We start from the raw sequence: 55,755 nt of genomic DNA, 5'->3' as shown, positions 1-55,755 counted from the left end.
ACAGGGTCCCCGCGACCCGCGCTTGCCAAGGGGTATTGCCTTCGCCGGCCGCGATTTTGGGGGCCATGAGCCGGTTGAAGACCGCGGCATTGGCGAGGCCGGCCGCAAGCAGCACGAGCTTGGGGGCGAAATAGGCATGGCTTCCGACGTGAACAGGATCAAAGAGAAAGAGCGGAATGCCCGTGACGACGGTGAGGGCGAAGAAAATATAGATCCAGAGCATGAATTGCTCTGACAGATCGTGAATCCCAACGCGCGTTTTGAGCCCGATCAGGCGCAGATCGAGGAATATGATCCCGCCGAAAAAGGCTCCCATCGACAGGATATGCGCGATCCGGATGATGTAATGATAAGGCTGGATCGCGAAGTGGAACGTTCGATTGTCGAGAGCGATCAGGACCTCGGGCGGGATACGCAGAACATCGAATACGCTTGGGTCGGCCATGTGTCTTTGCGCTCAATCCTGGATTTCGATTTTAGGCATCGGACATGTCCGATGCCTAACGGCATGATGTTCGGCTGTGATGGTTCGGCAGCGGAATGATGCAGATCAAGTCCGGGTCATCCGCATATTAGTTCTGAGGATATTTGAACTTGAACTCCTGGGTGAAGGGCTTCCACCAATCCGGTACGCCGGTTTCTTCGTCGGTATGATGGAGAAAGCCGTTGCTTTCAGGCGGTTCAAATCGATAGGTGAGCTTGTATTCGCCCGGCCCGTCCATTTTGACGTTGTTTGCGTAATGCGGTCCGTCCTTGGCGGTCATCGGCAACAGGACGCCTTCGGAGGTCCAGGAAGATCCAGTCTTCTCGAGCTTGTAGTGGATGGTGAGATAGGCCATCCAGGCGCCGTCGGGAAATCCGTAGACATTGTCGGCCGTCGCATGAACATCGGCTTCGAGATGGATGACGTCCGGGCCATGCACCATATTCGCCGTCATCGGCGCCATTTCGATGCCCACGAGATAGTTGGCGACGATCTCCATATCGTGCTGATGGACCGGGCCGCCGACATAATATTCGCGCGCCTGGGCCCCGCAGGCAAAGAGAAGGCTGAAAGCCGCGGCGAATTGAAAAGATCGCTTCATCATTGTTTCTCCGGCCCTCATTCGACGATCAAAGCGCCTTTGGCAGTCTCGTTATATTCGCCGAAAAATTCATAGCGCGCAGGCGCCAGGCCTTTCACGCGCAGTTTGATCGAGCTTTTCGGTGCGACGATCTTTTCGATCTTCAACGGTGTGCTTTCAAATTCTTCGGGCGTGTCGTCGTCGTTGACCACCGTGATCAGGAGCGGCTGGTTGGCCGGCACTTTCGGTTCCTGAGGCTCGAACACATGGTTTTTTAAAGTAATGACGATCTCAAGCGGATCGGCTGCCTGCGCCGGCTGCACCAGCAAGGCGGTCATGAAAAAGGCTGGCAATGACAGGCGGAACATTCAATCCTTTTTTATCTTTGACTACTCAGCTACGCACTGAAAACGACGTGGCAGTCAGAAAGATTTATGTCAAGTCTATGAAGTTACTTTAGTTTTATTCTAATAAAGACCGCGTCATTTGCTTTTGACGAGCTTGAGCCTAGATGTGTGGCCAGCACCTAAAACTTCGCGCTCATCCTAAGTCGCACGAGGAATTCCAAAATGCCTTTTCGTCCTTTATTTCCCGCAGTTTGCTTTTTGGTGTGTCTCAGTGCCGCCGCCTCTGCGCAGACGCAAGATAAGACACTGACCGCGAAAGTTGTCGGGCCGAATGCGAAAGATCTCGGGACGATCACGCTCACGGATGCGCCGAAAGGCGTTTTGCTTCACCTCGAATTGAAGGGTCTTCCGCCGGGCTGGCACGGCATGCATTTTCATGAGAAGGGCGATTGCGGCGACGATAAATTCATGAATGCCGGCGCGCATGTTCATGCGGTGACGCCGGTCGTGCATGGTTTCCTGAAGGAGGATGCGACGGATTCCGGCGATCTTCCCAATCTCTATGTCGCGGCTGATGGCACGGCGACAGCCGAGCTCTATTCGACTTACGTCTCGTTCAAGGGCGAAGGCGGTCGCCCGTCTCTGCTCGACGGCGATGGATCCGCGCTGATCATTCATGTCAACCCGGATGATTACACGACGCAGCCGATCGGCGGCGCCGGCGCGCGCATCGCTTGCGCGGTGATCAAGTAAAGCATGACCCGGAAAAGTTGCAGACTTTTCCGGTAAGCTTATGCGTTCGAAATGTTCAGCCTTGCCGCTTGTCGACAGCGGCGGCGAATTGATCGGCGGCTTTGGCGATCTCATCGGCGCGCCGCCGCATCAGCTCCCGCATTTCGGCAAGCAAGGTTGCAGCATCTTCAAGATCTGTGTCGCCGGCGAGCCAGCGCGCCAGCGTGGCTTCGTCACGCTCCAGCGCGCGCGCCGTATCGCGCTGCCAGTCTGTACCATAGAGCAGGCGCGCGGCGGCCTTGAAGAGGTCGGGCGCCGGCAGCTCTGCAACCGTCTCCGGCAGACCGAGAAGCGGATTGCCCGTATTCGTGCCCGACGCATTATCCGCCGCGGTCGATTTTGCCTTGCGATCCTGGGTTGCTTCAGAGAGCCGCAGCACCTCCGGGAGAATGCTCCGCACGGCTTCGGCGCCGCGCAGTGGCACCGTCCAGTGGCGTTTTTCGGGTCGCCATTGAACATTGGGCACCCAGCGCAAAAGCTGGAGCAATTGCTCGCTGAACCCGCATTTGATGATGATTGCATTGTCGGTCACCTCGAGCCATGGGCTCGGCGGAAACGGATTAGCCGCGAGCGCGGCGCGGGCTTTTTCGTCGGATTTCATGCGGTTTGACGATCGGTTTTGAAGCTTGAACTCGGGGTGTGCCCGACCCTTGTAAGCTTAAATACGAATAGATGCGATGCGATTTCGCCGATCTCCTTAATCGCAGCGAAAGGATCAGACACCTTTCGCGTAGAATAATGTGTCTTTCGCAGAGATAGGCCCATCTTGCAGGGTCGAGATTCTGACTTCATCAATTAAATTGCAGTTTGTATTGGTCTCAGAATCATTGGGATCCATAAATGCTGTTCAGCTTGCTCCGCACTTTTTGCTGCCGCCGTGATGGCAGCGTATCCGTCATTAGTGCGATTACTCTTCCTGTCATCGTCGGATTTCTGGCCTTGGGTGCCGATTATGGCCATGGGCTTGTGGTCAAGACGGAGAACCAGCGGGTCGCTGATCTTTCGGCCTATGCGGGCGCTTTAGCTTATTCGAGCACAGGCACAACCGCGGCGATGACGGCCGCGGCGCAGAGGCTTGCCGCCCTCAATGGAATCACGGCTACGCAGGTGACCGCCACCCTTGTCACTTCGCCGAGGAATGCCGCCAATCAGGCCGTCTCGGTGAACATTGCGACCAACGATGTTCTTCTGCTGGCGCCCGTGCTGCGCTCCGGAACCAGCATGCCGGTCAATGCCAAATCCTACGCCTCGCTCAATGCGACGGCGTCGGCTTGCATGCTTGCGCTGAGCGCCAGCGGGAGCGGTGTTGCGCTCACCGGCGGCACGTCGATTTCGGCACCAGCCTGCTCGGTTGCCTCAAACACCACGGTTTCCGTGCCGTGCGGGGACACGATCACGGCAAAGTCCGTAACATATAACACGACTGTGCCGAGCCAGCCTTGCAGCGGCATCAGCGGCTCGATCACTAAGACCCCAACCGCGGATCCTCTTGCGGCTAACGCCGGGATCGTTCAAGCGGCCGCTCATGCGAGTTCGCTGTCGTCGCTGACATCGCCGAGCGCGCCAAGCGTGCCGAGCGGAAAGTCCATCACGTTCGATTGGAGCAATAGCGCCACCGGCGGGGCTGCGAGCGTGGGTTGCTCGGCATCCTTCAGCTCGCCGACCTGGACTCTGACCTGCCCGCCCGGCGGAACCTATTATTTCGCGACGATCTCGGTCGGCGGCGGCATTACGCTCAATTTCAACCTATCCGGTTCGGCTTCGACGACTTTCGACTTTAGCGGGCCTCTCAACAATACCGGCACGGCGATGAATTTCGGGCCGGGCACCTATAATTTTGCCCAAGGCATCGTGAATACGTCGACGATGACTTTTGGCGCCGGCACGTTCAACATCGGCGGCGCCTCCGGATCCTGCGGCTTCTACAGCATCTGTAACAGCGGCGGCGCGACGCTGACCTTCGGTGGTCCCAGCAGCTTCGTTCTCTCGTCCGGCCTTTACAATGGCGGCGGCGCCACGATTACGTTCGGCAGTGGTACAACCAATAGTTTCAAGATCGGCTCGACCGGCAGCGGCAGCAATGCCATCAATGTGCAAGGCGGCTCGAAGACGACCTTCGCCGATGCGACCGGGACCGGCAACTTGTTTCAGGTCGTCGGCAATATCACCAGCGGCGGCGGCAGCTGCCTCACGTTAAGCGCCGCCACGGCGCATGACTTCAATGGCTCGTTCTCGGCGGCCGGGGGCACCATTTTGGGAACCGGCGTCTATTCCTTCTATGGCTATGTAGCGCTCGGCGCGGGTGGCGGTGGCGATGTCAGTTGCAATGGTCAGATGGTCGGGTTTACGGGCACCAACGTCACCGTCGTGACCGCGGGTGCGAGCACATCCTCGACGTCTCCGTGTTCCGGTTCGGCCTTTTGCATCGGTGCCGGATATAATCATGTCAGCCTGACCGCTCCGACCACGGGAACGAATGCCAATCTCGGCGTCATTGGTCCCGTCTCCACCTCAAATACGGCGACCGCGCTGCTGACTGAAGGCGCGAGCAATACGAGCATTTCAGGTGCGTTTTATTTTCCGAACGGACCGCTGACCCTGACCGGCGGCGCAAGCATCGGAAATCAGGCGGGCCAATGTTTGCAGATCGTCGCGTCGCAAATCACTTTGTCCGGCGGCACGAGCGCATCCGCTTCCAATTGTTTCAGCGGATCGGGATCTGCCAGCACGGTGCAGCTTGTTCAATGAAGCATGAGCCTATCGTAATGAAAAGGCGCGGCATGATCGCAGCGTTTGCTTCGTTCCGTCGCCACCGCGGCGGAGCGTCGGCTGTAGAGTTCGCCTTGGTCCTGCCCCTCTTCGGCTTGATCCTCGCCGGTGTGGCCGATTTCGGTGGCGCGCTTTATGCGAAATTCGGCCTCGACAGTGCGGTGGCGGCAGCGGCCAATTACGCGTTGGTCAATGCGACCAACGTCAATTCGACGTCCGGAGCAAGCCTTGCGACAAATCTGGCAACGATCCTGGCGAGCGCCCGCGCGACGAATTGGGCAACGGGCACGGTCGTTGTGAACAATGGGCCGTCCGCGACGGTCAATAGCTCAGGCACGGTGACATCCGGCGGCACGGCATCCAAGGCCGATCTCTATTATTGCCCGACCGGGTCTGGAGCGAGCGTGGCCTGGGGATCGTCGGTGGCCCAAGGCGTTTCATGCACAGGTGGCGGCACCGCGGGCAAATTCATCACCATCGTCGCACGTAGAAGCTATAATCCGATCTTCTCCTCCTATGGTCTCGTCAAGAACGGGACCATTACCGCCGCCGCCGTCGTACAGGCACAATGATGCGGTGCCGGCTGAAAACCTTCACCGGAAGCACGTCGGCTGCGACCGCCGTCGAATTCGGCATGGTTTTCTTGCCGCTGGTCCTCGTGATGTTCGGCATCATGGAATTCGGGCGCGCTTTATGGACGCGCGAGGCGCTTCAGCAAACGGCCATCGCAGGGGCTCGCTGCATGGGCGTGGTTCAGACCGGCTGCGGCACCGCTGGCGTCTATAATGCGAGCATGGCCACAAGCTTTATCCAAGCCCAGGCGGCGTCATGGGCGATCCCGCTATCAAGCTCCAACATAACTCTCAGCAATACGGCATCATGCGCCGGGCTTGCCGGCACGGGTTTCTCGCAGGTCTCGATCACCTACAGATTCAAAACGGTGGTGCCTGTGTTGATCCCGTCGCTCGCCGCCGGCATTCCCTTCGTGGCGACCGCGTGCTTTCCGAACAATGGGCCGTAAGACAAATTCTGAACGCATCGGCGGAACATAAGCAAGAACCGCCGTCGCGATTCATGCTTATGTTATCTAGTACTCCATCTTGATGGAAAGGAACGCCCATGCCCTATGAACTATATTATTGGGACGGCTTGCAGGGCCGCGGCGAGTTTGTGCGGCTGGCGCTTGAAGAGGCTGGCGCCGATTACATCGATGTCGTGCGGGGACGGAAAAAGGGCCAAGGTACCGCCGCGATGATGAAGATCATGGAAGGCAAGAGCGAAGCCCATATTCCTTTTGCGCCGCCCTTCTTGAAGGACGGCGATCTGATCGTGCCGCATGTGGCCAATATTCTGATGTATCTTGGACCGCAGCTCGGTCTTGCGCCTAAAGACGACAAGCTGCGCTACGTCGCGAACGGCTTGCAACTGACGATCACCGATATGGTCGCGGAAGTTCACGACACGCACCATCCGATCTCGGGCGGGCTTTATTACGAAGATCAGAAAGACGCCGCCAAGGCACGTTCGGACGATTTCATTCAGAACCGAATCCCGAAGTTCCTTGACTATTTCGACCGCGTCCTGAAGCAGAATCCCTCCGGCAAGGAACACGCCGTCGGCGATAAACTCACCTATGTCGATCTGTCGCTGTTTCAATTGATCGAAGGTCTGCGCTACGCTTTTCCACGTGCCATGAAAAGCCTGGGCCGGCGCTATGCGGCGCTTCGTGCCCTGCATGATGCCGTCTCGCAGCGTCCGAACATCGCGCGCTATCTGGCCTCGGACCGTCGCATTCCATTCAATGAGGGCGGGATCTTCCGTCATTATCCCGAGCTCGATCAGGAGGTCGCTTAGAGCATGATCCCAAAAGTTGCAGACTTTTTGGACAAGATCATGCGGCCGAGCAGATGTTTTAAGCGCCGCGATGATTCAACTTAAAGCGATAATGCTCCCGCACATGGCCGTTTGGCTTAGGCCGTGTGCTGGCTCGGCGTGGCCGTAGCGAAGCCGCGCAGCGCCGCGAGCATCTGCTTTGAATCGTAGGGCTTGGCAAGAAACAGACTCCGCGGCGGCAACTCACTCGGGGCCGGTCTCGGCTGACCCGATACGACGATAAGCTCGATCGGCGGCCAGCGGTCTCGAATGGTCGCGCATAGGCTCAAACCATCCATACGCCCCGGCATCCCGATATCGGTGATGACGACGCGAATATCCAGGCGTTCTTCAAGAATGCAAATGGCCTCGGCGGCATTGGCCGCGGGTATGGCTTCGAAACCTGCCTCTTCGAACAGGCACATATCGTCGAGAAGAAGAAGCGGCTCGTCTTCGACGACCAGCACGGCAGGCTTTGGAGGGTGAGACAATTGGAATCCACCAATGGCAAGAGGCACGGCGATGCCGCCGAAAAATTATAACGTATCTATGCCGCTCCGGTTCCGCCAAGCCTATGGATAAAATGGCTTTTCGCCGTGACGGCGGTTTTTGTGGCCGCAATCAGATCGTTGAACCGGCATGCCGCGTCGAACGGTCCCGGAACGATGCGCGCTTTTGGCACGTTCAAGATGGCCTCGGCATCAACCCAAAGGATGGCTTATATGCGTAGCTTCATCATCGCAGTGCTTTGCATCGGATCGCTGATCGGCGGATTGTCAACCGCCGACGCCAAAGGCTGTATCAAGGGTGCCATTGTCGGCGGTGTCGCCGGCCATTACGCTGGCCATCACGGATTCCTTGGCGCGGCGGCCGGATGTTTGGCAGGCCGGCATTTGGCGAAGCAAAGAGAAACCGCCCCGCCGCATGGGTCCGGCAGATGAGCGTTCAGACGTGAGCCTCCGGTAGGGGGCGCCGCTCTTCGATCGTCGCGAGCACTTCCAGCCTATGTGTTGTTGCGTCCTGTGCCGCCTCGTAGAACCAATGTGGCGGCCATCATCAGCATGGCGACGAAGAGGACGAGCAGGCTCGCCAGCGCGTTGATCTGCGGCGAGACGCCGAGACGCACGCTCGATAGAACGACGATCGGAAGCGTCGAAGCTCCGGGTCCGGTCACGAAACTCGAAATCACGACGTCATCGAGCGACAATGTGAAGGCGAGCAGCCAGGCCGCGACGAGCGCCGGCGCGAGCAGGGGCAGGCTCACCCGCGAAAATATCCGCCAAGGCGTCGCGCCGAGATCGGCGGCGGCTTCTTCCAGGACCGGGTCTTGCTGCGACAGCCGCGCACGGATTACCACTGTCGCATAGGCCATGCCGAAGGTGATGTGAGCGATCACGATCGTCGAAATGCCGCGCGTGCGCGGCCAGCCGATCGCCTCGCCGAAAAACACGAATAAGAGAAGCATGGCGAGGCCGGTCAGCACTTCCGGCAGGATCAGAGGCGTTATCAGCAGAGCTTCGAAGAGGCTGCGGCCGGGCGACGCCCGCATGGGCCTTAGTGCGAAGGCCGCGGCCGTGCCGAGCAGGATCGAGGCCGTCGCGCTCATGATGGCGATGCTGAACGAGAGCCAGGCCGCGTCGCGCATTTGAGCATTCTTGAACAGCTCGCCATACCAGCGCGTGGAAAAATGGCTCCAAACGCTGACGAGCTGACTGTCGTTGAAGGAATAAAGGATGAGGATAGCAATCGGCACATAGAGAAAGGCGTAGCCGAACGCGACAAGGCTCAAAAGCGCCGTGGAGCGACGGCCGTTCACGGCGTAGCCTCCACGCGGCGGCGCAAATGATAGACGATCATTGCCGGGATCAGCACCAGCACCAGAAGCGCGATCGCCAGCGCCGAGGCCATCGGCCAATCGTGATTGTTGAAAAACTCGGTCCAGAGCAGATGCCCGATCATCAAAGTGTCGGGGCCGCCGAGAAGATCGGGAATGATGAATTCGCCCACGGCGGGAATGAAGACCAGCAGCAGGCCGGCCACGATGCCGGGCAGCGAGAGTGGCAAGGTCACCCGCCAAAAGGCCTTGAAGGGCGATGCGCCAAGATCTTCGGCAGCTTCGAGCAGCGTCCAATCGAGCTGCTCCAGCACGGCATAGATCGGCAGCACCATGAAGGGCAGATAGGAATAGACGATGCCGAGATGGACCGCGAATTCGGTATGAAGCAATGGCAGCGGCTCCGCGATGATGCCGAGCTTGACGAGCGCGGTGTTGATCAGCCCATTCGAATTGAGGAGGCCGGTCCAGGCATAGACCCGGATCAAAAACGAGGTCCAGAACGGCAGGATCACCAGCATGAGCAGTACCGAGCGAGTGCTCTCTTTTGCGCGTGCGATCGCATAGGCCATGGGATAGGCGAGGAGCAGCGTCAGAAGCGACGATAGGGCGGCAATGCGGATCGAGCTCAGCAAGGCTTCGAGATAGAGAGGGTCTAAGACGAGCCGCTGGTAATTCTCTGCCGTCGCGTTGATCTGCGGCAGCAGGCCAGGGCCTTTCGAGAAGAGCGGCATATAGGGCGGCGTGCCGATGCGCGCTTCGACCAGACTGATCGCGAGCACGATGAGGCAGGGCAGAAAGGCGAAGAGGAGAAGCCAGCCGAGCGGCAGGCCGACAATGAGTGCGCGGATGCTGCGTGAACCTGAAAGAGATTGTGCGTTCATTCGGTAAGCACCCGGGCCGCCGCCGCCGGCCATGAGAGATGCACGCCATCGCCTTCGGCGGGCGATCCGGCGGCGATATATTCCATCGGCGACAGTCTCGCGATGATGGTCTTGCCGCTGTCGATCCCCACGTGACAGAGCACCGTGCTTCCCAGGAACACAAGGCTGCGGATTTGGCCGCGCAGCACATTGTCCGCTTGCGGCGTCTCCCTTGACACGCGGAGCTGCTCCGGCCGCACCATGACGGCGGCAGCAGCGCCGATCGTGATGTCGGCGTCGCAACGCGCGCGTAAAGCCGAACTGGCTTCGGCGCTTTCGAGCGTGGCCTCGCCTGCCGCGATGCCGGTGACATGTCCTTCGAACAGGTTGGCGGCGCCGAAGAAATCGGCAGCAAAGCGCGACTTTGGCGTATCGTAGAGATCGCCGGGGCGCCCGATCTGCACAATTTTGCCGTCGCGCATGAGCGCGATGCGGCTTGCCATGCTCATGGCTTCTTCTTGATCGTGCGTTACCATGACGAAAGTGATGCCGATGCGCGCGCGTAAGGCCACAAGCTCGGATTGCGCCCGCTCGCGCAGTTTTTTGTCGAGCGCAGCCAAGGGCTCGTCCAGCAGGAGGATTTTCGGCCGTTTGACGAGGGCGCGGGCGAGCGCCACGCGTTGCCGCTGGCCGCCCGACAATTGATGCGGCCTGCGCTTTGCCAGCCCGTCCATCTCGAAGAGATCGAGCGCTGCGCGCACACGCTCGCGGATTTCCGCCTTCGAACGATGCTCCTCCTCGAGGCCGAAGGCGATATTGCGCTCGACGCTGAGATGCGGGAACAAAGCATAAGACTGAAACATCATATTGACCGGCCGGCGATAGGCAGGCTCACCTGCCATATCCTCGCCATCGATCAGGATGCGTCCCACGTCCGGCTGTTCGAAGCCCGCGATCAGCCGCAGCAGCGTGGTCTTGCCGGAGCCGGACCCGCCGACGAGACAGAAGAATTCGCCGCGCGTTATATCGAGGCTGACATCATCGACGGCATGCGTTTCGGCAAAGCGCTTGCTCACGCGATCGAGGCTGATGATCGGCAAGGAGCGCTCGTCGGGCGATGGCACCGTCAATGGCCTGTCTTGATGCGCGTCCACAATCGATTCCGCTCGCGTTCATATTTTGGCGTGACCAGCGCGGGCGTATAAAGCCGTGCATCGGCTGGCGGGTAGACGACAGGGTCGTCTGCGATCGCCTTGGGAATGAAGCCGCGCGACGCCGGAACCGCATTGGCATAGCCGATCGCCGAGGTAATCGCACCGATGACGTCGGGTTCGAGAATATAATCGATGAAGGCTTCGGCATTCGACGGATGCGGCGCGTCCTTCGGGATTGCCATCACGTCGATGTTGAAGGCAGCACCCTCCGATGGGAGAAAAATGCCGATATCGATCCCATTATTGGCGTCCTTCGCACGTTTGCGCGCTTGAAAAAGATCGCCGGCATAGCCCTGCGCGACGCAAATGGCGCCATTTGCAAGGTCGTTGATATAGCTCGACGAATGAATGTAGCGATAGGCCGGCCGGGCGGCCGAGACAACCGCGCCGGCCGCCTCGAGATCGGCCTCGGACGTGCTCATCGGGTCCTTGTGCAGATAGGCCAGTGCCGCCGGAAAAACCTCTTCCGGTGCATCGAGCAGCGTGACGCCGCAAGGCTTCAGCGCATTGACCGCTTTCGGTTCGAACAGGAGCGCGAGACTGCCGATGGGAGGATCTTGAAGAAGCGGCGCGATCTTGGCTCTGACATAACCGACGCCTGTGCCGGACATCATATAGGGCAGGCCATAGGCATTCTGCGGATCTGCCGCCGCGAGCTGTTGCAGCACCTTCGGATCGATGCCCTTGGCGTTTGGAATATGCGCGAGATCGAGTTTTCTGTAGAGGCCTGCTTGGATTTGCTTGGCGAAATAGGGCATCGCCGATGGAAAGACGACATCATAGTTGGAATTGCCGACGATCAGCTTGGCTTCGAGAACTTCGTTCGAGTCATAGACGTCGTAATTGACCTTGATGCCGGTCCGCGCTGTGAAACCGGACAAGGTGTCGGGGCCGATATAGTCGCTCCAGCCGTAGACGTTGAGGACTCTTTCTTCTTCGGCCGCTGCCGCGGGCAGGAGCCCGGCCAAAACGGCTGCTACGGCGCCAGCAAGCAAAGCCGCAATCCGCAGCCAGCATGGCCTTTTTTGTGCCGAGGCAATGTGTGGCCGTGTCAAAGCATTCCCCCGCAGATCTCGCGGGCGGGAATTTACGGACAAAGCGCTTGGAATCAAGCGGCAAGCTGGAAGCGGCTGGCTTTGCACGCGCCATGTGCGCGCTCGCACCTCCGCCGGCTGACGCGATGCTAGTGTCTGTTCAGCCGATCGCTCGGCTTTCCTTCCAAATGCCTGGCCCCGCCGGATTGAACCCGACGGGGCTTTTTCTTTAATACGTCGCGGTGTTTTGATTACCCAGCGTATGGCTGAGATAATTATAAATCGCGGTCAGCTCGTCATCGTCCATTTTTCCGATGGAGCGCCACGGCATGCGTCCGCTCAATTCATGTCCTCCGGGATCGATGCCGGTGCGCAAGGTCTGTATGAACTCCTCGCGCTTCCAGTTTTTTACGATACTGAGGTCTGGCCCTATGGGTCCGAGCTGACCGGGAACGCCGCCGGTCAATTGCTGGCCGTGGCATTCGCGGCAATCCTGATAGGATAAAATATATTCGCCATAGGCGGCTGTCGGGCCTTTCGCAGGCGCAGTGTTGACTCCCATTACGATCGGTTTGCCCGGCGGAAGCAGGCCCGCGCCCAGCATGGCGAGACCCAACAGATTGAGCTGATCCGGCGGATTCGCGATTGTCCCGCCGGCTGGGGGCTGGCTGCGGATATAGGCGATGAGGGCTTGCGTATCCTCATCGCTCAACCTGCTGGCGCTCGTATAGGACATCATCATCAGCCAATGCCCGTCCGCGTCGACGCCATTGCGAATGGCGCGGAAAATGTCGCCATCCGACCATTGGCTCACGCGGCCGGCCGGGGTGAGGTTGGCGGATACAAAGGCTCCCATGTACATCGGCAGTTCCGTGCCGACGTCCCAGCCGCCGGTGAGCGTGCCGGTTTTCGAATGGCACGCACCGCAGAAACTATCGGAGATGGCCCGGCCACGCTCGATCTGTTCGGGGGTGCCCGCGACTTTCACGTTTGGCGCCGGAGCGTTGCGCACATGCAGCTTGATGAGGCCGGAGACAACCAGCACGCTCACCGAAAAAGCCGCCACGGCGAAAAGCGCTGTCGCGCCCACGCCGCCCCATTTCAAAAAACTATTTTTGAGCCTCCAAGAGCGGACACTCGACCAGACCAGCACTGCGGTCATGGCGAGCAGGGCCACGAGCCCGATAATGTTCAACATACTGTCTCCTCGATCCTGCGCGCCGCACATTCGCCGGCATATGCCGGTTCTCTGGTGATCCAGATCGCGCAACAAAATTGAAGGCAGACTTGTCGAGGGCAGAGATTACGAGGCGGTCTCAACCAGCGCTTTTCGCGTTACAGGCGTAATGCTGCGAACTGCTCGCTCCACCCCATTTGAGGGGCTTGGAAAGCCGCAATAGCGCCTATCTTTAAGGGCAATGTGCAATGCGCGAACCACAGGGGTCATGCTTCAAAGGATAATCACTCAAAATTGAATCGCGATCACGCTCCAAACATCGCGCTAAGGCGCAGTCCGAAGCAAAGCCCGGCTGGTTTGCTCACAGAGCCACTGCTCGGCGCGCTCATAGGACCAGCCATTGTCGTCGCGGAGCGTGAATAGCCCGGAGTAACCCAGATAGAACCAGAACACATCGACTGCATGGTTGACATCCATACCGTCCTGCAGCGCACCCAGGTTGAAGAGGCGCTCCGCGACTGGCACGAAACTTTGCCGGCAGTCTTTTGTGGCCATGGCCAAGGTCGAAGCCGCACCCTGGTCGTGCGGCGCAGTGGTGATCATCACGCGGATGATGTCCTCATAATTCTCGCGCATGATCCGGCAGACCTTGGTCGTGAAGGTCACGATCGCCTCCGGATCATCCATGGTCATGACCGTGCGAATCGCGTTCTCGACCATCGGATCTTCCATTTTGGTCTCGATCAGGGTTCGCAGCAGGCCCTGTTTGCCGCCGGATACGGCGTAGACCGTCGCCGGCGCAACGCGCGCGAGCGTCGCAATATCGTCCACCTTGGTCGAGAAATATCCCTGTTCGCTGAACAGCTTACGCGCCGCGCAAATGATCGCCTGCCGGGTCGCCTCGGCATATTCCACGCGCCGGCTGACCCCCTGCGGCTGTCCGTCCAAGTTACCGCGTCTAGCCAATGCCGATCCTTGTGTGATAGAGTTTCACTCTGATCTTTGAAGTATGACTATGGGTACCATAGTAAGCAACTACATTCTAGAGCAAATCTAATTTTATGCGAGCTTGCCTAACGAACCGAGGCCGATCGCAACCGAGGAGGAGCTATTGATGGTGACAAGACCCATGATTGTTCGGAGCGCACCCGCGGTCAGCCGATCTTTCGTCATGCAAGGCAGTCCGGAAGCTTTCGGTAACGAATCCAACCAAGCCGGCGACGGACTTCAGGACCTGTCTTCGCTCCAGGACGAGAACCTTGGCAACGAGATGCAAAAGCCGGCGCATATTCTGTTTGTTGATGACGATATGACGATGCAACACATGGTTGCGAATTATCTCGAAGAGCAAAATATGCAGGTCGTGTCGGCATACCGGCGCCAGGACGTGCAGCGCCAATTGGCGACGGCCACGCCGGACCTCGTCATCCTCGATCTGCGGCTCGGCCAGGATGACGGGCTCGATCTTTTGCGCGAGATCCGATTGCATTCCGATGTGCCCGTGATCATCACGACGGGCCATCGCCGCGAGGAAATCGATCGGGTGGTCGGTTTGGAACTCGGCGCCGACGATTATCTGGTCAAGCCGTTCGGCCTTCGCGAACTTCTCGCTCGCATCAGGGCCGTATTGCGCCGGCAGCAATTGGGATCGATCGCGGCGCAACGCAATGCCGAGGCCGGGCGCTGCCGCTTCGGCGGCTGGCAGCTCGATCGCCGCTCCCGCCGCCTGACCGATCCGAGCGGCGCGCCCGTCGCCCTGACCAAGGGCGAATATGCTTTGCTGATCGCTTTCCTCGATGCGCCGCAGCGGCCTCTGACGCGCGAATCGCTTTTGCAGGCGACGCGCGTGCATGAAGATGTCTTCGACCGGAGCATCGATGTGCAAGTGCTGCGCCTGCGGCGCAAACTCGAAACCGACCCGAGCATGCCGCGTGTGATTCAGACCGAACGCGGCGTCGGTTATGTCTTCGCCCTGCCTGTGGAGAGGCTCTGACGAAAGCGCATCGAATAGAGCCGGAGCCGCAAACGAGACCCGCGCAAGCGCGGCGGCGCTCGGACCGAGGCTCTTCGTTTCGGTTTGTTACAATTGTAACCTGGTTTTCGGCCTCGGGAATGGGACGGCAATACAGGCGCTGCAGGATCTCTCCGCTCAGCAAACTCGGGGAGGCGTCCATGACCTTTAGAAGCCAATTGCCGCGCGATGCGGCCTCCATCGAAATATCGGCATCGAAGCAAAATCAATGGCTGCGGTTCATCGCAGCGATGCTGGCGCGTGTGGAAGAGGGTCTCGTGGCATTCGGCGAATTCATGTTCCCGGATCTTTTCGAGCCACCGGCCATGCGCGCCTGGCGCCCGGATGCCGCACGATTTCAAACGCGCGGACCGGATGTGGCCATGCCATCGGATCGCGAAACGATGAATATAAACGCCGGAAAACCGTCGCACGTTTTTCAGCATTCTGGTTTGGACCTTTCAAAAGGCGCTTCGCGCAGCCAAGCCGCTTGGAACCGCGCGAGGGCGCGAAGAAGGCGGTCGCGATGATTGCTGCCGTTCTGCGGCGCTGGGTGCCAACCTGCGCCGTGCTGCTCCTTCTCAACGGTGCGCAAGCCGAAGGGCAAGACGTTCAAATCGCGGACGTCTCGCGGCCGGGCGAGCAGGAACCCATTACGCCGGTTCCGCCGGTGCCAGCCGAAGATCCGCGCAAGGTTTCGCTTGGCGAGCGCCTTTTCAAGGATCCGCGTCTGTCGCATGATGGAACGAGAGCCTGCATGAGTTGCCATGACGTTTCGAGCAACGGCGCCGATGCCGCCGACCGCGACAGGGGCGTCGATGGTTCCCTCTATCAGTTCAACACGTCCACGGTCTTCAACGCGGCGCTGAGTTTCAGGATCGGCTGGGAAGGTCGTCTTCGCAGCCTTGAAGAGCACATCGAAACCTCGCTCAACAATCCGATCCTGATGGGAACCAGTGTCGATGAGGTGCTCGTCAAGCTCAAAACGGACGAGGAATATGACGGCCTCTTTCGCAAGGCTTACGGACACGCGCCCGATCGTGACAGTCTCTTCAACGCGATTGCAACCTATGAACGGACGCTGCTCACCCCTGGAAGCCGATTCGACCGCTGGCTCCAAGGCGACGCCAAAGCGCTCTCGCCCGACGAACTCGACGGCTACAGACTGTTCAAATCGCTTGGCTGCGTCTCCTGCCATCAAGGCGTGAATGTCGGCGGCAATCTCTTCGAGCGGCATGGTATCTTTCGTCCGCTCGCTTCGCCGAAGCCGGAGATCGTCCGGGTTCCGAGCTTGCGCAATGTTGCGACGACACCGCCCTATTTTCACGACGGCAGCGCGCCCACCCTGGGCGACGCCGTGCGACAGATGGGAGCGGCCCAACTCGACCGGAAATTATCGGATCAGCAAGTCGACACCATCATTGCGTTTCTCGAGACTCTAACAGGGACCTACCGCGGGACGCCCGTGGTGGCGGCACGTCCATGAGAATAGCTCCGGTCTTTGTCGTCGTCCCCCTCCTGATCCTCTTGCTCACCTGGCTGTCGCTGCGGTCTGCCAACCTCGACGCGGAACTCTTCGACCACGCGCTTGGAGAACTTGATCGTTTCGGCATGGTCGAAGCGGGACTCGACCGGGACGTTCTCAACGCGCGCGCCGGCCTTTTGCGGAACTATGATCCGCTGGTGAACGATGTTCAGTCCCTTTACGCGTCGCTCGCCCGATTGCGCGAAACCGTCGCCGGCGACGCGCAGATGCTGAAAGTCATCGATCAACTGACGTTATCGGTTCACCGGCAGGAGGATTTGGTCGAGCAATTTAAAAGCGGCAATGCTTTGCTGCGGAACTCGCTCGCCTATTTTTCCTTGTTCAGCGACCGCCTTGTTCCGGCGGATCAGGTTGAGTCTCTGACGCCGGGAGTCGGCGCACTGGTCGCTGCCATGCTGCGTCTTACGCTCGACACGTCATCGGGCACAGCGCTTGCGGTCCAGGACCGGCTCGACGAACTGGCGAGGCAACCCGTCTCGCCGGGCGATACGGATGCGGTTCAAGCTTTGTTGGCGCACGGACGGTTGTTGCACACTCTTCTGCCCGCGACGGATAAAGTATTGAAGTCGCTTTGCGGCGCGCAGGACAAGGCGAACCGGGAACTGGTACGCACGATGATCCTTGCCCGTCAGGTTGCCTCGCGCAGCACGGCGAGCCGATTCCGTATCGTGCTTTACGTCACCTCGCTCACCCTGGTCGCGGCACTTGTCTATCTCGTCCTGCAGGTCCGAGCGCGTGCGCGCGTGCTGCAACGCCGCGCGGCGTTCGAGCATGCCCTTGCCGGCATTTCGCTGCGCTTTCTCAGAGCGCCGCAAAACCTCGATGCCAATATCGACCAGGCGCTTGCCGAAATGGCGGAAGCCGTTCGCGCCGACCGTGCCTATTTCGTGCTCTCCGGAGCATCGCCGCGGCTTCATAAATGGTGCAAGCCGGGCGAAAGTTTCCCGCCGGACTGGCCGCAATCCGCGCTGTACCTGGCCACGAAATCGAACCGGAACCGCGATGGCGTCATTTATCTTCCCAACGTGAAGCGCCTCGCGCCCAAGCCGGAAAGCGACGCCTATGCCGCTTTCGGTGTGAAGGGCCTGGCATGGGCTTTGGGCTCGACAAGCAACGGCTCCGATGCGCTCCTCGGTTTCGAGGTCGTACTGCACCCCTACAACATCAAGCCATCCGACGAACATGGTCTGTGGCGCATGGCCCTCACTATCATCGTCAATGCAATTGAGCAGAATTTCGCCGAGGCCGAGAAAGCGCGATTGGAAATGCGGCTGCAGCAAGCCCGCCGCATGGAAACGCTCGGCGCCTTCGCAAGCGGTATAGCACATAATTTCAACAATATCGTCGGCGCGATCCTCGGCTTCGCCGAAATGGCCCAAGCGCAGGTGGAAGCCGACAGCCGTCCCGGCCGCAATGTCGTCGCGATTCACAAATCCGCCGAACGGGCGCGCGATCTCGTCGATCAGATTCTTGCGTTCGGCCGGCGCCGCGACACGCGTCGCGGGCGTGTCAACGTGCAGTCCGTCATAGGCGAAGCCGAGATTTTGCTGAACGCGTCTTTGCCGCAAGGGATCGAACTCGTGATCCACGAAGTGCCGGAAGCCGCCGTGTCCGGCGAGGCGGCGCAGTTGCAGCAAGTGATCTTGAACCTCTGCGGCAATGCCGCGCAAGCGATGGATGGCAGCGGTCGCGTCGAAGTGGAGACGCACATCGACGAGATCGTCCGGACAAGATCGCTCAGTCACGGAGACCTCCGGCCCGGCAGCTATGTCTGCATCGCGATAAGCGATGCCGGGTGCGGCATGGATGAAGCGACGCTCGATCGGATTTTCGAACCCTTCTTCACCATGCGCCTGGATGGAAATGGGCTGGGTCTCGCGACGGTGCGCGAGATCGTGCGCGAATATGGCGGCGCCATGAATGTCGAAAGTACGCCCGGCAAGGGCAGCCGTTTCGAAGCATGGCTTCCGTGCCTGACGGGGGCAGAGCCGCGCGCGGTAGAGGAAATGCCAGTTCTTCCGCTGGGACGCGGCGAGACGGTTTTGATGGTGGAGGCCAATGTCGAGCAGCTGCTGCGAAACGAGGAGGTCCTCGCGGCGCTTGGCTATGAACCCATAGGCTTCTCCTCCGCCGAAGATGCTTTGGCCTCCTGCCGCATGGCGCCCGGACGGTTCGACGCCTTTGTGATCAGCCATCTCGCACCGGCGAAGGCGGCGCTCGAGCTTGCGGACGCTTTGCATAAGCTCGCGCCCGATCAGCCGATCGTTCTCGCGACGGCCGCCGCCGAAGAAATCGACGCACGCACTATGCTGAGCATAGGCATTTCCGAAGTTGTCAGGCGTCCGCTCGTTGCGGCCGAGCTCGCAACGGCGCTCGCGCGCACCTTGGCGCCCGACTTCCCGGACCGCCGCCGCGCCGCGAATTCCTGACGCTTAGATCACTCGCACATATTACGTGCCGTAACGCCTTTCTCTCGCGTTGAAATCGCGGCGTAGCACCATCCATCCATTCTCTCTTGGCTTCAAACAGAGAGGTGGAAGCGATGATGAAAAATGGTTCGTCCGGATTATCCGCCCCATATCCTCTGCAGCACGCGAACCAAGGCAGGACTTTGCTGCTTCCCGAAGGTGCGCATCCTCTGATGCGCGAGAAGACGGTGCTGCCCGCCGACAAAGCCTATGCCGGCGCGCGGCAGATTTGGAATGGCGCGGTCAATCGTTTTCCGGCCGTGTTCGCGCTATGCGAAACGGCCGATGACGTACGCGCCGCCATCTGGGCCGCGCGCACCAATGGGCTTCCTCTATCGGTTCGCGGCGGCGGACATGATTGGGCCGGGCGGTCCCTGCGTCAGGATGGCCTGGTGATCGATCTTTCGGGCATGCGCGACGTCAAGGTCGACGCCGAGGCGCGGGTTGCGACGCTTGCCGCGGGCGCCAGGGCCACGGATGTGATCGAGGCCGCCGCTCCATACGGTCTCGCCGCGGCCACGGGCAATTGCGGCGCGGTCGGCATGGCCGGTCTCACGCTTGGGGGCGGCTATGGTCCGTTGACCCCGCGCCATGGCCTCGCACTCGATAATCTGCTCGGCGTCGACGTTGTGCTCGCCGACGGCCGGTGCATTGTCGCCGACGCGGTCGAAAATCCGGACCTGTTCTGGGCGCTGCGCGGCGGCGGCGGCAATTTCGGCGTGGTGACATCCATGCGCGTTCGCTTGCATCCGATCGAGAAACTGCTTGTCGGCATGATTCTCTTTCCATGGTCCGAAGCCGACGGGGTGCTGCGCCGCTATGGCGAAATGATCGAGTCCGCGCCCGACGAGCTTGCGGTACTGGTTGGCGTGCTGCCTGGGCCGAACAGCAACCCAGTCTTGTTTTTGTCGCCGGTTTGGAGCGGCGAGGCATTGCAAGGCGAGCGGATCATGGAGGACTTGCAGCGCCTTGGCACGCCGTTCTTAGCGCAGATCGACGAGATGACTTATGGCGAATTGCTTGGAATGTACGATGCCCATGTGGTGAGCGGCCGGCACTACGCCATAGAAACCCGCTGGCTGCCGAAGCTGACGCAAGATGCCGTCGCATCGATCATGGCGGCCGGCAGTCACAGAAGCTCGCCGTTTTCGATGATCGCCCTGCATCATTTCCATGGCGCGGCGACGCGGGTCGGCGAGAACGCGACCGCATTCGGTCTGCGCCAGAAGCATTTCCTTGTCGAGATCATCGCAGCCTGGGAACCGGGATTTGGGAAAGAAGCCGCGGCGCACAGGCAATGGGCGAAAAATCTTTGCCAGGATCTCGCGTCCGCGTCGCTGCCCGGCGGCTATGCGAACCTGCTCAGCCCCGACGCGTGGGATCAGATCAAATTCGCTTACGGAAGCAATATTTCAAGGTTGAGGCATGTGAAGCAGCGCTTCGACCCCGGCGGTGTTTTCACATCTGCCATTCCGCTGCCGGTCTGAGCGACGAGATGATTTTCCGGCAAATTTTCGACAGGCAGTCCGATACATATACTTATCTCCTCGCGAGCCGGTGCGGCGGCGAGGCCTTGATCATCGATCCGGTGCTGGAGAAGGTCGACCACTATTTGCAACTGCTCGCCGATCTCGGGCTCCGCCTGGTCAAGGTCGCGGATACGCATTTGCATGCCGATCATGTGACCGGCCTCGGTATGCTTCGCGACCGGACGCGCTGCATTACGATGATGGGCGAGCAAAGCCGGGCCGACGTCGTTTCCATGCGGCTTTGCGACGGAGACCGGATCACCATCGAAGGTTTGAGACTCGATGTGCTCTACACGCCTGGCCACACGGACGATTCCTACAGTTTCGTCATGGGCGACCGGGTCTTTACCGGCGATACATTGCTGATCCGCGGGACCGGCCGGACCGACTTCCAGAACGGCGATGCGCGGCTTCAATACGAAAGCCTGTTCAACCGGCTTTTGAAACTGCCCGACGACACGCTGGTCTATCCGGCGCATGACTATAAGGGCGATACGGTCAGCACGATCGGCGAAGAGAAACGCTGCAACCCGCGTCTGCAAGTTCGCTCCGCCGACGAATATGCGGCGCTGATGGAAGGGCTCGACCTTCCCAATCCCGTGATGATGGACGTCGCCCTGCCGGCGAATATGCGCCAAGGGCTCGATCAACCCGGGATGAGACAGCGTGGCTAGTCGTTAAACATAGCGCAGGCGCGGCGGCTGCTCGACAATAGCGAAGTGATCCTGATCGACCTGCGCGAACGAAGCGAGTGCGAGAGGCACGGCATCATTCGCGGTGCCCTCCACATTCCTTATGGCGATATAGCCGAGGCTCTTGGCGAGGACGGGGTTCTTCGTGAACTTGCACGCGCGACAGGGCATTTGCTGCTTTTCTTTTGCGCTTTCGGTGAGCGCAGTGCGATGGCGGTTCAAGCCGCGCAGGATGCGGGGATCAGCACGGCATGTCACGTCGAAGGGGGACTGGCCGCCTGCGGATCTTCGCTATCGCGGGTCGAACGGGCGCCACCCTGCGTTGAGACAGTGTACCTTCTGGTTGATACAGGCGCACTAGCCGTCTTGCCACTGTCAGATATGGTTGGGCGGCAAAGCAGACGGCACAGGCCCCTGTTTTGCAGCCCAAAATTCTGTTTCAAAGCGGGCTTCAGCCAATCGCCAAAGGCAGAGTTCGCGGACCGCGCACCGTTCCTGCCGCCCATATGACCTTGGCATCGGGCGAGAGGCTGAATTCCGGAATTTTCGCAAGCCATTCCTCGAGCGCAACGCGGACCTCCAAGCGCGCCAGATGCGAACCGATGCAGCGATGGATACCGAGGCCGAAGGCTGCGTGCCGGTTCTCGGCGCGATCGATGACGACGCGATCGGCATCGGGAAATACGGCCGGATCGCGATTAGCCGAAGCCATCGCCATCATCACCATCTCGCCTTCCTTGAAGCGGCAGCCGTTGATCTCGGTCTCCTTGACCACTTCGCGCGCGACCACGGTCGGTGCATAGGCGCGCAGGAATTCCTCAACCGCGGTGGGGATCAATCCGGGTTCCGCGGCGAGACGACGGCGGTCGTCAGCATGGATGGCGAGATGCCATAAGCAAGATCCAATGGCACTCCAGGTCGTGTTGATTCCGGCAAATAGCAGCAATCGCAATGTTCCGGTCATATTCTCGTCTTTTAACGGTTGCCCGTCGATCCGGGCGTTGACGAGATAGCTGACGAAGTCTTGTCCGGGCGCCTTCCTGCGTTTGGCAATCTCATCGGTAAAAAAAGCGTTCATTTCCGCACGGGCCTTATCGGCGGCAACCGATTCCGTGGTCGCTGCTTCGAAAGTGTCGTAAATCCACCGGCGAAATAAGTCGCCGGCATCCTCCGAAATGCCGAGCATATGCGCCGTAATCCGTGCCGGAAGTTCCTGAGCGTAATCGATTGCACCGTCGCATTCGCTTTTGCCGGAGAGGCGTTCGAGCCTGTCGCGGCAGATCGCCCTCATGCGTGACTCGAGACCATTGATCGCTTCGGGCGTGAAGGCCGGCAGCAATACTTTCCTTTGATCGTGATGTTCAGGCGGGTCAGAGGTGATCGGGGGCGCCGGTATCAAGGGCGGCGGTTCTTCCCGCACGACGGGACGGCGCGACGAAAAATGCTCGGTGTCATAAACAATGGTACGAACATCCTCATAGCGCGCCGGAAAATATACGCCGACGAACCGATTGGTGTGGGCGATAGGACATTTGCTCCGCATCTCGTCCCAAATTGGAAAAGGATCTGCGATCCAGCTCGGATCGAGGAAATCGAAGTCGGTGGTCCAATCTTTGACGGGCGGACGGCTGCTCATATCTGCTCACTCCTCCATGATCTCGATGGCGAATTCGGGACAATTGGCTTTGGCGAGCCTCGCTTTATGTTCGAGACCCGCAGGGACGATGCCGTCGCCTTTCTCGCGCGAGCTACCGAATTCATCCAATTCGAAGAGTTCGGGCGCGACAGCCGTGCAGCGGGCATGCCCTTGGCAGCGCGCCGGATTGACTTTCACTTTCGATGTTGCGGCCCGGTCGGCGCGTTTGGTCGATTTACCGGCCATGGCTCATGTGTGAGATCGTCATTTCACCCTCTCGCGTTGGAAGACGAGAGCCTGGCGCCTTCGCGGCTACGGCGGGATTTCAGAGCCGAAGGGACGCGTTACAGAGGTAATGCGTCCCGACGCGAAGCTTCCACTACGTTCGTAACCTCATTCTCCCGTGCAGAGACAATCGCGTAATCGCACCCCCGCAGATTTCTCCCGAATGTTGCTCATGGGAGAAACCGATGCAGCGCAAGATATTATCGATCGGTGAGGCCGATGCTCCTCACGTGCTGAGTGTTTACAATTGGGAAGTCGGCGCTTTCCAAATCGTCGATGCCCGACATGAACCGGCGGGAGAAGCCGGTCAGAGCCAAAAGCCAGATGAACGCACTGGCCCAGAATCCGAGACGTGGCGGAGCCGTATGAAGGAGGTGGCTGCCTGGATCGTCGCGGACATTCTCACGGGCTTCGTCGCATGCGCAGTCACCATGAACCCGCATCTGTTTCAAATGATGGATGAGTTCGACGCGCATATGGAGCGGTCGAAGAAGCGCATCGCGCCGGAAGAGAATGAGTGATCATCTGGCAGCGTTCCACAGCGCAATGACACGCACCTCGGGACGGCTGGGCGCATTGCCCAAAAGGCTGAGCGAGGCGGGGTCGAGCTGGAAATGCTGCGCTTCGATGATTGGCAGGCCGATCCATCGCGTGGCAAGGGCGCAGCCGAAATGCCCATGCGAGAAAAGCGCGACATTTCCGTCCAACGCGATGAGCCGCGCGATGAGCCGATCGGCGCGGTCGGACACTTGCTGAGGCGTTTCGCCATTGGGGGCGCCGTCGCGAAAGATCGTCCAGCCCGGCCGCTCCTTGCGGATGTCCATGGAGCGCTTTCCTTCATAATCGCCATAGTCCCATTCGGCGAGATCCGGCTCGCCGTCCGGCTGTCCAAGCCCGGCCAATTCGCAGGTCTTGCGCGCGCGCAGCCGCGGGCTGCTCAACACATGCGTGAACGCGATCCCTTGCAGGCGTTGTCCGAGGCCGCGCGCCATTTCCTCGCCATGCGCGGTCAAAGGAATCTCGGTGCGGCCGGTGTGCTGGCCCGACAGCGACCATAGGGTTTCGCCATGCCGGATGAGATAAAGCCGTAAAGGCAGGCTCATGGCTTTTCCATCGCTGCATTATAGTCGCCGCAACGCGCCGCCCGATTGAGCGCGGCTCGATGATAAAGCGCTTGCTGCGCCGCCGCGACATTTGCCTCTTCGCCGCGCCAGATGTCCAGAGCCGGCTGCTGGATCGCGCGCGAATAGGAAAAGGTCAGCACCCAAGGCAGCCGCGATTTGAATCTGACATTCATGGCGTTCAAACGCGCCGAGGCCAATTCACCGGATTGGCCACCTGACAGAAACGCGATCCCGGGAACGGCGGCAGGGACAGTGCGGAGAAAAGTTTCCACCGTCGCGTCGGCGACTTCGTCGACGCTCTCCTGCTTGGGAGAGGCGAGACCCGGAAGCACCATATTGGGCTTCAGGATCATTCCCTCGAGCATCACCCGTTGCGCGTGAAGCGCTTCGAAAACATGGTGCAGAACCTCCTCCGTCGCCGCGCGGCAGGCTTCAAGCGAATGCGTGCCGTCCATCAGCACTTCCGGTTCGATGATTGGAACCACATCGGCTTCCTGGCACAAGGCGGCGTAGCGGGCCAAGGCATGCGCATTAGCCTCGATACATCCAAGGGTAGGGATGCCGTCGCCTATGGTGATAACCGCGCGCCATTTGGCGAAACGGGCGCCCATTTCGACATAGGCCTTGAGGCGGGTGCGCAATCCATCAAGGCCTTCCGTGACTTTCTCGCCCGGAAAAAGCGCGAGATCCTTTGCGCCCATATCGACCTTGATGCCGGGAATGATGCCTGCGTCAGTGAGGACCTTCACAAAGGGCGTGCCGTCCTTGGTCTTCTGATGGATCGTCTCGTCATAGAGGATCGCGCCATTGATACTGTCGGCGAGACCGGGCGTCGTGACAATCAACTCACGATAGGCGCGGCGGGCCTCTTCGGTTTGCGGAATCCCCGCTTTGGCGAAGCGCTTGTTGCAGGTCTCGGTGCTCTCATCCATCGCGAGCAGACCTTTGTAATTGGCGAGAAGTGCCCGCGCCGTGTCGATCAGCTTTTGCCTGGTCATCCGACCTGCCCTTATTTCAATGCGCCATGTGGTCTACCTAGGCGCCTCTTGGCGACTTTCAAATCGTAGGCTTGACCAGAGCACAGGTTCCATCACAAAGTTGCATGTTGCTTTATGGAAACATCGAAATGTCTCAATCCATATTATCCCTTATGACAACAAGTGCCGTGATCGCCGGCATGCTCGCGATCGGTTCGCCGGCTCAGGCCCAACCCACGCCTCTCGACGTTCTTGGCGCAGCCGCGGCGGTCGGGGTCGCCGGAGCGGTTGCCGGCGCCAATGTCTTCGGCGGCCGGCAATATTGCTGGTATCCGGACGGCTGGCAGGGTCCTGGCTGGTACTGGTGCGGCTATGCCTATCGGACCGGTTACGGCTGGGGCGGCGGCTATGGCTGGCATGGTTGGGGCGGCGGTCCCGGTCATGGCGGTGGCTATCATGGCGGCGGCTACCATGGCGGTTATCATGGACATCCGGGCGGCGGCGGTCATCCGGGTGGCGGTGGTCATCCGGGTGGCGGTGGTCATCCGGGCGGTGGTCACCCCGGCGGTCATCCGCACCCATAAGCCGGACGCTCTATTTCAATGAAGATGCCGGTCATCGTCAGATGGCCGGCATCGTCTTGCGTGTCACGCCTGTTTCGCAGATTCGAAGAGGGCTGCTATCGCATTTCGCGCGTCGTGCTGGATCTCGCGTAAATGCTCTTCGCTGCGAAAACTTTCCGCATAAATCTTATAAACATCCTCAGTGCCGGACGGCCGCGCGGCAAACCATCCATTTTCCGCGATCACTTTAATGCCACCGAACGGCTGGCCATTGCCAGGTGCGCTGGCAAGCTTCGCGCGGATCGGTTCTCCCGCAAGTGTCGTCATGCCCATCTGTTCGGGCGAAAGCGTCTTGAAGACCTTCTTCTGTTCGGAGGTCGCGGGCGCGTCGATCCGCTCGTAGAAAGGCGCGCCCAGTTCCTGTGTGAGCGTGTCGTAGATCTGGCTCGGATCGCGCCCGGTCTTCGCCGTGATTTCGGCCGACAGCAGGCCAAGGATCAATCCATCCTTATCGGTCGTCCAGACCGATCCGTCGCGCCGCAGAAATGTTGCGCCGGCGCTCTCTTCGCCGGCAAAACCGAGCGAACTCCCGATGAGGCCATCGACAAACCATTTGAACCCGACGGGCACTTCGACAAGCTTGCGACCGAGCTTCGCGGCGACGCGGTCGATGATGGCGCTGCTCACGATGGTCTTGCCGACGGCGCAATTGGCGTTCCAATCGGGCCGGTTGGCGAAGAGATAGGAGATCGCGGCGGCAAGGTAGTGATTGGGATTCATCAACCCGTTCGACCTCGTCACGATGCCGTGCCGGTCGGCGTCGGTGTCGTTGGCGAAGGCGACATCGAATGTGTCGCGCATGGCGATCAGCCGTGCCATCGCATAGGGCGACGAACAATCCATCCGGATTTTTCCGTCCCAATCGGCCGTCATGAAACGGAAGGTCGGATCGATCGCGTCGCTGACGAGCGTCGCGTTGAGACGATAGCGCTCGATGATCGGCAGCCAGAAATGCGTGCTCGCACCGCCGAGCGGATCGATGCCGATCTTCACGCCCGATGCGCGGATCGCCTCCATATCGACAGCGTTCGCAAGGTCGGCGACATAAGTATCGACATAGTCATGGGCGTGAACATGAGGCGATTTGCGCGCGCGCTCATAGGGAATGCGCAACACGCCGTCGAGATTTTTTTCCAAAAATGCGTTGGCCGTGCGCTCGATCCAAGTCGTGACGTCCGTATCGGCCGGTCCGCCGTTCGGCGGATTATATTTGAAGCCTCCGTCCTCGGGCGGATTATGCGAAGGCGTGATGACGACGCCATCGGCGAAACCGTTCTTACGATTTTTATTATAGGTCAGGATCGCGTGTGAAATGACCGGCGTCGACGTATAGCCGCCATGCGCATCGATCATCACATCGACCTCATTGGCGGCGAAAACCTCAAGCGCGCTTGCAAAGGCGGGTTCGGAGAGCGCATGCGTATCGATGCCGAGAAACAAAGGGCCGGTGATGCCGCTTCGTTTGCGATGAAGGCAGATGGCCTGGCTGATCGCCAGAATATGCGCTTCGTTGAAAGCGTTGTTGAAGGCTGATCCGCGATGGCCAGACGTGCCGAAGGCGACGCGTTGCGACGGCACCGTAACATCCGGCCTGCCGGTGAAATAGGCCGTGATCAATCGCGGCACATTGACCAGCATCGAGGGGTCGAGCACCTTGCCTGCAAGCGGGCTTATATCACCAGCCAATATCTTATCCTTTCCGGGAAGCGGCGATTGCGCGGCGCGCCTGCGCCAGCGACGTTGCGAGACGCCAGCCGCGATCTGAAATAGCGGAGCTTATTTTCGGAACAAGAGCATAATGTTCAAGAAGGCCGCAGCGCTGGTCCAGGAGCCCAATATCCGTACACCGATTTGCAGCCATTGTGCGGTAACGAATGCCGCGAGGCCGGCCAGATTGAGAAAAAGCAAAAGCACGGCGATCGTGGTTCCGCTGATACCTGCCAATTGAGCAAGAAGAGTGGCGGTCTCGGGTTTGGACTCCAAACCGATCATGAGGCCGATCATACCGCCGAGCCCCATCGCGGCCCAAGCGGGCAGGCGATAATTCGCGGCGACCGCGAGACCGGCGGCGAGACCCAGCACCGTCAGGATCGTCGGCGCGGCCGGAAGCGTTTCGCCGAGATAAGCCCCCGCAAATCCAAGCCCGAGCCCCAGCGTCAGCGCGGGCAGGCCATAGCGTAGCAAGGACGCGCCATGCTGCCCGCACATGAGACCGAAGGCGATCAAAGCAAGCGCATGCTGCAGGGTCAGCAGCGGGTGAATGACGCCCGCGTTGAAATCGCTGAGGCCCAAGCCCTGGAAATGCGCGCTCGCGCTCGAGGCCGCGAAAAGGCTGCCCGCCGCGGCAAGGCCGATCGTCTCGATCCGTCTCATCCCGTCACGGCCTACAGGATGCCGGCGAGATAAGCGAGCCCGGTTATGGCGATGAGCCCGCCGCCGGTGCGAACCGCGATGCGGCCGGCTTTCCATTTGGTCAGGGAGCCGAAGCCGATGCCGATGAGATGCAGCAGGCCGGTCGCGACTACGAAGCCGAGCGAATAGGCCAAGGGCTCCGCGGCCTCCGGCAATTCGACCCCATGCGCATAACCGTGGAAGATCGCGAACGAGCCGACGAGCAGCGCTGCGATCCATAAAGGCGCTTCGACGCCAAGGAGCACCATCAGCCCCAAAACAAGTCCCGACACAGCGACGCCTGTCTCGACGAAAGGCAGCGGCAGGCCGAGCATGCCCCAGGCGCCGCCGAAAGCCATGACCATGGGAAACAGGACCGGCAAAGCCCAGATCGCGGGTGCGCCGAGAAAGGCGCCCCAAAGTCCGACGGCGACCATCGCGACGATGTGATCTGGACCTGTCAAAGGATGGAGAAAGCCCGCCGCAAGGCCGCCGGCGGCGCCGGTTCCGGCATGGGCCAAGGCTGGGCTTGCCCAGACGGCGATGAGGCTAAAACCAATGGCTCCCGAGAGAAGCCACGTCGAAGACAGGCGCCGCGTCACGCGTTTTTCTCTCGCATTTTCTCTGCCTTCGATCCGGCAAGATCCATAGTGGAGCCTCAAAAACCTGCCACAAACCAATCTAATTGTTAAGCACGCGTATTTAGTGCAAACTAACTTAGCGAAGCCGGGACAAACCCGGACGAAATCGATCGGGAGGTGACGGCGGACATGAGTCTCGAGTCGAGCATTCTGTTTGTCGGTGATCCATGTCCGGAGGTCAAAGCCGCAGCCAACGCTTTGACTCAGGACTGCGATTATCGCGTCATCATGGCGTCGCATGATGCCGAGGCGACCGATGTGCTCAATGATGCGCATGTCGATCTCGTTCTTGCCGATGTCGAAAACCGCGATTGCGACGTCGTCGCCTTTCTGGCGCGGCTGCGTTTCACCCACCCGGACCTCGTGCGTGTCCTCCTCATCGGCGATGAAGCCGATGCCAGGCTGAACGAAGCGCTGGCGCGCACGGCAGCCTATCAATATCTCACCAAGCCCTTGCAGGCCGAGCAGACCTGTCTCGTCGTCAAACGTGCTTTGGAGACGCGCGAGCTGGCGCGGCGGCACCGTCATCTCGTGCGTGAACTCAAGATCGGCGAAGACGCGCAATTCGCCCATATCAGGACGGACGTCCCCTCGAAAGGCGATGCCCGCCATTTCGAGCGGCTCGTCTATGCGAGCGAAGTCATGGCCGAAGTCTGCGGCCTTGCCCGCGAGGTGGCGCGCACCGATCTGCCGGTCTTGATCGAAGGCGAGACCGGCACCGGCAAGGAATTGCTCGCCCGCGCTCTGCATTTCCATTCGCGCCGGACGTCGAGCCCTTTGATGATCCAAAATTGCGGCGGCATGCGCGACGAACTCCTGCATTCGGAGCTCTTCGGCCATAAGCGCGGCTCCTTTACGGGCGCGGTCAGCGATCGTTTGGGGCTGTTTCGCGCCGCCGATGGCGGCACCGTCTTTCTCGATGAGATCTCCGAGGTGTCGCCATCGTTTCAAGTGAGCCTCCTGCGGTTTTTGCAGGAGGGCGAGGTGAAGCCGCTTGGCTCGGACGTCACAATGCACGCCAATGTGCGGATCATCGCCGCCTCCAACAAGCCGTTGAAGCAATTGGTCAAGGCCGGGCAGTTTCGGGAAGATCTTTATTTCCGCCTGAAAGGCTTCGAACTGGAAGTGCCGCCCTTGCGCGCGCGGCCGGACGACATTCCCGTCCTGACCGAATTCTTCGTCCGCAAGCACGGCGGCCTGCTCAGCAATCGCGTGATCGGCGTCACCAATGACGTGCTCAATGTTTTGCGGGCCTATCATTTTCCGGGCAATGTGCGCGAACTTGAAAACGAGGTGCGGCGCATGGTGGCGCTGGCCAAGGATGGCGAATATCTGACGCGCCGGCATTTGTCGCCCGCGCTGGCGAAATTGCGCGTCTCAGCGCCGAGCGATGGCCTCGGCTTCAAGGCCGAAGGCAAGACCTTGAAGGAAATGGTCGAGTCGCTCGAAGGGCAGCTTGTCCATCGTGTCCTTGAAAAGAACCGCTGGAACCAGAGCAAGGCCGCGAGGGAGCTCGGTCTTTCCCGCGTTGGCCTCGCCAATAAGATCCGCCGCTACGCACTGGCGGAAGGCAAACCCGGCCTGAGCTGAAGCGGGACCGCGCGGCGCGGCTAATTGCAGGGAGGCGGCCGCAGGCTTCCCTGGAACGGGCTTTCCTGGAACGGATTCGCACCCATATGATTTCCTTGCGAAACCTGCGCCTGCGAGCGAAGCTCGGGCGCGTGCAAGGAACGAGACATGTCTGAAGACGATGACGCGCGCTCGCCCGCCGAGGTGGTCCGCTTTCCGCAGTCGCGCACGGCGCCACCGGCCAGCGTCGGCGGCTACAAGGATCTCGGCATCGGCGCCATGGCGCGGCACCTCAATATGCGCGAAAGCCAGATGACCGGCCATTGGTGCAGCCCTTGTAACGGCATGTGGTTTGGCTATGCGTTCGAAGTCGAATGCCCGCAATGCGGTAATCGGCATGGTTGAAGACGGTTCGGCGCGCGCGGAGAAATCTCAAGACAGAGCTTGGAGATTGGATCTCACGCGGCGAGTGGAAAGAAGGGGCGGATAGCGGACATTCGCACCAGATTTATCCATCCCGCAAACCCTTGATATTTTTAGCTTGGAATCGTGGCTGCAAAATTCTTGATATTCGCAACACGGGGCGCAGGCGTGTCCTAGCCTAGGGGCCGAGTGGGCGGCGCCAGCGCAAGTCGCTTGCTCCAACCATCACGCCATGCAGCTTCAACGATCCTGCACCGCATTTCCACTTCGCGACAGGAGCACCAAGTCGGCCGCTTCCTCTGCGTCTCTGAGAAGCGTCTTGCGCGGCGTGCCCATCTGCGCACGCATGGTCAGGCCGCGGCCAAGGTCGAGGACCTGGCTCGCGCGCGTGGCTACTGGAAAGTCAGGCGGGACTTCTCCCGCGTCGATCCCGTCGCAGAAACGGCGTTCCACCAGCGCCAGGCCGGCAGCCACGGCGTCCTGCAGGAACTGCCGGACCTCAGTATCATCGACGAGGGGCGCGACGCACACGAGAAGACACCCCGGGGCTGATCCTTCCTCGGTCGCAGTTTCTACGGCGTTCCTCAGGAAGCCGGCGAGCGCGTCGCGAAGAGTCGGCGGCGAGAAGAGCGCCTTCGCAGCGCGAGCGCCCTTTGCCTCTGCGTATGCCCTAAGGGCGCGCAAGAATATCGTCCGCTTGTCCCCGAAGACGGAATATAGGCTTGGCCGTCCCACACCCATGCCTGCGACGAGATCGTCGATCGTCACGCCATCGTAGCCTTTCGACCGGAACACCCTGGTCGCCTTTTCCAGCGCGTCCCTCTCGTCGAAGCTACGTGGGCGTCCACGGGACCTCTCTGAATTTTGAAACATTTAGTTTGAAACTCATTGACCGCGACATTTACACAGATATATAATCGAACAGTTCAAAAATAACAAGAACAAGGCGGCCCCAGCCTCGCAGGACTCCTTCGACCTCAACCTTCATCACGGAGCCGCCCATGGAACATTCGATCGCACTCGTCACTGGCGCCACCTCCGGGCTCGGATATGCCGCAGCCCGCTCTCTTGCCGAAGAGGGCTGGGGCGAGATCATCATCACCGGACGCAGCCTGGCCGGGGCCAAGGAAGCGGCCGCCCAGCTCGCGGCGGAGACCAGAAAACAGGTCTTCACGCCGCTGGAGCTTGATCTGAACACGCCGACCAGCGTCGATTCCGCTCTCGCCGAGATCGTCAAGCGCGGTCGGCCGATCGACTTCCTACTGCTCAATGCCGGGCTGGTCCCTACCAAGGCGCGCGTGATCACTGCGGTGGGCGTCGAGGCTTCTCAGGCCCCGCTGATCGGCCATCATCAACTGACTGTCGGCTTGCTTCGCGTCAACCTGCTGAGCCCCAACGCGCGGATTGTTATCTCCGGTGCGGAGCCAGCCCGAGGGGGCGTCCCCATGTTCAGCTACACCGACGTGCCTGCCTTCGCGGCCAAGAGTTACCAGGGTAACCGAACCGCCGCTGTTGAAGCCCTGATTCGCAACGGGCCAAACGTGAAGTACGTGCCCAACAATGCCTATGCCGACGCGAAGCTCATTATCGCTTGGTGGGTCGCGGCGCTGGCGCGCCGGCTACCCTCCGGCATGGCCGTGTACGCTGTCTCGCCCGGTGGGGCGACCGACACCAAGGTGGTGCGAAACGCTGGCCCGTTGTTGAAGTATCTGTTTATCCCAATCGTGAACCTCATTCCCGGCATGAATCAGACGCCGGAGACCGCAGCCCGTCGGTACCTCCAGGCGTCGGAGTTCGGAACCGACGTCTCGGGGCAATTCTTCGCCTCGGCTCAAGGGAAGTTTTCGGGCCCAATTGAGGCGCAGCGCCACCCACACCTCCACGATCACGTCAGCCAGGAAGCCGCGTGGCATGCCGTCGTCAAGGTCTCCGGCATCGACTTGTCTAACCCGGCATCCTTAAGCGCGGTGTCCTGAAGGAGCGCCGGTCGCTGCGAATTGGTCGCGGTGACCCGAATGCATGCGATTGCGGCGCTGCGCGCTCGTCCACCGGTCTTACTATGTTTTGAAATAAATAGTTCAAAAATATCTTGACCGCAGCCATCGTGGCTAATTATCATACTAAATAGTTCAAAATAAGCTAGGCGCCCCCTGGCGTCGCAAGGAGAGTACGCATGGAACGGTACGAAGCGAAGCGGGCGGTGATCATCGGCGGCACGAGCGGCATAGGGCTCGCGACGGCGAAGATGCTCGTCGAGGGTGGCGCGCGTGTTCTCGTGACGGGGCGGTCGCAGGCCGGCCTGGATTCGACGCAGAAGGAGCTTGGGAAGGGCGGCGTCGCGGTTGCGAGCGACGCGCGCTCGTTGACGGACCTTGACGCCCTCGCCGTGCGGGCGAAGGCCGAGTTCGAGACTATCGATCTGCTCTTCGTCAACGCCGGGTTTAGCCTCTTCGCCCCACTCGCAGACACGACCGAGGCGAGCTTCGACGAGATGTTCAACCTGAACGCCAAGGGGCCGTTTTTCGCGGTGCAGAAGCTCGCGCCGCTGATCAACCAGGGTGGCGCCGTCGTCCTCACGACCTCGACCGCCAACATCAAGGGGATGCCCATGATCGCCGCCTATGGAGGGGCCAAGGCCGCGCTGCGATCCTTCGCTCGGACCTTCGCCGCTGAGCTGCTTCCTCGGGGGATTCGCGTCAACGCGGTGTCGCCCGGCCCCATCGAGACGCCGATCATCGGCAAGGCCTTTCCCGATAAACCAACGGCCGACTATCTCACCGGGCAGATGCGCGAAGCCAATCCGATGAAGCGCTTCGGAACGTCGGAGGAAGTCGCCAAGGCCGTCCTCTTCCTCGCATTCGATGCGACCTACACGAACGGCCTCGAACTTCCGGTCGATGGCGGTTGGTCGCAACTCTGACGTTATGATTGCAGGAAACAAAATGTCTTTATTGAAAAACAAGATCGCCGTCGTCACGGGAGGCAGCAGCGGCATTGGCCTCGCGACCGCCAAGAGGTTCGTTGAAGAGGGCGCCTATGTGTTCATCGCCGGTCGCCGGCAGGCCGAACTCGACAAGGCCGTCGCAGAGATCGGCACGAACATCACCGCCGTAAAGACCGACATCTCCAAGCTCGATGACCTCGACCGTCTCTACGAGATCGTCGCGAAGAAGGGCAAGATCGATGTGATTTTTGCGAGCGCGGCCTTCGTCGAAAAGACGATGACCCCCGCCGCGACGCCCGAGCATTTCGACAAGACCTTCAACACCAACGCTCGCGGCACTTATTTCACCGTTCAAAAGGCGCTGCCCCACTTGAATAATGGGGCCTCCATCATCCTCGTGGCGTCCGCCGGGAAGAATAAAGGCTTTCCGGGCCGCAGCACCTACAGCGCCACCAAGGCAGCACTGAGGTCATTAGCCCGCACGTGGACCAGCGAACTCAAGGATCGGAAGATCAGGACCAACGTGCTGAGCCCTGGCGCGGTCGACACGCCAATGTTCGACGAGCAGTTCCCGTCCAAAGAGGGCGCCGCCGAAGCCAGAAACCAGATCACTGCGATGACGCCTCTGGCACGCTTGGCGCGCCCCGAGGAGATCGCCTCCGCAGCTCTATTCCTCGCCTCCGATCAGAGCAGCTACGTCGCAGGCATCGACCTGCCAGTCGACGGGGGCCTGACGGCGGTCTAGTTAGGTCGTGTGCAGTGATGACCGACCCAGCAAACAATCTGGTTCCCAATAAGGGAAAACTTTGGCGCTTCGTGGCTACCGTCGGCGCTTGGTTCAAAAGACCTCACGCTTGCCTTGTGAACTAAGTTTGCAGCTGCATAGTAAGTTGCTTTTCATTCCGCACTGCAACAGCCCGAATCTTCTTCATCTTGTCTTTGATTTAGAATGATTTTCATTCCATTCGCCTGCATGGCATAGCCTTTGCGCTCTCCTTGATGAAACCTCGCGTTCCGACGAGGCTTGATGGGAGAAGCGAATGGCCAATCTCTTGTGGCTGCAAGGCGGTGCCTGCTCCGGCAATACCATGTCCTTTTTGAATGCCGAGGAACCGAGCGCTTGCGACTTGGTGACGGATTTCGGCATCAATGTTCTATGGCATCCTTCTCTTGGCCTCGAACTCGGCGATAACGTCAAGCAGCTCTTGCAGGACTGCATCAGCGGCAAGATCCAGCTCGACATCTTCGTCTTCGAAGGCACAGTGGTGAACGCACCGGACGGCACCGGCAATTGGAACCGCTTCTGCGGACGGCCCATGAAGGATTGGGTCAAGGAATTGTCTGACGCAGCGCAATTCGTCGTCGCGATCGGCGATTGCGCGACCTGGGGCGGCATCCCGGCCATGGCGCCGAACCCGAGCGAATCCGTCGGCATGCAATTCTTGAAGCGCGCACCCGGCGGCTCGCTCGGCACGGGCTTCACCTCGAAAGCAGGTCTGCCCGTCATCAATATTCCGGGCTGTCCGGCGCATCCCGATTGGGTGACGCAGATCCTCGTGGCGGTTGCCTCGGGCCGCGCGGGCGATCTGACGCTCGACGAATTCCATCGGCCGAAAACCTTCTTCTCGAGCTTCACGCAGACGGGCTGCACCCGCAACATGCACTTCGCCTATAAGGTTTCGGCGACCGAGTTCGGCCAGCGCAAGGGCTGTCTTTTCTACGATCTCGGCTGCCGCGGACCGATGACCCACAGCCCTTGCAACCGCGTGCTGTGGAACAGGCAGTCGTCCAAGACCCGCTCCGGCATGCCCTGCATGGGCTGCACCGAGCCGGAATTCCCCTTCTACGATCTCGATCCCGGCACGGTGTTCAAGACGCAGACGGTCATGGGCGTTCCGAAGGACATGCCGACGGGCGTCGACAAGGCCGGCTACATCAAGCTGACCGGCGCTGCAAAGGCCGCCGCGCCCGCTTGGGCCGAGCAAGATATTTTCGTGGTCTGATCCGATCCGTTTCGGCTTGGAGCGAGCCGCTTTCGCGTCTCGCTCCGAATTTCAACAGTCGCATTTTCGGACGGCGAACCGGAATCCACTTCGCCTGAAAATGCTTTAGCGCCGCCTTCCTATTTCCAAGGAGTAAGCATCATGGCTGAAGCAGCCGTTCAGACGCTCGATATTTCACCGGTCGGCCGCGTCGAAGGCGACCTCGACGTCCGCGTCGACATCCAGAATGGAGTCGTCGTCAATGCCTGGACTCAAGCCGAATTGTTTCGCGGCTTCGAGATCATTCTGCGTGACAAGGACCCGCAAGCGGGTCTCGTCGTCACGCCCCGCGCTTGCGGCATCTGCGGCGCCTCGCATCTGACCTGCGCCGCCTGGGCGCTCGACACGGCGTGGGGCACGACAGTGCCGCGCAACGCGATCCTCGCCCGCAACCTCGGGCAATTGACCGAATCGATCCAGAGCCTGCCGCGCCATCACTACGGCCTGTTCATGATCGACTATACGAACAAGGCCTATTCCGGCAGCAAATATTACGAAGAAGCGGTGAAGCGCTGGGCGCCCTTCACCGGCACCAATTACGAGCTCGGCGTGACCATCTCCGGCCGCCCGGTCGAGATCTACGCGCTGCTCGGCGGGCAATGGCCGCATTCGAGCTATATGGTTCCGGGCGGCGTCATGTGCGCGCCGACTTTGACCGATGTCACCCGCGCATGGTCGATCCTCGAACATTTCCGCCGCAACTGGCTGGAGCCGGTCTGGCTCGGCTGCTCGCTCGAACGCTACGAGCAGATCAAGAGCTATGACGACTTCCTGGCCTGGCTCGACGAACGTCCCGAACATGCCAATTCCGATCTCGGCCTGTTCTGGCGCATGAGCCTCGACATCGGCCTCGACAAATATGGCAAGGGCCACGGCAAATATGTGACCTGGGGTTATCTCCCGCATGAAGACAAGTACAATAAGCCGACGATCGACGGCCGCAATGCGGCAATGATCATGAAGAGCGGCGTCTATGACGGCGCGACCGACACGCATAAGCTCATGGAGCAAGGGTTTACGCGTGAGGATACGATGCATGCGTGGTATGACGAAGGCACCAGCCCAGTGCATCCTTTCGACCGCACGACGAAGCCGATCGCCAAGAACGATCTCGACCATGCCGGGAAATATTCTTGGGCGACCGCGGTCTCCCATGTCGACAATGGCCGTCTCGAAGCGGGTCCGCTCGCTCGCCAGCTCGTCGCCGGCGGCACGCATGGCGAAAGCTTCCAATGGCACGATCCTTTGGTGCTCGACATGTATAAGAAGATGGGCGGCGCCAGCGTGGCTCTGCGCCATTTCGCCCGCATGCACGAAGGCGCGAAGATCTATCGCGAGATCGAACATGTGCTGCGCGAATTGCGCCTGAACGACGAATGGTACATCAAGCCTACCGAAAAGGACGGTCGCGGCTGGGGCGCGACGGAAGCCATTCGCGGCGCACTGTGTCACTGGATCGAAGTCCAGGGCGGCAAGATCAAAAACTACCAGATGATCGCACCGACCACCTGGAATGTCGGGCCGCGCGCCGGAACCAGCGAGCGGGGGCCGATCGAAGAGGCTTTGATCGGCACGCCGATCAAGGATCCGCACGATCCCGTCGAAGTCGGGCATGTGGCTCGCTCCTACGACTCGTGTCTGGTTTGCACCGTGCATGCGCATGATGCGAAAACCGGCGAGGAACTTGCGCGCTTCCGCACGGCATGACGGGCTTTTAGCGGGAGAGCGAGGGCCTCGCTCTCCATGCTGCCAGTCTCGCCGATATACGCGTGTCGGCGGGGGAAGTGAAATGATCTAACGTTTAAGCGAGATCCTTTTTTCCGTCTCGACAGGGAAAAGGATCTCGATACTCTTTCTAGCGGTCGATAATCCCCAAATTGGGGTGACGAACCTTTCTTTCAAACCTGGGTCTCGCTGAGGCAAGCGATTTCACATATGACTTAAAGCGGATCGCGATCCGCTACCGAATCGTCAATGCTGTTTCGCGACGGGCCACGGCTTCGTCGATTGTTTCTGGGGGACGGATTCCATGTCGATGTCGGAAACCGATGACGTCCTGAACAAAATTTCCACGCTTTTGGCGAGCGGCCTGGAAACCAAAACCGAGCCCTTTCCGGAAACGGAAAAGGAGTTCGGCGAGATCTTGAAGGAGCTGCGGGCACTCGATCCGGACGACCTCAAGAACAAGCTTGTCATCGGCGGATTCCTGAATCATCCCTATGGCGAAGAACAATATCGCTGCATGGAGTGCATGTATTATCTCGTGCACCGCAAATGGTGCGATTTGCCGGAACTGGCGGTCCCTGTCGAAGCCGAATGGTGGTGCCGGCTGTGGCGCATCTGACGAGTCCCTTTTCAAGGCCTGCCTTCCCCGGCCGGCAGAATCTTGGCGAGTCTTCGTCATGCTGGCGGTGATCGGCTGCGGCAATCTCAATCGATCCGATGACGGCGTCGGCGTCATCGTCGCGCAACGTCTCTTGGCCATGCCGAAACCGCCCGGCGCGCCGGTCAAAATATTCGATGCGGGCACGAGCGGGATGGACATTCTGTTCCAGGCGCGCGGCGCGCGAAAGCTCGTCGTCATCGACGCATCTTCGAGCGGTTCGGAGCCGGGCGCCATTTTCGAAGTGCCGGGTTCGGAACTCGAAAACAGGCCGACGCCAAGCTATACGCTGCATGATTTCCGCTGGGATCACGCGCTTTACGCAGGCCGCAGAATCTGGGCCGACGACTTCCCCGCCGACGTGACGGTTTTTCTGATCGAGGCGGCTTCGCTTGGCTTCGGTCTCGATCTTTCGCCGCAAGTCGCTCGCGCCGCCGACACCGTAACGCAGCGCATCGCGGCTTTGATCGCGCAGCATTGCGAGATGGACGCGGCGCGATGAGCGAGACCGGCTCCATGCCGCTGCGCCTTCATCGCGATCATCTCTATATCGACGCGGCGGCCTTCGATGCACATCTGCCGCGCGTCTTAAGCGTCGCTCTGGTGCGCGAGGCCGACGATCTCCTGATCTTTCCGGTCGCTTCGGCGGATGCGGGCGGCTTTCTCGTCAAACAGGTGAATGCACGTGGCGACCGTGCCATCCATGCCGCCGACTTCTTTCGCCTGAACGGGATCGATGACATGCAGGACATCAAGCTCGACGCATGGCCGAACCCGGCGATCGCAGGCTTTGTCGTCCGCGATCTTTTTCGCATTAATGCAAATCAAGTTTGCACATCGAAAATAATATAGACTTGATTTTGAGCCCAGCGTAGTTTTGTCCTCAAGTCTGAATGACAGCTCATTCGTCATCGATTGAGCCTAAAAAAATTGGCGTCTGGGAGTGAGTGAAATGCCGTCGCGCGCCGAGTCCGAAGTGAAAGCGGCATTGGCCGCCGTCGATGCGGAAGATGCATCGCTCGGCGAAAAAATCGAGATGTTGATGGAAATGGCCATGGGTCTGCAGACCCGGCCGAAAACATCCGAGGATTTGCAGCAAGCCGTTCTCCTTTACGAAAAGGCGCTTGAGCTTTGCCCGGCAGAACTCTTCCTTTTGCGCGGCAGACTGCATGCGCGCCTTGCAACGGCGCTGCAGGCGATGCCTTCGAACGATCTCGGTCTTCTGAAAGAGGCGCAGCGCAATCTCGAAGCCGCGCGCGACATTCTCAAGCATGACGGCAGCCCTGAGGAAATGGCCGAGCTCGAAATGAATCTCGGCCTCGTCCTGCAAAATCTTGCCAGCGCCAATGCGGCGCCGATCACCGCGGCGATTTCCGCCTATCAGCGGGCATTGCGCACCTTCGACGCCAAAGCCTTTCCGAAGGAATATGCGATCCTGCAAAACAATCTGGCGACGGCTTTTCTGTCGATTCCTTTCTCGGACGAACGTGCGAAAATGCGCGAGGCGCTGGCCGTGCAGGCCTTTCAAGAGGGCTTGAAAGTCGTCAACATCATCGAGCATCCGAGCGAATATGCGATGCTGCAGAATAATCTCGGCAATGCGCTGCAATATGTCTCGTCAAGCCATTCGGTCGAAAATTGCCTGCGCGCGCTCGACGCCTATGACGAGGCTTTGAAGGTCCGCACCCGCGCGACCACGCCGGCCGAATATGCGAATACGATCGCCAATTACGCCAATTGCCTGCGCAATCTTCCAGACGATGTAGAGCGGCCGGAACTTGGCAATCGCGCGAACCTCGGCAAGGCACTCAATCAATATCACGAGGCCGTGGAAGTCTTCACAGCCTTCGGCGAAACGCAGAAGGTCGAAGTGGTCAACGAAATGATCGTCGAGATCGAAGCGGAGCTTGGGCAAATGGATCACGCTGGTGTGCCGGTGGCATCCGCCGTCGGCATTCAATAAAGCATGAGATGGGGGAAATGATGGGCGGAGCGTTGTTACTCGGGCTTTTGGCTGTGGTGCTCGGGATTGTGTTTTCGATTCTCGGCGGCGTTGCCGGAGGCGTTTATATCGGCGGCAAGGCGCTTGGTAATGAGCTCGCGGCGATGATGGGCGGATTCTATGGACCGCTCGCCGGCGCCGTCGGCGTCTTTGTCGGCACCATCATCGCGCTCATCGTGTTTTGAGGACATTCAAATGTTTGAAATGGCGAAATCCTCCATCACCCTGTTCTTTCAAGGCAAGCTCTTCCGCAATCCGAACGAGGTCATGCGCCAGCTTGCGATCGGTATCGGCCTGACAATTGTGATCTTTCTTGTTCTCGTCAAATTCACCGGGCTGCTGATCGCCGCGGTGATCGCAGGATTCATCGGCGGCGCCGTGCAGCCGGTGCTGTTCAAGGATTTGAAGTACCGCTGAGCGAAGCCTGTTTTGATTGATCGCACTTTCCGGCGGCGAACCGGTTTCCATTTCGCCTGAGACTGCTCAGGTGCCGACGCGGGTCAACCGGGCGGCGATCGAGGGAGGCGACCATGAACGCGCATGCGCACCCATCGGCGGAGAATGAGCCAAGCTTCGATTCGCTGACGGGCGATATCGAGCGCTTCGCGGCTTTGATCGCCAATTGGGAGGAGTCGCAGCGCACGGTCGCTTTTGCCCATCGCCAGGCGATCGACGCCTTGCATAAGGCGGCGCTGCGCAAACTCATCGCCGAAGTGAAAGTGGCCCCGGGCGCGCTCGATGCGCTGCGCCGCGCCGCGAGCGATCCATTGGTCTATGGCGTATTGCGCTATCATGGTCTCATTCAGCCGAGCCAGCAGGAAAGGCTCGACACCGCCTTGGCATCGGTGCGGCCGATGCTCGCCGCGCATGGCGGCGATGTCGAGCTTGTCGCTTTCGTGCCGCCCGACACCGTAGAGGTTCGTTTCCTCGGCAATTGCGACGGCTGCTCGGCTTCGACCATGACCTTCGTCGCAGGCGTCAAGCGTGCGATCGAAGAGCATTGCCCCGAGATCAAACAGGTACGGCAAGTCAAAAGCGCCGCGAGCAGCGTGACCAAGGCAAATTTCACGAGCCCCTTTGTCGATACCGGCATATGGACGCTTGCGATCCTTCTCGATACGATTCCGGAAGAAGGCATCGCGACCGCGGCCGTCGAAGGCACCCCGCTTCTCTTTGCGCGCAAGGACGGCATCGTGAGCTGCTTTCAGGATGCCTGCGCGCATCTCGGACTTCCGGTGTCGGGCGGTCCCGTCGGCGACGGCTTTATCCGCTGTCCTTTTCACGGGTTCAAATATGACCTCATGACCGGTGAATGCCTGACGGCGCCGGAAGTGCAATTGCGGTCCGTTCCCGTTCGCGTCGACGGCAATCGCGTCGAAATCAGACTCGAGGTTTGAGAGATCATGCGCGTTTCGCTCAGGCCAGCCGTTGAATTGAGTTATCCGCCGGCCTCGGCGGCGCCGCTGCCTTTGGCCCTCCTCGATCCGGCGGGGCCTGAACTTATTCTGGGCTCCGAGGTCTGCGGCTTCGATCTCACAAAACCCGTCACACCCACCGCGGCAACGCTTTTTGGCCCGCGCGGCGCGGCGCTCGCCACACCGGACGGACCTCTCTTTATCGCCGATACGGGCCATCATCGTCTGCTGATCTGGCATAAATTGCCGGCCCAGGATTATGCGCCGGCCGACGCGCTGATCGGGCAGGCGGACTTTTACCGTGAAGGGCGCAATGCCAAGGGCGAGCCTTCGGCTGCCACATTCAATGTGCCGACGGGCGTCTCTGCAACGGCGACCACACTTGCCGTCGCCGATCCCTGGAATCATCGCGTCCTGATCTGGCACGGCCTGCCGATGACCGATAATCGGCCCGCCGATGTCGTCCTCGGCCAGGCCGATTTTACATCGGTCGCTGCCAATCGCGGCGGCGAGCCCGCGGCCGATACGCTCAATTGGAGCTATGGCGTGACGCTGGCCGGTTCGCGCCTCATCGTTTGCGACACGGGCAATCGCCGTGTTCTGATCTGGAACGAGATCCCGCGGCGAAACGGGACACCTGCCGATCTCGTTCTCGGTCAGACCGAAATGACCTGCCGCGACGAGAACGGCGGCATGGGCATAGACATGCATGGCATGCGCTGGCCACATAGCGCGACGCTCTGCGGCGACATGCTCCTGGTCTCGGATTCCGGCAATAATCGCATCATGGTTTGGAACGCTCTGCCAAACAGCGATGGCGCGCCGTGCCATCATCTCATCGGCCAGACCGATCCGTCAGCCTGCGAGCATAATCGCGCGACCTATTGGCCCGATGCCGCGAGCCTCAACATGCCATATGCCTGCGCGGCCGTCCCGGAAGGGATCGCCGTCGCCGATACCGCTAATTCGCGGCTGCTCAGCTTTGCGCAAGCGGAGATCACCAAAAGCGGCGCGGCGCATCGGCTTGCCGGACAGCCGGACTTTCACGCAAAGGGCGACAATCGCTGGCAGGCACCCCAGCGCGATAGCTTCTGCTGGCCCTATGGGCTAACCTCATGTGGCGACAGACTGGTCATTGCCGATTCCGGCAATAATCGCGTCATCATCGCGAGGCTTGCACCATGACCGCGAGCATCGAAGCGCCCGCTGCCACAGAGATCCGCATTCGCGGATTGGTGCAGGGCGTCGGCTTTCGCCCGACAGTCTGGCGTGTCGCGACACGGCTCGGGCTTGCTGGCGATGTGCGTAACGATGCCGAAGGCGTTTTGATCCGCATCGCTGCCGAGGCCGATCTTGCCGAGCGGCTCATTGCCGATCTCAGGGCCGAATGCCCGCCGCTCGCACGGATCGATTCTGTCGAATATAGCGAGGCAGAGGTGCCCGTTGGTGACGACCGGTTCCGCATCGCCGAGAGCGAGCCGGGCACCATGCGTACCGAGGTTGCCCCCGATGCCGCCACATGCCCCGCCTGCCTTGCAGAGGTCCGCGATCCTTTTGCGCGGCGGTTCCGCTATCCTTTCACCAATTGCACGCATTGCGGGCCGCGCCTCTCGATCATCTGCGAGGCGCCTTACGACCGGGCCCGCACGACCATGGCGGGCTTTGAACTCTGCGAAACCTGCCGCGCCGAATATGAAGACCCAAGCGACCGGCGCTTTCATGCGCAGCCGATCGCTTGCCACATCTGCGGGCCACGCGTCAGTCTCGGAAAATTCAATGGCGGCGCGGTCGAATTCTCGGCCTTCAGCATGCTCGACGATGTCGATGCCGCGGCGGGCATGCTGCTCAAGGGCCATATCGTCGCGATCAAGGGACTTGGCGGCTATCAGCTCGCCTGCGACGCGACCAATGCCGAGGCTGTGACGCGGCTGCGCCAGCGCAAGCAACGCTACACGAAGGCTTTCGCGCTGATGGCGCGCGATCTCGACGTGATCCGCCATTATGCCGAAGTGAGTCCGGTGGAGGAGGCGGCCTTGACGAGCACCGCCGCGCCGATCGTGCTGCTCGATGCGCGCGGGCCTTTGCACCTTCCAGACGATGTCGCGCCGGGCCTTGCGACGCTTGGCTTCATGCTGCCCTCGACGCCTTTGCATCATCTGATGTTCCGGCGGCTCGACTGTCCGATCGTGATGACCAGCGGCAATCGCTCCGACGAGCCGCAGATCATCGACGACGAGACTTCGCGGACGGACCTCGCTCCTATCGCCGATTTTCTTCTGACCCATGATCGCGGCATCGCCACGCGGCTGGATGATTCCGTTCTGCGTGTCGCGGCAGGTGTGCCTCGGCTCATCCGTCGTGCGCGCGGCTTCGCGCCGTCGCCCATTGCTTTGCCCGCAAGTCTCGCCGCCGCGCCACCTTTGCTCGCCTTGGGCGGAGAATTGAAAAACACCTTCTGTCTCGTCAAGAACGGGCAGGCGATCCTCTCGCAGCATGTAGGCGATCTCGAAGATGCGCATCGCCTCAGCGACTTTGAGAAAAGCCTCGATCTCTTCCAGTCGCTTTATGCGCATCGCCCGAAGGCCATCGCCGTCGATCTGCATCAAGATTATCTTTCGACCCAGCTCGGCCGTCAGCGCGCCCGTGATGAAAACTTGGCCGTCATCGCCGTCCAGCATCATCATGCCCATATTGCAAGCTGCATGGCCGAGAACGGAATCGAACAAGGCGACGGCCTGGTGCTCGGCATCGCGCTCGATGGGCTCGGCCTAGGCGATGACGGCACCTTATGGGGCGGCGAGTTTATGCTTGCCGATTACACCTTCTATCGGCGCGTCGGGACGTTCAAGCCTGTGGCTCTGCCGGGGGGAGCCAAGGCGATGCAGGAGCCTTGGCGCAACGCGCTCGCGCATATTCTGGCGGAAATGGGCTGGCCCGCCTTCGCCATGAATTTTTCCGGCACGCCGTTGCACGACTTCCTGCTGTCAAAGCCGGTCGATACGGTCGCTTCCATGATCAAGCAGGGGGTCAATAGCCCGCCGGCGAGTTCCTGCGGCCGCCTGTTCGACGCCGTGGCGGCGGCGGCCGGCATCTGCCGCGATGAAATTTTTCACGAAGGCGAAGCCGCGATGCGGCTCGAAGCGCTCGTCACCGCCGAAGATCTGGCGGCGGTTGACGAAGACCTTGCCTATCCGTTCGGGATTCCGAAGCTCAAAGACACTGGGCTTCCCTATATCGAGCCCTTGGCCATGTGGCAGGCGCTGCTCGGCGATCTCTACGAAAACGCGCCGGCCTCCCTCATCGCTGCGCGCTTCCATAAAGGGCTCGCAAAGGCCATCGTCACATTGGCCTGCAAAGCTGCGCTCGATGGTGAGACGCGGGTGACGCGGCGCGTTGTGCTCTCGGGCGGCGTCATGCAGAATCGCTGGTTGGCTGAAGAACTGACGCGCCGCTTCGAAGCTGAGAATTTCGACGTGTTCTTACAAGCCAAAGTGCCGTCGAACGACGGCGGTCTTTCGCTCGGCCAGGCAGCCGTGGCGGCGGCGCTCTTAGCGCGGGAAGGGTGAATTTATGTGTCTCGGCATACCCGGACAAATCACTGCCATCTCGGACGCGGAGCGCAAGCTCGCGACAGTTGATGTCAGCGGCGTCAAGCGCGAAGTGAATATCGCCTGTATCATCGGCGACCGCGCGATCGATGAATGTATCGGCGACTGGGTTCTGGTCCATGTCGGCTTTGCCATGAGCGTGATCGACGAAGCGCAAGCGGCCGAGACCTTGCGGATTTTGATCGAACTCGGCGAAGCCCAGCAGGAAATAGCGGCTATGCGAACGTCTGGCCGGGCTTAGGGCATGATCGCAAAAAGGTCCGGAGTTTTGGATAAGATCATGCGTTTAAGGAATACTTCGAGCATGCTTATGGTCCAATTCATGGCGATGATACTTTAGCGCGGTACGGAGCAAGGAGGCGGTCATGCAATATGTCGATGAATTCCGCGATCCAGACAAAGCCGCGAGTCTGATTACGGCCATCAAAGAGCTGACGCAAAAGCTGGAGATTTCGTCCGAGAAGCCTTTGCACATCATGGAAGTCTGCGGCGGCCATACGCATGCGATCTTCCGCTATGGCATTTCGAACATGCTACCGCCTGAAATCGAATTCGTTCATGGACCGGGCTGCCCGGTCTGCGTTTTGCCCATGGGGCGCGTCGATGATTGCGTCGCGATTGCCGAGACGCCCGGCGTGATCTTTACGACCTTTGGCGATGCCATGCGCGTGCCGGGCTCGAAGAAGAGCCTGCTGCAGGCCAAAGCCGATGGCGCCGATATCCGCATGGTCTATTCGCCGCTCGACGCTCTGGCGCTCGCGCGTGACAACCCGGATCGCGAAGTCGTTTTCTTCGGCCTGGGCTTCGAGACGACGGCGCCTTCGACTGCCTTTACCGTGCTGCAGGCGGAAGCTGAGGGCGTCAAGAATTTCTCGCTCTTCTGTAATCACATCACGATCATTCCGACGATGCAGGCGATCCTGCAATCGCCGGAGCTTCGCATCGACGGCTTTCTCGGCCCCGGCCATGTGTCGATGGTGATCGGCACGCGGGTCTATGAGTTCATCGCGGCGCATTATAAAAAGCCGCTGGTCGTCGCGGGCTTCGAGCCGCTCGATGTTCTGCAATCAGTTTGGCTTGTCTTGAAGCAGATCGCTGAAGGCCGCGCGGAGATCGAAAACCAATATGGCCGCATCGTGCCGCCCGACGGCAATCAGGCTGCGCTCGCTGCGATCGCGCGTGTCTTCGAGACGCGCGAATTTTTCGAATGGCGCGGCTTGGGTTCGATCGAGCATTCCGGCGTGCGCATGCGCGAGGCCTATGCGAATTTCGATGCCGAACGCAAATTCGCCATGCCGGCCTTGCAGGTCGAAGATCCGAAGGCGTGCGAGTGCGGCGAGGTGCTGAAGGGTCTTATCAAGCCGTGGCAATGCAAAGTCTTCGGCACGGCCTGCACGCCGGCGACACCGCTCGGCGCTTTGATGGTGTCGTCGGAGGGCGCCTGCGCTGCCTATTATCAATATGGCGACCTGGAGGGGCTGCGCGACAGGCGCGCGGCTGATGCCGCATGACGAAACAAGAGCCGCTTTCGGCGCTGCGCCCGCAGCGCAAGATGCGCGACGGCATTCATGTCGCGAAGGTGAGCCTTGCGCATGGCGGCGGCGGCAAGGCCATGCGCGACCTGATCGACGATGTGTTTGTCCAGGCCTTCGACAATCCGGCGCTGGCGCCGCTCGAAGATCAGGCGCGTTTCAAGCTTGCCGATCTTGCCCTGCATGGCGACCGGCTGGCGTTCACTTCGGACTCCTTCGTCGTCGATCCTTTGGAGTTTCCGGGCGGCGACATCGGCAAGCTCGCCATCTGCGGCACGGTCAATGATCTCGCCGTCGGCGGCGCCAAGCCGCTGTATCTTTCCTGCAGCGTCATCATCGAAGAAGGCGTCGATGTTGCCTTTCTGCGCAAGATCGCGGCTTCGATGGCAAAGACGGCAGCGGCGGCCGGAGTCGCCATAGTTACAGGCGATACGAAAGTCGTCACCAAGGGGGCTTGCGACAAGCTCTTCATCAATACGGCCGGGATCGGAATCATTCGCGACGGCCTCGATTTTGGCGCGCATCGTGCCGAGCCAGGCGATGCGATCCTGGTCAATGGGCTTCTCGGCGATCATGGCGCGGCGATCCTTGCCGCGCGAGGGGATCTGCGCCTTACGACGGCGATCGAAAGCGATTGCGCGCCGCTGAATGGGCTGATCGATGCTCTGATCGCCGCCTGCCCGCAGGTGAAATTCATGCGCGATGCGACGCGCGGCGGCCTTGCGACCGTGCTCAATGAAATCGCCGAAGCCTCGGGCGTCGGCATAGAGATTATGGAGGGCAAGACGCCGTTGCGGGAAGAGGTCAAAGGCTTTTGCGAGATCCTGGGGCTCGATCCGCTCTATCTCGCCAATGAAGGCAAGATCGTCGCAGTGGTGCCGGGACATTTGGCGGAAATTGCATGCGCGGCTATGGCAGCGCATCCACTCGGACGCGATAGCGCGATTATCGGGCGTGTGTTGCAAGGTCCCGCCGGACGCGTCGTGATGCAAACCCATTTTGGCGGCAAGCGCATCGTCGACATGCTTGTCGGCGAGCAATTGCCCCGTATCTGTTGAGGCGCGCGATGCACGAGATGGGGATCACGCAATCGATCGTTGCCATCGTCGCCGAACAGGCGGCTGGCCGCAAAGTCAAACGCGTGACACTCGAAATCGGTAAGCTCGCGGCCGTCATGCCGGATGCGATCCGTTTCTGCTTCGATGTCGTGGCGCAGGGTAGCGTGCTCGATGGAGCGGCGCTCGATATCATCGAAATTCCCGGCCGTGCCCGCTGTCTCGATTGTGGCGGCGAGGTGATGCTTGCCGAGGTTTTCGGGAGCTGCGCCTGCGGCTCGCGCAAGCTTGAGCGGCTCGCGGGCGAAGAGCTGAACATTAAAAGTATGGAACTGGAGACAGTGTGATGTGCGCGACCTGCGGATGCGACGACGATGCAAAGATCACGGTCACTGATCTCCAGACCGGCCAGCAAGATCATATGGAGAGAGTGGCTTCGGGGCAGGCGGCGCATTCCTCCCATGATCATCATGGCGACGGACATCATCACGACCACGATCACCCGCATGATCACGATCATGATCATCTGCACAGCCACGATCACGACCATGACCACCACCACGATCATGCAGCGCCTACCGCGCTCGCAGCCGTTGCCGGCCTTCACGCGGTAACCGTCGATCTCGAACGCGCGATCCTCGACAAGAACGACAGGCTCGCCGAACGCAACCGCGCCTGGTTCGAGGGCCGCGAAATTCTGGCGCTCAATCTGGTCAGCTCGCCGGGCGCGGGCAAGACGACTTTGCTCGAGCGCACCATCCGCGATTTGAAATCTGAGATTCCAATCAACGTTATCGAAGGCGATCAGCAGACGCTGAACGACGCCGAGCGCATCAAGGCGGCAGGCGCGCCGGCGGTCCAAGTGAACACGGGCACTGGTTGCCATCTTGAGGCCGACATGATCCGCCGCGGGGTCGATTTTTTGCGGCCCGCGTTCGGCTCGCTGCTGATGATCGAGAATGTCGGCAATCTCGTCTGTCCGGCCTTGTTCGATCTCGGCGAGCGCGCCAAGGTCGTGGTTCTGTCCGTCACCGAAGGCGACGACAAGCCGCTCAAATATCCGCATATGTTCAGGGCGGCGGAATTGATGATCATCAGCAAGATCGATTTGGCGCCGCATGTCGATTTCGATCTCGACCGCTGCGAGGCCATGGCACGCGAGGTCAATCCGGACATTCGGTCGATTCGGCTGTCGGCGCGAACCGGCGAGGGACTGGGCGACTGGTACGAATGGCTGCGGCAGGCAAGGGTGCGTGCCGCGCTTCCTGCGGCTCAATAGGGCAAGCGCGGGCAGGCGGTTGGATTTTTCAGCACGTTTCGGAAAGCAATCTCATGGTCTCGCCGCTTGTCTTTGGTTTCGTTCTGGGCCTCCAGCATGCGTTCGAGCCCGATCATCTCGCGGCGATTTCGAGCCTCATCGCGGATAAGACCGGCGTCAGGCGGCTGACCGGCCATGGCGTCGTCTGGGGTCTGGGTCATTTGCTGACTTTGACTTTCGTTGGCGGCCTGCTCCTCTTCGGCAAGATGCAGCTCGACGCAAAAGTCACCGGCACGTTGACGCTTGCCGCGGGCGCGATGCTGATCGCGCTTGGGCTCAATGTCTTCTATCGGTTGCTGCGCGATCGCATTCATTTTCACGCGCATGATCACGCGGAGGAAGATCGGCGGCACTTCCATGCCCACAGTCATCGCACGGAGGCTTTGCCGCATCGGCAAAGCCCGCATGATCACGATCACAGGAGCCTGCTGCGGCCTCTGGCGGTCGGCGTCATGCACGGACTTGCAGGCTCGGGCGCGATGGCTGTTCTGGCGGCGACGACCGCCGGCACCACGGCGACCGGCATGATCTTTCTGCTCCTCTTCGGCTTTGGCTCGATTATCGGCATGGGGACCATGTCGGTTTTTCTGGCCGTGCCTTTGACGCTCACGGCGGGCACCTTGACCTTCGCCAACCGATGCCTGCAAGCCGGCGCAGGTGTTTTCTCGCTGTTGATCGGCGCGACGGTGATTGCCGGAAGTTTGGAGCGCGTTCTGGGCTGAGGCGTCGGTTTCTATGTTGGCAGCGCGCTCACGCGACGTCGCGCAGCTTTCCGTTAGACAGCATTTTATCGACTTCGGATGCCGGCTGCGGCTGGCTTAAAAGAAAGCCTTGCACCTGGGTGCAGCCCTCGGTTCGCAGCAGCGCCAATTGTTCTTTCGTCTCGACGCCCTCGGCCGTCGTCGCGATGCCCAAGCTTTTTCCAAGCCCGGTGACGGCGCGGACAATGGCAAGAGAATCGCCCCGCGCCGCAAGCTCATGCACGAAGGACTGATCGATCTTGATCTTGTCGAAAGGGAAGCTGCGCAGATAGCTCAGCGAAGAATAGCCGGTGCCGAAGTCGTCCATCGAGATATGGACGCCGAATTCGCGAAGCTGGTGCAAGGCGACCAGCGTCGCTTCACTATCCTGCAAAAGCACGGATTCGGTAATCTCGATCTCCAGCCGTCTTGGTTCCAGACCCGCCGCGGTAACAGACGCAATGATTGAGGATACGAGATTGGGGCTCTTGAACTGCGCCGGAGACAGGTTGACCGCGACGCTGACATGCTTCGGCCAGCCGGCGGCATCCTGGCAGGCTTTTTGAAGCACCCAGCCGCCGATCGGAATGATCAAGCCGCTCTCTTCCGCGAGCGCGATGAAGCTTTGCGGCATGACCATTCCACGAAGCGGATGGTTCCATCGCACGAGCGCTTCGAAGCAAATGATCCGATCGGTTTCGAGATCGTAGATCGGCTGATAATAGACTTCGAATTCGTCTCGCACGAGGGCAGCGCGCAAGTCGATCATCATTATGCGTCGGGCTTGGGCGCGGGCATCCATGCCCGGTTCGAAGAAGCGATAGGCGCCTCTTCCATCCGCCTTGGCCAAATAGAGCGCCATATCGGCGTTTCTCAGCAATTGATCGGGATCGGTCCCGTCATTTGGTGCGACTGAAACGCCGACGCTCGCTCCGATGACGATTTGCTGCCCTTGGATGTCGTAAGGGGCGGCCATGACTTCGACCAGGCGGCTTGCTAGAGCCGCGGCATGCGACACTTGCAATTCGCCGCCTGTTTGCACGATAGCAAATTCGTCTCCTCCAAGTCTCGCGACCGTGTCGCTTTTACGAACGCAATCGCTCAGACGGCCAGCGACTTCTTTGAGAAGATCGTCGCCGACCGGGTGACCGAGGGAGTCATTGACGTCTTTGAAGTGGTCGAGATCGATACAGAGCACGGCGACTTGCTCATTGCGCGCTGTGCGAACGAGCGCCTGCTCCAGTTCTTCGCGAAACAATGTGCGGTTCGGCAGATTGGTCAAGGCGTCGTGCCGTGCCATATGGGCGATCTGCGCCTGAGCCTCCTCCCAATCCGTGATGTCTTCGATGGTGGTGACCCAGCCGCCGCCCTGCATCGGGTGATCGACGAGGCGCAGCGTATGTTCGCCAGCGGCCTCGATAATCCTCGAAATGGATTTGCCTTCTTTGAGCTTCGCGACCAATTGCGTGTAATAGATCTCGGGATCCTCTTCGAAATCTCCCGACTCTCCCCGCTGCTTGAGCAGGTCGATAAGGTGGCGCCCGTTCAACGATGAACTTGAGAACTTCGTCATCGCCGCATAGCGTTCGTTGAATAGGACGACGCGGCCGTCCGCATCATACATGCAGACCCCTTGCGACAGATTTGCCAGGGTGGCGTCGAGCAGGACCTTCTGCTGCTGCAGCTTCTCCTTCGATTGGCGATCGGACAAAGCCGCGACGAGGCACATTCCCAGAATGAGCGCCGCCATTCCGGCAAGGAGAGCGGAAATAGCTTCGGGCGAGAAGGGCTCTTCGCCTGAAATAGGCGTCTGGTCCGGCACGAAGAGCATGGCGGCCATCGCAATGAAATGCGTCGATATGACAGCAAGCGTCAGCAGACTGACTGCCGCGACCGTATTGGGCCAATCGTTGCGCCTGGCAGCGACAAAGAACGCGAGAGCGCTTATCACCGCGCCGGACACGACCGCCGCGGCGACCAGATCGAGCGACCAGGTCACGCTGCCCGGCAGATCGAGCGCGGCCAGTCCGGTGAAATGCATCACCGCGATGCCGAAGCCCACGACCGCGCCGCCGATGACGCCGTGCCAGCGGCCGAAACTGCCCAAGGCTATAATAAGGCCCGCCGCGGTTGTCAGAATGGCGAGGAGCAGAGAGGTGATGGTCAGTGCAAGACTATAGCCCGCGCCCAGACTATGCTGATAGGCGAGGAGTGCGATGTAATGCGTTGCCCAGATGCCGTAGCCCGTCGCAGCCGCATCCAAGCTCAGCCAAACCCAGCGTCCGCGCCCCGTGGACGCTTCGGCCCGGTGGAACAGGCTGATGGCGACGACGCTCGCGAGGAAACAGACGACGCTTGCGAGAACGACAAGCCGCCAATCGTGTTCAACCATCAGACGCGTGAAGATTTGACCCATAAAGGACACCGAAGGCCCGAACATAGCTCCTGCGGATATCCCGCCGTTTCGTTACAAATTCGCATTCGCCATCGTTAAAGTTCTAAACCAGCCAGCGAAACCGAAGCACACCGTCAGTTTAAGCTTGGTGGGAAAACGTGAAACAACAATTGTCTAGGCCAAGACAGCGGTCCGTTAACCGCGCTTCAGTCCAAGCCATACTCGACTAGGCACTCGGCCGCCGGTCGTCCATAAAGAGCCGTGGACAGTCATTTCCCCTTAAATCGCAGCGCCGCCATTATCGGGGGAGGCCCCGCTGGGCTCATGGCCGCCGAGACGATCGCGCGCGCCGGGGTCGCCGTGACCCTGTTCGAACGGATGCCGAGCGTCGGCCGCAAGCTGTTGATGGCCGGGCGCGGCGGTTTGAACCTCACCCATTCGGAGCCTGTCGCGCATTTCCCTGCGCGCTACGGCGGCGCGGCGCATTGGATGGACGCTTTGCTGGAGGCTTTTCCGCCGAGCGCCTTGATCGAATGGTGTGAAGGGCTCGGACAGGCAACCTTCATCGGCAGCAGCGGACGGGTCTTCCCGAAAGCGATGAAAGCCAGTCCTTTGCTGCGCGCCTGGCTCCAGAGGCTGGAAGGTATGGGAGTGCGCTTCGTGACCCGCGCGCAATGGACGGGCTGGGACGGGACCCGTCTGCGCTTTGCGGATGGGACCACCTATGCCGCCGATGCCGTCGTTCTTGCTTTGGGTGGCGCTTCCTGGCCGCGGCTCGGAGCGGATGGGAGCTGGATGGGGTTTTTGTCCGATGTCGAAATCACGCCGTTGCGGCCGGCGAATTGCGGCTTCGTGGTCGAATGGTCGGATATCTTCCGCGCGCGCCATGCGGGTGCGCCATTGAAGCGCGTAGCCCTCTCTTTTGAAGATTCGAGAGTCGAAGGCGAGGTCATGATCACCGCGAAGGGCATCGAAGGCGGCGCAGTCTATGCGTTGGCGGCAGTGTTGCGCGATTCGATCGCGCACGATGGCTCCGCTCTGCTGCACATCGATCTCTGTCCGGATGTGAGCCTCGAGACACTCGCCGGGCGGCTGGATGTGGCGCGCGGCGGTGCCTCCCTGTCCAATTTTCTACGCAAGCGCGCGGCCCTGTCGCCGGCTGCCATCGGTCTGGTGCAGGAAGCGCTGCACAGCGGCGAAGCCAAGCCTCTCGCGCCGCTCCTCAAATCGCTGCCGTTGCGGGCGATGGCGCCGTTCGGATTGACGCGTGCGATTTCAACGGCGGGCGGCATCGCGCTCACTGAGCTCGACGAACATCTGATGTTGAGGCGCAGGCCAGGCGTCTTCGCGGCCGGCGAAATGCTGGATTGGGAGGCGCCGACCGGCGGCTATTTGCTGCAGGGCTGCATGGCGACCGGCGTTGCCGCAGGGCAGGGCGTCCTCAACTGGCTGCGGCGGGACCGGGACAATCAGAAACCGCCGAAGACCGAAAATGGATGGTTTGTCGAAACGGGCCGCTGACCATAGTTGAAGGGCCGAGGCCACAAAGACCGGAGGGAAGATTCATGAGCGATATGATTCCAAACCGCCGCGACCTGTTGATCGCGCCCCTGCTTGCCGTCGCCGCCACATCCTTCGGGATCGAAGCGGGGCAGGCGGCGGGCGTCGATCCGGCGATGACCCTCATCACGCCGCGGGACAAAATCCCCTGGCAGCCCCTCTATAATTTTCCGCCGGGCATGGCCGAACAGGCCAATATGGCCGGCGCGGTCGGCGAGCCGGGCCAATATTTCGTGCTGATCCGGTGGCACCCGGGCTTTATGAGCGCCCCCCATTATTACGAGACGGACCGTCTTTGCATCGTGGTTTCGGGGACCTGGTATGTGGCGAGCGGCGAGGATTTCGCGCCTGAGGCGACAGTGCCGGTCCCAGCGGGCTCCTTTGTGCGCCGCGTCGCCAAGACACCGCATTATGACGGTGTGATCAAAAGCGCGGCCGAGCCTGCGATCATCGCCATTACCGGCTTCGGACCGATTCATTATCATTTGATCGATCCGAGCAAACCCGGCTGGCGAGAGGTCTGATCTTTTGATCTGTCCGCCCTTGGGGCCGGGCCCTTGGCAACCGCTCCCGCCGGCCTACCGGCGGTTTTTTTATGGATTCTTGTGATTCTACCCCGTTTGAGGGGCGATAGACGGCTGGCTTTCAGCCGAAAAGATCGCTCCATCGCGACCTTGCAGAGCAGATCATCCTAGTCCGAGTCGAATATGGTCAAAGACCCTCTTTCAACAGCTCCAGCCTACCGGCTGTTTCATATCGCCGACGACGGACACATCAAAAAATCCGACGTTCTCGAAGCCTTGAGCGATGCTCATGCGCTTATGCTTGCGCGGTCGCTGATGAACGGAAGCCCGGTCGAGATTTGGGACAGAGCGCGCCGCGTCGCGCGGCTCGGACCCGAGCCTTTAGAGAGCTCCTTCTTCTAACCGCGCGACGAATTTACCGCTTCCCCAAATAGCGCGCTTAAGGGCGTCGTGAATACGAAGCTATTGCTATAATGTCGCTTTCTCGTCCCGCCACCTGGGACGAGCCGGCACGGAGCAGCTTCCTTTATGTCCATCCCTGATGCGTTCGATCCGGCCTCTCGGCGGGCGGGAGGCACGGCGCCATGACGGCGGCCGGTCCTTCGGATCCCCTCGAACTGTCGGATCAAAGAGAGCTCGGCCTTGCCGATTTTCTGCGCGCGATGGTGCACGCGGCGCCGATTGCAATCGAGACGGCGACGCTCGGCCGGATGGACGCGGCTTTTGAGGCCGCGAAGCGCGAGGCGGCACGCGCCGATGTCTACGGCTTTTCCACGGGGCTTGGCCCGATGGTCACGGTCGCCGTGCCGCCCGAGGCGGCGCTCGACCTGCAATATAACCTCATTCGCAGCCATGCAGCGGGGATGGGAGAGCCGCTTTCGGTGGAGCTTTCCAGGGGCGTGATGCTCGGGCGCCTGCGATCGCTCGTCGGCAATCGCTCCGCCGTGCGCGGCGAAGTCGCGATTCATCTGGCTCGTCTGTTCAATGCTGGCCTCGCGCCCTTCATTCCGCGCAAGGGCGGCGTCGGCGCGAGCGGCGATCTCGTGCAGCTCGCGCATCTTGGCCTCCTCGTCATCGGCGAAGGCCAGTGCTGGTTCAAGGACCAAAAGCGCTCCGCGCCGGAAGCCTACAGGCTTGCCGGCCTCGAACCGCTGCGTCTCGAATTTCGCGACGGGCTCGCTTTGGTGAATGGTACCTCCGCCATGACGGCCATGGGGGCGCAGGCCTGCGCTTATGCGCGCCGCCTTCTCGACTGCGCGGTCGCTCAGAGCTGCATTCTGATCGAAATCCTCGGCGCCAGCATGGAGCCCTATGCGGCAGCGCTGCATGATGCGAAACGCCACGAAGCGCAAAGCG

The 55,755-nt window shown here is 60.4% G+C and carries 58 protein-coding genes and 1 pseudogene (2 of these 59 running past the window's edge); 39 read left to right on the top strand and 20 right to left on the bottom strand.

Annotated elements, in window-relative coordinates:
- The 3 genes from A3OQ_RS0118445 to A3OQ_RS0118435 all read right to left on the bottom strand — a co-directional run.
- A protein-coding gene (locus tag A3OQ_RS0118445; RefSeq protein ID WP_020176916.1) for a hypothetical protein crosses the window boundary here: on the bottom strand, window positions 1–445 show its 5' portion. The gene continues 77 nt to the left of window position 1, outside the view; 445 of the gene's 522 nt are visible here — the first part of the coding sequence; its start codon is at window positions 443–445; its stop codon lies off the left edge, out of view.
- 127 nt (window positions 446–572) lie between these two features.
- Window positions 573–1,085 carry an iron transporter gene (locus A3OQ_RS0118440; protein ID WP_040581429.1) on the bottom strand — a complete coding sequence of 171 codons (513 nt, stop codon included), beginning with the start codon at window positions 1,083–1,085 and terminating at the stop codon, window positions 573–575.
- A 17-nt stretch (window positions 1,086–1,102) separates the two neighbouring features.
- Window positions 1,103–1,432 (bottom strand): cupredoxin domain-containing protein, encoded by a 330-nt coding sequence (locus A3OQ_RS0118435; protein WP_020176914.1) that lies wholly within the window; start codon window positions 1,430–1,432, stop codon window positions 1,103–1,105.
- A gap of 201 nt (window positions 1,433–1,633) precedes the next feature.
- On the opposite strand from A3OQ_RS0118435, the gene sodC reads away from it, so the two are divergent.
- Window positions 1,634–2,164, top strand: coding sequence for a superoxide dismutase[Cu-Zn] (sodC, locus tag A3OQ_RS0118430; protein WP_020176913.1), 531 nt, complete (start codon window positions 1,634–1,636; stop codon window positions 2,162–2,164).
- Between the two features lie 55 nt (window positions 2,165–2,219).
- On the opposite strand, the gene A3OQ_RS0118425 is transcribed toward sodC, so the two are convergent.
- Window positions 2,220–2,804, bottom strand: coding sequence for a hypothetical protein (locus tag A3OQ_RS0118425; protein ID WP_020176912.1), 585 nt, complete (start codon window positions 2,802–2,804; stop codon window positions 2,220–2,222).
- 239 nt (window positions 2,805–3,043) lie between these two features.
- Here A3OQ_RS0118425 and A3OQ_RS0118420 point away from each other — a divergent pair, with 239 nt between their 5' ends.
- The 4 genes from A3OQ_RS0118420 to A3OQ_RS0118405 all read left to right on the top strand — a co-directional run bounded on the left by A3OQ_RS0118420 (window position 3,044) and on the right by A3OQ_RS0118405 (window position 6,826).
- Window positions 3,044–4,951, top strand: a complete 1,908-nt coding sequence (locus A3OQ_RS0118420; protein ID WP_020176911.1) for a Tad domain-containing protein — start codon at window positions 3,044–3,046, stop codon at window positions 4,949–4,951.
- Window positions 4,948–5,544: a TadE/TadG family type IV pilus assembly protein gene (locus tag A3OQ_RS0118415; RefSeq protein WP_341872086.1), complete on the top strand. Its 597-nt coding sequence runs from the start codon at window positions 4,948–4,950 to the stop codon at window positions 5,542–5,544. Before A3OQ_RS0118420 ends, A3OQ_RS0118415 begins: the two co-directional genes overlap by 4 nt.
- Entirely contained in the window at window positions 5,544–5,993 is a 450-nt protein-coding gene (locus A3OQ_RS0118410; RefSeq protein WP_026596003.1) for a TadE/TadG family type IV pilus assembly protein, read from the top strand. The genes A3OQ_RS0118415 and A3OQ_RS0118410 overlap by 1 nt, the downstream gene beginning before the upstream one ends.
- Before the next feature lie 98 nt (window positions 5,994–6,091).
- Window positions 6,092–6,826 (top strand): glutathione S-transferase, encoded by a 735-nt coding sequence (locus A3OQ_RS0118405; RefSeq protein ID WP_020176908.1) that lies wholly within the window; start codon window positions 6,092–6,094, stop codon window positions 6,824–6,826.
- 116 nt (window positions 6,827–6,942) lie between these two features.
- Here A3OQ_RS0118405 and A3OQ_RS0118400 read toward each other — a convergent pair whose 3' ends face one another.
- Window positions 6,943–7,335, bottom strand: coding sequence for a response regulator (locus tag A3OQ_RS0118400; protein ID WP_040581426.1), 393 nt, complete (start codon window positions 7,333–7,335; stop codon window positions 6,943–6,945).
- 231 nt (window positions 7,336–7,566) lie between these two features.
- On the opposite strand from A3OQ_RS0118400, the gene A3OQ_RS0118395 reads away from it, so the two are divergent.
- The gene (locus A3OQ_RS0118395) at window positions 7,567–7,785 is read left to right on the top strand and encodes a hypothetical protein (RefSeq protein WP_020176905.1); all 219 of its coding nucleotides are present in this window, start codon (window positions 7,567–7,569) and stop codon (window positions 7,783–7,785) included.
- A 62-nt stretch (window positions 7,786–7,847) separates the two neighbouring features.
- Here A3OQ_RS0118395 and A3OQ_RS0118390 read toward each other — a convergent pair whose 3' ends face one another.
- From A3OQ_RS0118390 to A3OQ_RS0118365, 6 genes are all read right to left on the bottom strand, one after another.
- Window positions 7,848–8,660, bottom strand: coding sequence for an ABC transporter permease subunit (locus A3OQ_RS0118390; RefSeq protein WP_020176904.1), 813 nt, complete (start codon window positions 8,658–8,660; stop codon window positions 7,848–7,850).
- Entirely contained in the window at window positions 8,657–9,562 is a 906-nt protein-coding gene (locus tag A3OQ_RS0118385; RefSeq protein WP_040581423.1) for an ABC transporter permease subunit, read from the bottom strand. Before A3OQ_RS0118385 ends, A3OQ_RS0118390 begins: the two co-directional genes overlap by 4 nt.
- Window positions 9,559–10,695: an ABC transporter ATP-binding protein gene (locus A3OQ_RS0118380; protein ID WP_200860011.1), complete on the bottom strand. Its 1,137-nt coding sequence runs from the start codon at window positions 10,693–10,695 to the stop codon at window positions 9,559–9,561. The genes A3OQ_RS0118385 and A3OQ_RS0118380 overlap by 4 nt, the downstream gene beginning before the upstream one ends.
- Window positions 10,668–11,810 (bottom strand): extracellular solute-binding protein, encoded by a 1,143-nt coding sequence (locus tag A3OQ_RS0118375; RefSeq protein WP_210162197.1) that lies wholly within the window; start codon window positions 11,808–11,810, stop codon window positions 10,668–10,670. The genes A3OQ_RS0118380 and A3OQ_RS0118375 overlap by 28 nt, the downstream gene beginning before the upstream one ends.
- Before the next feature lie 208 nt (window positions 11,811–12,018).
- Window positions 12,019–12,987: a c-type cytochrome gene (locus A3OQ_RS0118370; protein ID WP_020176899.1), complete on the bottom strand. Its 969-nt coding sequence runs from the start codon at window positions 12,985–12,987 to the stop codon at window positions 12,019–12,021.
- Window positions 12,988–13,290: 303 nt separating this feature from the next.
- The gene (locus tag A3OQ_RS0118365) at window positions 13,291–13,914 is read right to left on the bottom strand and encodes a TetR/AcrR family transcriptional regulator (protein ID WP_040580201.1); all 624 of its coding nucleotides are present in this window, start codon (window positions 13,912–13,914) and stop codon (window positions 13,291–13,293) included.
- Between the two features lie 322 nt (window positions 13,915–14,236).
- Here A3OQ_RS0118365 and A3OQ_RS0118355 point away from each other — a divergent pair, with 322 nt between their 5' ends.
- The 5 genes and pseudogenes from A3OQ_RS0118355 to A3OQ_RS22980 form a co-directional block, all read left to right on the top strand.
- The gene (locus tag A3OQ_RS0118355) at window positions 14,237–14,959 is read left to right on the top strand and encodes a response regulator (protein ID WP_026596001.1); all 723 of its coding nucleotides are present in this window, start codon (window positions 14,237–14,239) and stop codon (window positions 14,957–14,959) included.
- A gap of 544 nt (window positions 14,960–15,503) precedes the next feature.
- Window positions 15,504–16,463: a cytochrome-c peroxidase gene (locus tag A3OQ_RS0118345; RefSeq protein ID WP_152428521.1), complete on the top strand. Its 960-nt coding sequence runs from the start codon at window positions 15,504–15,506 to the stop codon at window positions 16,461–16,463.
- Window positions 16,460–18,952: a two-component system VirA-like sensor kinase gene (locus A3OQ_RS22985; RefSeq protein ID WP_040580199.1), complete on the top strand. Its 2,493-nt coding sequence runs from the start codon at window positions 16,460–16,462 to the stop codon at window positions 18,950–18,952. Before A3OQ_RS0118345 ends, A3OQ_RS22985 begins: the two co-directional genes overlap by 4 nt.
- A gap of 116 nt (window positions 18,953–19,068) precedes the next feature.
- Window positions 19,069–20,478 carry an FAD-binding oxidoreductase gene (locus tag A3OQ_RS0118335; RefSeq protein ID WP_161607357.1) on the top strand — a complete coding sequence of 470 codons (1,410 nt, stop codon included), beginning with the start codon at window positions 19,069–19,071 and terminating at the stop codon, window positions 20,476–20,478.
- Window positions 20,479–20,486: 8 nt separating this feature from the next.
- Window positions 20,487–21,491, top strand: a pseudogene (locus tag A3OQ_RS22980) (MBL fold metallo-hydrolase); the annotation flags it as partial.
- 172 nt (window positions 21,492–21,663) lie between these two features.
- On the opposite strand, the gene A3OQ_RS0118325 reads toward A3OQ_RS22980, so the two are convergent.
- Window positions 21,664–22,848, bottom strand: coding sequence for a cytochrome P450 (locus tag A3OQ_RS0118325; protein WP_020176889.1), 1,185 nt, complete (start codon window positions 22,846–22,848; stop codon window positions 21,664–21,666).
- A 6-nt stretch (window positions 22,849–22,854) separates the two neighbouring features.
- Window positions 22,855–23,094: a ferredoxin gene (locus tag A3OQ_RS0118320; protein WP_020176888.1), complete on the bottom strand. Its 240-nt coding sequence runs from the start codon at window positions 23,092–23,094 to the stop codon at window positions 22,855–22,857.
- 404 nt (window positions 23,095–23,498) lie between these two features.
- On the opposite strand from A3OQ_RS0118320, the gene A3OQ_RS24735 reads away from it, so the two are divergent.
- A complete protein-coding gene (locus A3OQ_RS24735) occupies window positions 23,499–23,654 on the top strand; it encodes a hypothetical protein (RefSeq protein WP_161607356.1) in 156 nt (51 codons plus the stop codon).
- Here the strand turns inward: A3OQ_RS24735 and A3OQ_RS0118310 are convergent, their stop codons facing one another.
- Window positions 23,655–24,236: a histidine phosphatase family protein gene (locus tag A3OQ_RS0118310; protein ID WP_020176886.1), complete on the bottom strand. Its 582-nt coding sequence runs from the start codon at window positions 24,234–24,236 to the stop codon at window positions 23,655–23,657.
- Window positions 24,233–25,255, bottom strand: a complete 1,023-nt coding sequence (locus A3OQ_RS0118305; protein ID WP_020176885.1) for a class I fructose-bisphosphate aldolase — start codon at window positions 25,253–25,255, stop codon at window positions 24,233–24,235. Before A3OQ_RS0118305 ends, A3OQ_RS0118310 begins: the two co-directional genes overlap by 4 nt.
- A 128-nt stretch (window positions 25,256–25,383) precedes the next feature.
- On the opposite strand from A3OQ_RS0118305, the gene A3OQ_RS0118300 reads away from it, so the two are divergent.
- Window positions 25,384–25,818, top strand: a complete 435-nt coding sequence (locus A3OQ_RS0118300; RefSeq protein WP_244427183.1) for a hypothetical protein — start codon at window positions 25,384–25,386, stop codon at window positions 25,816–25,818.
- 63 nt (window positions 25,819–25,881) lie between these two features.
- Here the strand turns inward: A3OQ_RS0118300 and pgm are convergent, their stop codons facing one another.
- The 3 genes from pgm to A3OQ_RS0118285 form a co-directional block, all read right to left on the bottom strand.
- The gene (gene pgm, locus A3OQ_RS0118295) at window positions 25,882–27,543 is read right to left on the bottom strand and encodes a phosphoglucomutase (alpha-D-glucose-1,6-bisphosphate-dependent) (protein ID WP_020176883.1); all 1,662 of its coding nucleotides are present in this window, start codon (window positions 27,541–27,543) and stop codon (window positions 25,882–25,884) included.
- 90 nt (window positions 27,544–27,633) lie between these two features.
- Window positions 27,634–28,230, bottom strand: a complete 597-nt coding sequence (locus A3OQ_RS23765; protein WP_020176882.1) for a HupE/UreJ family protein — start codon at window positions 28,228–28,230, stop codon at window positions 27,634–27,636.
- Between the two features lie 11 nt (window positions 28,231–28,241).
- Window positions 28,242–28,850, bottom strand: coding sequence for a HupE/UreJ family protein (locus A3OQ_RS0118285; RefSeq protein ID WP_020176881.1), 609 nt, complete (start codon window positions 28,848–28,850; stop codon window positions 28,242–28,244).
- A 168-nt stretch (window positions 28,851–29,018) separates the two neighbouring features.
- Between A3OQ_RS0118285 and A3OQ_RS0118280 the strand changes: the two genes are divergently transcribed.
- Window positions 29,019–30,479, top strand: coding sequence for a sigma-54 dependent transcriptional regulator (locus A3OQ_RS0118280; protein ID WP_020176880.1), 1,461 nt, complete (start codon window positions 29,019–29,021; stop codon window positions 30,477–30,479).
- 147 nt (window positions 30,480–30,626) lie between these two features.
- Entirely contained in the window at window positions 30,627–30,863 is a 237-nt protein-coding gene (locus tag A3OQ_RS0118275) for a hypothetical protein (protein ID WP_020176879.1), read from the top strand.
- A gap of 258 nt (window positions 30,864–31,121) precedes the next feature.
- Here A3OQ_RS0118275 and A3OQ_RS0118270 read toward each other — a convergent pair whose 3' ends face one another.
- Window positions 31,122–31,754: a TetR/AcrR family transcriptional regulator gene (locus A3OQ_RS0118270; RefSeq protein ID WP_020176878.1), complete on the bottom strand. Its 633-nt coding sequence runs from the start codon at window positions 31,752–31,754 to the stop codon at window positions 31,122–31,124.
- Window positions 31,755–31,882: 128 nt separating this feature from the next.
- On the opposite strand from A3OQ_RS0118270, the gene A3OQ_RS0118265 reads away from it, so the two are divergent.
- From A3OQ_RS0118265 to A3OQ_RS0118165, 20 genes are all read left to right on the top strand, one after another.
- Window positions 31,883–32,857 carry an SDR family NAD(P)-dependent oxidoreductase gene (locus A3OQ_RS0118265; protein WP_020176877.1) on the top strand — a complete coding sequence of 325 codons (975 nt, stop codon included), beginning with the start codon at window positions 31,883–31,885 and terminating at the stop codon, window positions 32,855–32,857.
- Between the two features lie 197 nt (window positions 32,858–33,054).
- Window positions 33,055–33,801, top strand: coding sequence for an SDR family oxidoreductase (locus A3OQ_RS0118260; protein WP_020176876.1), 747 nt, complete (start codon window positions 33,055–33,057; stop codon window positions 33,799–33,801).
- A gap of 22 nt (window positions 33,802–33,823) precedes the next feature.
- Window positions 33,824–34,570, top strand: coding sequence for an SDR family NAD(P)-dependent oxidoreductase (locus A3OQ_RS0118255; RefSeq protein ID WP_020176875.1), 747 nt, complete (start codon window positions 33,824–33,826; stop codon window positions 34,568–34,570).
- 295 nt (window positions 34,571–34,865) lie between these two features.
- A complete protein-coding gene (locus tag A3OQ_RS0118250) occupies window positions 34,866–35,828 on the top strand; it encodes an NADH-quinone oxidoreductase subunit B family protein (protein WP_020176874.1) in 963 nt (320 codons plus the stop codon).
- Between the two features lie 141 nt (window positions 35,829–35,969).
- A complete protein-coding gene (locus A3OQ_RS0118245) occupies window positions 35,970–37,574 on the top strand; it encodes a nickel-dependent hydrogenase large subunit (RefSeq protein ID WP_020176873.1) in 1,605 nt (534 codons plus the stop codon).
- A 322-nt stretch (window positions 37,575–37,896) separates the two neighbouring features.
- Complete coding sequence (locus A3OQ_RS0118240; protein ID WP_020176872.1) at window positions 37,897–38,211, top strand: hypothetical protein; 315 nt, start codon at window positions 37,897–37,899, stop codon at window positions 38,209–38,211.
- 58 nt (window positions 38,212–38,269) lie between these two features.
- Window positions 38,270–38,752, top strand: a complete 483-nt coding sequence (locus A3OQ_RS0118235) for a hydrogenase maturation protease (RefSeq protein ID WP_020176871.1) — start codon at window positions 38,270–38,272, stop codon at window positions 38,750–38,752.
- Complete coding sequence (locus tag A3OQ_RS22970) at window positions 38,749–39,102, top strand: hypothetical protein (RefSeq protein ID WP_020176870.1); 354 nt, start codon at window positions 38,749–38,751, stop codon at window positions 39,100–39,102. Before A3OQ_RS0118235 ends, A3OQ_RS22970 begins: the two co-directional genes overlap by 4 nt.
- A 100-nt stretch (window positions 39,103–39,202) precedes the next feature.
- On the top strand, window positions 39,203–40,213 hold the full coding sequence (locus A3OQ_RS0118225) for a tetratricopeptide repeat protein (protein ID WP_020176869.1): 1,011 nt from the start codon (window positions 39,203–39,205) through the stop codon (window positions 40,211–40,213).
- Window positions 40,214–40,230: 17 nt separating this feature from the next.
- Window positions 40,231–40,437, top strand: a complete 207-nt coding sequence (locus A3OQ_RS0118220; protein ID WP_152428520.1) for a hypothetical protein — start codon at window positions 40,231–40,233, stop codon at window positions 40,435–40,437.
- A gap of 10 nt (window positions 40,438–40,447) precedes the next feature.
- Window positions 40,448–40,669, top strand: coding sequence for a hypothetical protein (locus A3OQ_RS0118215; RefSeq protein ID WP_020176867.1), 222 nt, complete (start codon window positions 40,448–40,450; stop codon window positions 40,667–40,669).
- 113 nt (window positions 40,670–40,782) lie between these two features.
- A complete protein-coding gene (locus A3OQ_RS0118210) occupies window positions 40,783–41,649 on the top strand; it encodes a NifU family protein (protein WP_020176866.1) in 867 nt (288 codons plus the stop codon).
- Window positions 41,650–41,655: 6 nt separating this feature from the next.
- Entirely contained in the window at window positions 41,656–42,852 is a 1,197-nt protein-coding gene (locus A3OQ_RS0118205; protein ID WP_020176865.1) for an NHL repeat-containing protein, read from the top strand.
- Window positions 42,849–45,233 (top strand): carbamoyltransferase HypF, encoded by a 2,385-nt coding sequence (hypF, locus tag A3OQ_RS0118200; RefSeq protein ID WP_020176864.1) that lies wholly within the window; start codon window positions 42,849–42,851, stop codon window positions 45,231–45,233. Before A3OQ_RS0118205 ends, hypF begins: the two co-directional genes overlap by 4 nt.
- Before the next feature lie 4 nt (window positions 45,234–45,237).
- Window positions 45,238–45,516 carry a HypC/HybG/HupF family hydrogenase formation chaperone gene (locus A3OQ_RS0118195; RefSeq protein WP_020176863.1) on the top strand — a complete coding sequence of 93 codons (279 nt, stop codon included), beginning with the start codon at window positions 45,238–45,240 and terminating at the stop codon, window positions 45,514–45,516.
- Between the two features lie 124 nt (window positions 45,517–45,640).
- Window positions 45,641–46,786: a hydrogenase formation protein HypD gene (hypD, locus tag A3OQ_RS0118185; protein ID WP_020176861.1), complete on the top strand. Its 1,146-nt coding sequence runs from the start codon at window positions 45,641–45,643 to the stop codon at window positions 46,784–46,786.
- On the top strand, window positions 46,783–47,865 hold the full coding sequence (gene hypE / locus A3OQ_RS0118180) for a hydrogenase expression/formation protein HypE (RefSeq protein ID WP_020176860.1): 1,083 nt from the start codon (window positions 46,783–46,785) through the stop codon (window positions 47,863–47,865). Before hypD ends, hypE begins: the two co-directional genes overlap by 4 nt.
- Window positions 47,866–47,873: 8 nt before the next feature.
- Window positions 47,874–48,209, top strand: coding sequence for a hydrogenase maturation nickel metallochaperone HypA (gene hypA / locus A3OQ_RS0118175; protein WP_020176859.1), 336 nt, complete (start codon window positions 47,874–47,876; stop codon window positions 48,207–48,209).
- On the top strand, window positions 48,209–49,141 hold the full coding sequence (gene hypB, locus A3OQ_RS0118170) for a hydrogenase nickel incorporation protein HypB (RefSeq protein WP_020176858.1): 933 nt from the start codon (window positions 48,209–48,211) through the stop codon (window positions 49,139–49,141). Before hypA ends, hypB begins: the two co-directional genes overlap by 1 nt.
- 53 nt (window positions 49,142–49,194) lie before the next feature.
- Window positions 49,195–49,902 carry a HoxN/HupN/NixA family nickel/cobalt transporter gene (locus A3OQ_RS0118165; RefSeq protein WP_020176857.1) on the top strand — a complete coding sequence of 236 codons (708 nt, stop codon included), beginning with the start codon at window positions 49,195–49,197 and terminating at the stop codon, window positions 49,900–49,902.
- A gap of 28 nt (window positions 49,903–49,930) precedes the next feature.
- On the opposite strand, the gene A3OQ_RS0118160 is transcribed toward A3OQ_RS0118165, so the two are convergent.
- Window positions 49,931–52,360: a bifunctional diguanylate cyclase/phosphodiesterase gene (locus A3OQ_RS0118160; protein WP_020176856.1), complete on the bottom strand. Its 2,430-nt coding sequence runs from the start codon at window positions 52,358–52,360 to the stop codon at window positions 49,931–49,933.
- 252 nt (window positions 52,361–52,612) lie between these two features.
- Between A3OQ_RS0118160 and A3OQ_RS0118155 the strand changes: the two genes are divergently transcribed.
- From A3OQ_RS0118155 to A3OQ_RS0118140, 4 genes are all read left to right on the top strand, one after another.
- Window positions 52,613–53,836: a BaiN/RdsA family NAD(P)/FAD-dependent oxidoreductase gene (locus tag A3OQ_RS0118155; protein WP_425280306.1), complete on the top strand. Its 1,224-nt coding sequence runs from the start codon at window positions 52,613–52,615 to the stop codon at window positions 53,834–53,836.
- Between the two features lie 44 nt (window positions 53,837–53,880).
- Window positions 53,881–54,399 carry a cupin domain-containing protein gene (locus A3OQ_RS0118150; protein ID WP_020176854.1) on the top strand — a complete coding sequence of 173 codons (519 nt, stop codon included), beginning with the start codon at window positions 53,881–53,883 and terminating at the stop codon, window positions 54,397–54,399.
- Between the two features lie 183 nt (window positions 54,400–54,582).
- The gene (locus A3OQ_RS22965; protein WP_020176853.1) at window positions 54,583–54,801 is read left to right on the top strand and encodes a hypothetical protein; all 219 of its coding nucleotides are present in this window, start codon (window positions 54,583–54,585) and stop codon (window positions 54,799–54,801) included.
- 182 nt (window positions 54,802–54,983) lie between these two features.
- Window positions 54,984–55,755: the 5' portion of an HAL/PAL/TAL family ammonia-lyase gene (locus A3OQ_RS0118140; protein WP_020176852.1), read on the top strand. 746 nt of this gene lie beyond the right edge of the window; 772 of the gene's 1,518 nt are visible here — the first part of the coding sequence; its start codon is at window positions 54,984–54,986; its stop codon lies off the right edge, out of view.

Origin of the sequence: Methyloferula stellata AR4 (assembly GCF_000385335.1) — a bacterium.
In the GTDB taxonomy this organism is placed as follows: domain Bacteria; phylum Pseudomonadota; class Alphaproteobacteria; order Rhizobiales; family Beijerinckiaceae; genus Methyloferula; species Methyloferula stellata.
Note: the sequence above shows the minus strand (reverse complement) of the source record. Positions and strands in the feature narration are given on the sequence as shown.

Coding starts and splice junctions, on each gene's coding strand:
- A3OQ_RS0118195 (WP_020176863.1), top strand. CDS start 45,238: ATGTGTCTCGGCATACCCGGACAAATCACTGCCATCTCGGACGCGGAG.
- A3OQ_RS0118405 (WP_020176908.1), top strand. CDS start 6,092: ATGCCCTATGAACTATATTATTGGGACGGCTTGCAGGGCCGCGGCGAG.
- hypF (WP_020176864.1), top strand. CDS start 42,849: ATGACCGCGAGCATCGAAGCGCCCGCTGCCACAGAGATCCGCATTCGC.
- A3OQ_RS0118345 (WP_152428521.1), top strand. CDS start 15,504: ATGATTGCTGCCGTTCTGCGGCGCTGGGTGCCAACCTGCGCCGTGCTG.
- A3OQ_RS0118235 (WP_020176871.1), top strand. CDS start 38,270: ATGCTGGCGGTGATCGGCTGCGGCAATCTCAATCGATCCGATGACGGC.
- hypD (WP_020176861.1), top strand. CDS start 45,641: ATGCAATATGTCGATGAATTCCGCGATCCAGACAAAGCCGCGAGTCTG.
- A3OQ_RS0118150 (WP_020176854.1), top strand. CDS start 53,881: ATGAGCGATATGATTCCAAACCGCCGCGACCTGTTGATCGCGCCCCTG.
- A3OQ_RS0118310 (WP_020176886.1), bottom strand. CDS start 24,236: ATGAGCCTGCCTTTACGGCTTTATCTCATCCGGCATGGCGAAACCCTA.
- A3OQ_RS0118215 (WP_020176867.1), top strand. CDS start 40,448: ATGTTTGAAATGGCGAAATCCTCCATCACCCTGTTCTTTCAAGGCAAG.
- A3OQ_RS0118335 (WP_161607357.1), top strand. CDS start 19,069: ATGAAAAATGGTTCGTCCGGATTATCCGCCCCATATCCTCTGCAGCAC.
- A3OQ_RS0118265 (WP_020176877.1), top strand. CDS start 31,883: ATGGAACATTCGATCGCACTCGTCACTGGCGCCACCTCCGGGCTCGGA.
- A3OQ_RS0118165 (WP_020176857.1), top strand. CDS start 49,195: ATGGTCTCGCCGCTTGTCTTTGGTTTCGTTCTGGGCCTCCAGCATGCG.
- A3OQ_RS0118395 (WP_020176905.1), top strand. CDS start 7,567: ATGCGTAGCTTCATCATCGCAGTGCTTTGCATCGGATCGCTGATCGGC.
- hypB (WP_020176858.1), top strand. CDS start 48,209: ATGTGCGCGACCTGCGGATGCGACGACGATGCAAAGATCACGGTCACT.
- A3OQ_RS0118240 (WP_020176872.1), top strand. CDS start 37,897: ATGTCGATGTCGGAAACCGATGACGTCCTGAACAAAATTTCCACGCTT.
- A3OQ_RS0118370 (WP_020176899.1), bottom strand. CDS start 12,987: ATGTTGAACATTATCGGGCTCGTGGCCCTGCTCGCCATGACCGCAGTG.
- sodC (WP_020176913.1), top strand. CDS start 1,634: ATGCCTTTTCGTCCTTTATTTCCCGCAGTTTGCTTTTTGGTGTGTCTC.
- A3OQ_RS0118260 (WP_020176876.1), top strand. CDS start 33,055: ATGGAACGGTACGAAGCGAAGCGGGCGGTGATCATCGGCGGCACGAGC.
- A3OQ_RS0118355 (WP_026596001.1), top strand. CDS start 14,237: ATGCAAAAGCCGGCGCATATTCTGTTTGTTGATGACGATATGACGATG.
- A3OQ_RS22985 (WP_040580199.1), top strand. CDS start 16,460: ATGAGAATAGCTCCGGTCTTTGTCGTCGTCCCCCTCCTGATCCTCTTG.
- A3OQ_RS0118220 (WP_152428520.1), top strand. CDS start 40,231: ATGATGGGCGGAGCGTTGTTACTCGGGCTTTTGGCTGTGGTGCTCGGG.
- A3OQ_RS22970 (WP_020176870.1), top strand. CDS start 38,749: ATGAGCGAGACCGGCTCCATGCCGCTGCGCCTTCATCGCGATCATCTC.
- A3OQ_RS0118210 (WP_020176866.1), top strand. CDS start 40,783: ATGAACGCGCATGCGCACCCATCGGCGGAGAATGAGCCAAGCTTCGAT.
- A3OQ_RS0118420 (WP_020176911.1), top strand. CDS start 3,044: ATGCTGTTCAGCTTGCTCCGCACTTTTTGCTGCCGCCGTGATGGCAGC.
- A3OQ_RS0118280 (WP_020176880.1), top strand. CDS start 29,019: ATGAGTCTCGAGTCGAGCATTCTGTTTGTCGGTGATCCATGTCCGGAG.
- A3OQ_RS23765 (WP_020176882.1), bottom strand. CDS start 28,230: ATGAGACGGATCGAGACGATCGGCCTTGCCGCGGCGGGCAGCCTTTTC.
- hypE (WP_020176860.1), top strand. CDS start 46,783: ATGACGAAACAAGAGCCGCTTTCGGCGCTGCGCCCGCAGCGCAAGATG.
- A3OQ_RS0118415 (WP_341872086.1), top strand. CDS start 4,948: ATGAAGCATGAGCCTATCGTAATGAAAAGGCGCGGCATGATCGCAGCG.
- A3OQ_RS0118300 (WP_244427183.1), top strand. CDS start 25,384: ATGTCTCAATCCATATTATCCCTTATGACAACAAGTGCCGTGATCGCC.
- A3OQ_RS0118410 (WP_026596003.1), top strand. CDS start 5,544: ATGCGGTGCCGGCTGAAAACCTTCACCGGAAGCACGTCGGCTGCGACC.
- A3OQ_RS0118250 (WP_020176874.1), top strand. CDS start 34,866: ATGGCCAATCTCTTGTGGCTGCAAGGCGGTGCCTGCTCCGGCAATACC.
- A3OQ_RS0118385 (WP_040581423.1), bottom strand. CDS start 9,562: ATGAACGCACAATCTCTTTCAGGTTCACGCAGCATCCGCGCACTCATT.
- A3OQ_RS0118305 (WP_020176885.1), bottom strand. CDS start 25,255: ATGACCAGGCAAAAGCTGATCGACACGGCGCGGGCACTTCTCGCCAAT.
- A3OQ_RS22965 (WP_020176853.1), top strand. CDS start 54,583: ATGGTCAAAGACCCTCTTTCAACAGCTCCAGCCTACCGGCTGTTTCAT.
- A3OQ_RS0118440 (WP_040581429.1), bottom strand. CDS start 1,085: ATGAAGCGATCTTTTCAATTCGCCGCGGCTTTCAGCCTTCTCTTTGCC.
- A3OQ_RS0118270 (WP_020176878.1), bottom strand. CDS start 31,754: ATGTTTCAAAATTCAGAGAGGTCCCGTGGACGCCCACGTAGCTTCGAC.
- A3OQ_RS0118435 (WP_020176914.1), bottom strand. CDS start 1,432: ATGTTCCGCCTGTCATTGCCAGCCTTTTTCATGACCGCCTTGCTGGTG.
- A3OQ_RS0118255 (WP_020176875.1), top strand. CDS start 33,824: ATGTCTTTATTGAAAAACAAGATCGCCGTCGTCACGGGAGGCAGCAGC.
- A3OQ_RS0118275 (WP_020176879.1), top strand. CDS start 30,627: ATGTCTGAAGACGATGACGCGCGCTCGCCCGCCGAGGTGGTCCGCTTT.
- A3OQ_RS24735 (WP_161607356.1), top strand. CDS start 23,499: ATGAAGGAGGTGGCTGCCTGGATCGTCGCGGACATTCTCACGGGCTTC.
- A3OQ_RS0118225 (WP_020176869.1), top strand. CDS start 39,203: ATGCCGTCGCGCGCCGAGTCCGAAGTGAAAGCGGCATTGGCCGCCGTC.
- A3OQ_RS0118320 (WP_020176888.1), bottom strand. CDS start 23,094: ATGGCCGGTAAATCGACCAAACGCGCCGACCGGGCCGCAACATCGAAA.
- A3OQ_RS0118160 (WP_020176856.1), bottom strand. CDS start 52,360: ATGTTCGGGCCTTCGGTGTCCTTTATGGGTCAAATCTTCACGCGTCTG.
- A3OQ_RS0118245 (WP_020176873.1), top strand. CDS start 35,970: ATGGCTGAAGCAGCCGTTCAGACGCTCGATATTTCACCGGTCGGCCGC.
- A3OQ_RS0118425 (WP_020176912.1), bottom strand. CDS start 2,804: ATGAAATCCGACGAAAAAGCCCGCGCCGCGCTCGCGGCTAATCCGTTT.
- hypA (WP_020176859.1), top strand. CDS start 47,874: ATGCACGAGATGGGGATCACGCAATCGATCGTTGCCATCGTCGCCGAA.
- A3OQ_RS0118325 (WP_020176889.1), bottom strand. CDS start 22,848: ATGAGCAGCCGTCCGCCCGTCAAAGATTGGACCACCGACTTCGATTTC.
- A3OQ_RS0118205 (WP_020176865.1), top strand. CDS start 41,656: ATGCGCGTTTCGCTCAGGCCAGCCGTTGAATTGAGTTATCCGCCGGCC.